Annotated in this window: 43 protein-coding genes and 1 pseudogene; 19 read left to right on the top strand and 25 right to left on the bottom strand. The window is 72.6% G+C overall.

The genetic code is table 11. The features are described 5' to 3' along the window. Nucleotides 1-283 (top strand): hypothetical protein (locus AB0912_RS25980; RefSeq protein WP_366703755.1); only part of this gene is annotated, 283 nt, incomplete at its 5' end. A gap of 153 nt (nt 284-436) precedes the next feature. On the opposite strand, the gene AB0912_RS25975 is transcribed toward AB0912_RS25980, so the two are convergent. Next, nucleotides 437-1,444, bottom strand: a complete 1,008-nt coding sequence (locus AB0912_RS25975) for a stage II sporulation protein M (RefSeq protein ID WP_366703753.1) — start codon at nt 1,442-1,444, stop codon at nt 437-439. A 130-nt stretch (nt 1,445-1,574) separates the two neighbouring features. On the opposite strand from AB0912_RS25975, the gene AB0912_RS25970 reads away from it, so the two are divergent. Next, nucleotides 1,575-2,756, top strand: coding sequence for an RDD family protein (locus AB0912_RS25970; RefSeq protein WP_366703751.1), 1,182 nt, complete (start codon nt 1,575-1,577; stop codon nt 2,754-2,756). A gap of 19 nt (nt 2,757-2,775) precedes the next feature. Here AB0912_RS25970 and AB0912_RS25965 read toward each other — a convergent pair whose 3' ends face one another. Both AB0912_RS25965 and ahcY read right to left on the bottom strand, forming a co-directional pair. Beyond that, the gene (locus tag AB0912_RS25965) at nt 2,776-3,426 is read right to left on the bottom strand and encodes a hypothetical protein (protein WP_366703749.1); all 651 of its coding nucleotides are present in this window, start codon (nt 3,424-3,426) and stop codon (nt 2,776-2,778) included. A gap of 100 nt (nt 3,427-3,526) precedes the next feature. Beyond that, nucleotides 3,527-4,984, bottom strand: coding sequence for an adenosylhomocysteinase (gene ahcY, locus AB0912_RS25960; protein ID WP_366703747.1), 1,458 nt, complete (start codon nt 4,982-4,984; stop codon nt 3,527-3,529). A 503-nt stretch (nt 4,985-5,487) separates the two neighbouring features. Here ahcY and AB0912_RS25955 point away from each other — a divergent pair. Then, a complete protein-coding gene (locus AB0912_RS25955; protein ID WP_366703745.1) occupies nt 5,488-7,659 on the top strand; it encodes a fructose-specific PTS transporter subunit EIIC in 2,172 nt (723 codons plus the stop codon). A gap of 301 nt (nt 7,660-7,960) precedes the next feature. Here AB0912_RS25955 and AB0912_RS25950 read toward each other — a convergent pair whose 3' ends face one another. From AB0912_RS25950 to AB0912_RS25925, 6 genes are all read right to left on the bottom strand, one after another. After that, entirely contained in the window at nt 7,961-8,941 is a 981-nt protein-coding gene (locus AB0912_RS25950; RefSeq protein WP_366703743.1) for a cation diffusion facilitator family transporter, read from the bottom strand. Nucleotides 8,942-9,093: 152 nt separating this feature from the next. Next, nucleotides 9,094-10,245 carry a mannose-6-phosphate isomerase, class I gene (manA, locus tag AB0912_RS25945; protein ID WP_366703741.1) on the bottom strand — a complete coding sequence of 384 codons (1,152 nt, stop codon included), beginning with the start codon at nt 10,243-10,245 and terminating at the stop codon, nt 9,094-9,096. Between the two features lie 59 nt (nt 10,246-10,304). Then, a complete protein-coding gene (locus tag AB0912_RS25940) occupies nt 10,305-11,432 on the bottom strand; it encodes an SIS domain-containing protein (RefSeq protein ID WP_366703739.1) in 1,128 nt (375 codons plus the stop codon). Nucleotides 11,433-11,765: 333 nt separating this feature from the next. Continuing rightward, the gene (locus AB0912_RS25935; RefSeq protein ID WP_078943765.1) at nt 11,766-11,936 is read right to left on the bottom strand and encodes a Trm112 family protein; all 171 of its coding nucleotides are present in this window, start codon (nt 11,934-11,936) and stop codon (nt 11,766-11,768) included. 510 nt (nt 11,937-12,446) lie between these two features. After that, nucleotides 12,447-13,808 (bottom strand): phosphomannomutase/phosphoglucomutase, encoded by a 1,362-nt coding sequence (locus tag AB0912_RS25930; protein ID WP_366703737.1) that lies wholly within the window; start codon nt 13,806-13,808, stop codon nt 12,447-12,449. A 510-nt stretch (nt 13,809-14,318) separates the two neighbouring features. Then, nucleotides 14,319-14,768 carry a DUF3499 domain-containing protein gene (locus tag AB0912_RS25925; protein ID WP_366703735.1) on the bottom strand — a complete coding sequence of 150 codons (450 nt, stop codon included), beginning with the start codon at nt 14,766-14,768 and terminating at the stop codon, nt 14,319-14,321. 291 nt (nt 14,769-15,059) lie between these two features. On the opposite strand from AB0912_RS25925, the gene AB0912_RS25920 reads away from it, so the two are divergent. Further along, on the top strand, nt 15,060-15,509 hold the full coding sequence (locus tag AB0912_RS25920) for a metallopeptidase family protein (RefSeq protein WP_366703763.1): 450 nt from the start codon (nt 15,060-15,062) through the stop codon (nt 15,507-15,509). A gap of 22 nt (nt 15,510-15,531) precedes the next feature. Here AB0912_RS25920 and AB0912_RS25915 read toward each other — a convergent pair whose 3' ends face one another. The 3 genes from AB0912_RS25915 to AB0912_RS25905 form a co-directional block, all read right to left on the bottom strand. Next, on the bottom strand, nt 15,532-17,031 hold the full coding sequence (locus tag AB0912_RS25915; protein WP_366703733.1) for a DUF5719 family protein: 1,500 nt from the start codon (nt 17,029-17,031) through the stop codon (nt 15,532-15,534). After that, on the bottom strand, nt 17,028-20,729 hold the full coding sequence (locus AB0912_RS25910; RefSeq protein ID WP_366703731.1) for a glycosyltransferase: 3,702 nt from the start codon (nt 20,727-20,729) through the stop codon (nt 17,028-17,030). The genes AB0912_RS25915 and AB0912_RS25910 overlap by 4 nt, the downstream gene beginning before the upstream one ends. A gap of 285 nt (nt 20,730-21,014) precedes the next feature. Continuing rightward, nucleotides 21,015-21,278, bottom strand: a complete 264-nt coding sequence (locus tag AB0912_RS25905) for a WhiB family transcriptional regulator (RefSeq protein ID WP_003975777.1) — start codon at nt 21,276-21,278, stop codon at nt 21,015-21,017. A 741-nt stretch (nt 21,279-22,019) separates the two neighbouring features. On the opposite strand from AB0912_RS25905, the gene AB0912_RS25900 reads away from it, so the two are divergent. The 4 genes from AB0912_RS25900 (at nt 22,020) to AB0912_RS25885 (ending at nt 26,178) form a co-directional block, all read left to right on the top strand. Further along, a complete protein-coding gene (locus AB0912_RS25900; RefSeq protein WP_366703729.1) occupies nt 22,020-22,553 on the top strand; it encodes a cysteine dioxygenase family protein in 534 nt (177 codons plus the stop codon). A gap of 111 nt (nt 22,554-22,664) precedes the next feature. Then, nucleotides 22,665-23,648 (top strand): 2-phospho-L-lactate transferase, encoded by a 984-nt coding sequence (cofD, locus tag AB0912_RS25895; protein WP_366703727.1) that lies wholly within the window; start codon nt 22,665-22,667, stop codon nt 23,646-23,648. Next, the gene (locus AB0912_RS25890) at nt 23,645-25,009 is read left to right on the top strand and encodes a coenzyme F420-0:L-glutamate ligase (RefSeq protein ID WP_366703725.1); all 1,365 of its coding nucleotides are present in this window, start codon (nt 23,645-23,647) and stop codon (nt 25,007-25,009) included. The genes cofD and AB0912_RS25890 overlap by 4 nt, the downstream gene beginning before the upstream one ends. Nucleotides 25,010-25,152: 143 nt before the next feature. Beyond that, nucleotides 25,153-26,178, top strand: a complete 1,026-nt coding sequence (locus AB0912_RS25885; protein WP_366703723.1) for a DNA-3-methyladenine glycosylase 2 family protein — start codon at nt 25,153-25,155, stop codon at nt 26,176-26,178. Between the two features lie 387 nt (nt 26,179-26,565). Here AB0912_RS25885 and AB0912_RS25880 read toward each other — a convergent pair whose 3' ends face one another. Together AB0912_RS25880 and AB0912_RS25875 are read right to left on the bottom strand one after the other, a co-directional pair. Further along, on the bottom strand, nt 26,566-27,648 hold the full coding sequence (locus AB0912_RS25880; protein ID WP_366703721.1) for an NDP-sugar synthase: 1,083 nt from the start codon (nt 27,646-27,648) through the stop codon (nt 26,566-26,568). Nucleotides 27,649-27,833: 185 nt separating this feature from the next. Beyond that, complete coding sequence (locus tag AB0912_RS25875) at nt 27,834-29,267, bottom strand: N-acetylmuramoyl-L-alanine amidase (RefSeq protein WP_366703719.1); 1,434 nt, start codon at nt 29,265-29,267, stop codon at nt 27,834-27,836. 129 nt (nt 29,268-29,396) lie between these two features. On the opposite strand from AB0912_RS25875, the gene AB0912_RS25870 reads away from it, so the two are divergent. The 4 genes from AB0912_RS25870 (at nt 29,397) to AB0912_RS25855 (ending at nt 35,495) form a co-directional block, all read left to right on the top strand. Beyond that, nucleotides 29,397-30,152, top strand: a complete 756-nt coding sequence (locus tag AB0912_RS25870) for a TIGR03089 family protein (RefSeq protein WP_366703717.1) — start codon at nt 29,397-29,399, stop codon at nt 30,150-30,152. Nucleotides 30,153-30,322: 170 nt separating this feature from the next. Further along, the gene (locus tag AB0912_RS25865; protein ID WP_366703715.1) at nt 30,323-31,594 is read left to right on the top strand and encodes an LCP family protein; all 1,272 of its coding nucleotides are present in this window, start codon (nt 30,323-30,325) and stop codon (nt 31,592-31,594) included. Between the two features lie 246 nt (nt 31,595-31,840). Then, on the top strand, nt 31,841-33,604 hold the full coding sequence (locus AB0912_RS25860) for an LCP family protein (RefSeq protein WP_366703713.1): 1,764 nt from the start codon (nt 31,841-31,843) through the stop codon (nt 33,602-33,604). Between the two features lie 124 nt (nt 33,605-33,728). Continuing rightward, complete coding sequence (locus tag AB0912_RS25855) at nt 33,729-35,495, top strand: LCP family protein (protein WP_366703711.1); 1,767 nt, start codon at nt 33,729-33,731, stop codon at nt 35,493-35,495. 99 nt (nt 35,496-35,594) lie between these two features. Here AB0912_RS25855 and AB0912_RS25850 read toward each other — a convergent pair whose 3' ends face one another. Both AB0912_RS25850 and AB0912_RS25845 read right to left on the bottom strand, forming a co-directional pair. Next, a complete protein-coding gene (locus tag AB0912_RS25850) occupies nt 35,595-35,768 on the bottom strand; it encodes a hypothetical protein (RefSeq protein ID WP_366703709.1) in 174 nt (57 codons plus the stop codon). A gap of 5 nt (nt 35,769-35,773) precedes the next feature. After that, nucleotides 35,774-36,004, bottom strand: a pseudogene (locus tag AB0912_RS25845) (glycosyltransferase); the annotation flags it as partial. 176 nt (nt 36,005-36,180) lie between these two features. On the opposite strand from AB0912_RS25845, the gene AB0912_RS25840 reads away from it, so the two are divergent. Beyond that, nucleotides 36,181-37,710: an LCP family protein gene (locus AB0912_RS25840; RefSeq protein ID WP_366703707.1), complete on the top strand. Its 1,530-nt coding sequence runs from the start codon at nt 36,181-36,183 to the stop codon at nt 37,708-37,710. 125 nt (nt 37,711-37,835) lie between these two features. Here the strand turns inward: AB0912_RS25840 and AB0912_RS25835 are convergent, their stop codons facing one another. Beyond that, nucleotides 37,836-38,387: an acyl-CoA thioesterase gene (locus AB0912_RS25835; protein WP_366703705.1), complete on the bottom strand. Its 552-nt coding sequence runs from the start codon at nt 38,385-38,387 to the stop codon at nt 37,836-37,838. A gap of 119 nt (nt 38,388-38,506) precedes the next feature. On the opposite strand from AB0912_RS25835, the gene AB0912_RS25830 reads away from it, so the two are divergent. Next, complete coding sequence (locus AB0912_RS25830; protein ID WP_366703703.1) at nt 38,507-39,811, top strand: LCP family protein; 1,305 nt, start codon at nt 38,507-38,509, stop codon at nt 39,809-39,811. 123 nt (nt 39,812-39,934) lie between these two features. Here the strand turns inward: AB0912_RS25830 and AB0912_RS25825 are convergent, their stop codons facing one another. Next, nucleotides 39,935-41,092: an acyl-CoA dehydrogenase gene (locus tag AB0912_RS25825; protein ID WP_366703701.1), complete on the bottom strand. Its 1,158-nt coding sequence runs from the start codon at nt 41,090-41,092 to the stop codon at nt 39,935-39,937. A 188-nt stretch (nt 41,093-41,280) separates the two neighbouring features. Here AB0912_RS25825 and AB0912_RS25820 point away from each other — a divergent pair, with 188 nt between their 5' ends. Continuing rightward, the gene (locus AB0912_RS25820) at nt 41,281-42,624 is read left to right on the top strand and encodes a UDP-glucose/GDP-mannose dehydrogenase family protein (protein WP_366703699.1); all 1,344 of its coding nucleotides are present in this window, start codon (nt 41,281-41,283) and stop codon (nt 42,622-42,624) included. Nucleotides 42,625-42,839: 215 nt separating this feature from the next. Here the strand turns inward: AB0912_RS25820 and AB0912_RS25815 are convergent, their stop codons facing one another. Then, nucleotides 42,840-43,412: a CGNR zinc finger domain-containing protein gene (locus tag AB0912_RS25815; protein WP_366703697.1), complete on the bottom strand. Its 573-nt coding sequence runs from the start codon at nt 43,410-43,412 to the stop codon at nt 42,840-42,842. Between the two features lie 109 nt (nt 43,413-43,521). Between AB0912_RS25815 and AB0912_RS25810 the strand changes: the two genes are divergently transcribed. Together AB0912_RS25810 and AB0912_RS25805 are read left to right on the top strand one after the other, a co-directional pair. Continuing rightward, nucleotides 43,522-43,905, top strand: a complete 384-nt coding sequence (locus tag AB0912_RS25810) for a VOC family protein (protein ID WP_366703695.1) — start codon at nt 43,522-43,524, stop codon at nt 43,903-43,905. A 40-nt stretch (nt 43,906-43,945) separates the two neighbouring features. Further along, nucleotides 43,946-44,344, top strand: coding sequence for a VOC family protein (locus AB0912_RS25805; protein ID WP_366703693.1), 399 nt, complete (start codon nt 43,946-43,948; stop codon nt 44,342-44,344). A gap of 184 nt (nt 44,345-44,528) precedes the next feature. Here AB0912_RS25805 and AB0912_RS25800 read toward each other — a convergent pair whose 3' ends face one another. The 4 genes from AB0912_RS25800 to AB0912_RS25785 form a co-directional block, all read right to left on the bottom strand. Beyond that, complete coding sequence (locus AB0912_RS25800; RefSeq protein ID WP_366703691.1) at nt 44,529-45,674, bottom strand: dipeptidase; 1,146 nt, start codon at nt 45,672-45,674, stop codon at nt 44,529-44,531. Nucleotides 45,675-46,096: 422 nt separating this feature from the next. Beyond that, nucleotides 46,097-47,275 carry a dipeptidase gene (locus AB0912_RS25795; RefSeq protein ID WP_366703761.1) on the bottom strand — a complete coding sequence of 393 codons (1,179 nt, stop codon included), beginning with the start codon at nt 47,273-47,275 and terminating at the stop codon, nt 46,097-46,099. 29 nt (nt 47,276-47,304) lie between these two features. Beyond that, complete coding sequence (gene purE / locus AB0912_RS25790) at nt 47,305-47,829, bottom strand: 5-(carboxyamino)imidazole ribonucleotide mutase (RefSeq protein ID WP_366703689.1); 525 nt, start codon at nt 47,827-47,829, stop codon at nt 47,305-47,307. Then, nucleotides 47,826-48,965: a 5-(carboxyamino)imidazole ribonucleotide synthase gene (locus tag AB0912_RS25785; RefSeq protein ID WP_366703759.1), complete on the bottom strand. Its 1,140-nt coding sequence runs from the start codon at nt 48,963-48,965 to the stop codon at nt 47,826-47,828. Before AB0912_RS25785 ends, purE begins: the two co-directional genes overlap by 4 nt. A 218-nt stretch (nt 48,966-49,183) precedes the next feature. On the opposite strand from AB0912_RS25785, the gene AB0912_RS25780 reads away from it, so the two are divergent. Continuing rightward, nucleotides 49,184-49,717: a GtrA family protein gene (locus tag AB0912_RS25780; protein WP_366703687.1), complete on the top strand. Its 534-nt coding sequence runs from the start codon at nt 49,184-49,186 to the stop codon at nt 49,715-49,717. Between the two features lie 106 nt (nt 49,718-49,823). On the opposite strand, the gene AB0912_RS25775 is transcribed toward AB0912_RS25780, so the two are convergent. Next, entirely contained in the window at nt 49,824-51,107 is a 1,284-nt protein-coding gene (locus AB0912_RS25775; RefSeq protein ID WP_366703685.1) for an ATP-binding protein, read from the bottom strand. 257 nt (nt 51,108-51,364) lie between these two features. Continuing rightward, nucleotides 51,365-52,042 (bottom strand): response regulator transcription factor, encoded by a 678-nt coding sequence (locus AB0912_RS25770; RefSeq protein WP_018566970.1) that lies wholly within the window; start codon nt 52,040-52,042, stop codon nt 51,365-51,367. Nucleotides 52,043-52,564: 522 nt separating this feature from the next. Between AB0912_RS25770 and AB0912_RS25765 the strand changes: the two genes are divergently transcribed. After that, complete coding sequence (locus tag AB0912_RS25765) at nt 52,565-54,061, top strand: oligopeptide:H+ symporter (RefSeq protein ID WP_366703683.1); 1,497 nt, start codon at nt 52,565-52,567, stop codon at nt 54,059-54,061. Nucleotides 54,062-54,172 lie beyond the last annotated feature (111 nt).

Below are 54,172 nucleotides of genomic sequence, written 5' to 3'. Positions count from 1 at the left end.
GCTTTCCTCCGGGCGCTTCCCTTCGGTCTTGCGTTTCCGACTCTATCAGACCGTTTCCGTATCCGATTTCCTCGGCGCTTTCCAGGTTTCCGCTTCCGCGTTTCCCTTTCCGGCGAGTCCGACTCTATCAGATCCTTTCGGGCCCGATTTCCTCGGTGCTTTCAAGTTCCGCGCTTTCGCACTTTCCTTTTCAGCGGCTCCGACTTTATCAGAAGGTTTGGGCCGGATTTACCGGCGGCCATTTCTGAATCATCAGGAGGGGGGCTTCTTCGCGTCGACTTGATCGACTGCTTGGAGAAGCTCGCAGACTCTAACCGCTGCCACCGGACGTGTCCAGTTCTAGGCAACTGTTCGAATCTACCTCCCCGAGCGACCCGTGTCAACGGGACCCCTGGGGCGAAGAGGAGACTAGCAGGTCAGCGGGCGCGTACGCACATCAGGCGGCGGTGGGAAGAGAAGCGCTGCGCTCGTCGGCGGCGACGTCGCCGGTGTCGCCCGAGCGGACCGCCCGGCCGCCGACGACGTAGACGTACAGGAGAAACGCCAGTTCAGCCGCGATTCCGATGCCGATGCGGGCCCAGGTGGGGAGGCCGGAGGGAGTCACGAAGCCCTCGATAGCGCCCGAGATGAAGAGGATGAGCGCCAGACCGACGGCCATTCCCAGGGCGGCGCGCCCCTCTTCCGCGAGAGCCGCGCGGCGGGATCGCGGTCCCGGATCGATGACGGTCCAGCCGAGGCGCAGACCGGTGCCGGCGGCGACGAACACCGCGGTCAGTTCCAGCAGGCCGTGCGGAAGGATCAGTCCCAGGAAGGTGTCGAGGCGGCCGGCCGACGACATGAGGCCGATGCCGACCCCGACGTTGAGCATGTTCTGGAAGAGGATCCACAGCACGGGGAGCCCCAGGAAGATGCCGAGGACCAGGCACATGGCCGCGGCCTGGGCGTTGTTCGTCCAGACCTGGGCGGCGAAGGACGCGGCGGGGTGGCTGGAGTAGTAGGTCTCGTACTCGCCGCCGGGGCGGGTGAGGTCACGGAGCTGGCTGGGCGCGGCGATCGAGGCCTGTACCTCGGGGTGCGTGCCGATCCACCAGCCCAGGAGGGCCGCTATGGCCGTGGACAGGAGTGCCGTGGGCACCCACCAGTGGCGGGAGCGGTAGACCGCCGCCGGGAAACCGCGGGTCAGGAAGCGGGTGACATCGCGCCAGGAGGCTCGGCGGGCGCCGGTGACGGCACTACGCGCGCGTGCCACGAGTTGGCTGAGCCGGCCGGTGAGCTGGGGGTCGGGGGCGCTGGACTGGATCAGTGAGAGGTGTGTGGCGGTGCGCTGGTAGAGAGTGACGAGTTCGTCGGCCTCGGCTCCGTTGAGGCGGCGCTGACGGCGCAGGAGGGCGTCGAGTCTGTCCCACTCGGCTCGGTGGGCGGAGACGAAGACGTCGAGGTCCATCGGTTTGCCTGCTCCTCGGCTGCTCGTCGGCGGCTCTTGGTGGATGTCAGCTTGTCTTACTGCGGCGCGATGTGCCCTCAGCTTGGCAGACTGGCGGTTCTCGGGGCAGGTCAGGGGAAGGGCGGCACGTGTGAGTGAGCTGGTGACGGGCGAGGCGGTGGCGCTGGAACTGCGCCCCGCGAAGCTGCCGAGTCGGGCGCTGGCCGTCGTACTCGACCTCGCCGCGGCGATGGCGGTCTACATCGCGGTGACGATCGGTCTGGTCGCCGCGACCGCCGCGCTGGACGACGCGGCGCAGGTCGCCCTGTCGATCGCGAGCTTCCTGCTCGTGCTGGTCGGCGCGCCGATCGCGGTGGAGACGCTGAGCCATGGCCGGTCGCTGGGGAAGCTGGCGTGCGGTCTGCGGGTGGTGCGGGACGACGGCGGGCCGATCCGGTTCCGGCACGCGCTGGTGCGCGGGGCGGTCGGTGTCGTCGAGATCCTGATGACGTTCGGCATCGTCGCGTGCGTCGCCTCGCTGGTGTCGGAGCGCGGCCGGCGGCTCGGGGACGTGTTCGCCGGGACGCTGGTCGTGCGGGAGCGGATCCCGGTGGGGCGTATGCCGCGTGTGCCTCCGCCGCCGCCCTGGCTCGCGGGGCGCTTCGCCGAGCTGGACCTGTCCGCCGTACCGGACGGGCTGTGGCTCGCGATCCGCCAGTACCTGACTCGGATGGGGCAGTTGGACCCGCGGGTGGGCGGGGCGATGGCGGAACGGCTCGCGACGGATCTGGCCGCGCGGACGGGGACGCCTCCGCCGCAGGGTGTGCCGGCGGGCGCGTTCCTGGCGGCCGTGGTGCAGGAGCGGCAGTCCCGCGAGGCCCGACGGACGTTCGGCGCCATGGCCGGCCCCGGCGCCGGCCCCGGAATGCCCCAGCAGGGTCCCGTCCCGGGCGGATACCCGGCGGCTCAGGGGTACGTGCAACGTCCCGACGGCTATCCGCGGCAGCCGGGGCTCGGCGGCTATCCCCCGCCGAGTGGTCAAGGCGGCTACCCCTCGGGGTTGGGATACGGCAGCTATCCGCAGCCCACGGGCCAAGGCTCCTATCCCCCGGCGACCGGTCACGGCGGCTACCCCTCGCCCAGCGGGCCCGGCGGGTTCCCGCCGCCGGCCGGTCCGCACCCCGCCAATCCGCGCCCCGCCGGTCCGCGCCCCGCGGATTCGCAGCCCGCCCCGGAGCAAGGAGACGGGGCCGGTTCAGCGGAGCCGGGCGAGACTGCGCGTCAGGACGGGCGGCGTGGGCGGCCCGGGACCGGGTTCGCGCCGCCTGCCTGAACCGGCCCCTGAACTGCCGTCAGGCGAACACCGACGGCGGTGATTCGAGGTCCTCCAGCTCGATGCCAGGCGCCGCGAGCACGACGTCTCCCGCGATGTGGACGGCGTGCTGCTCCCCCGTGTCCAGGGCTGTGACCTGGTATTCGTCCACGGTCAGGGGGCCGTTGTCAGTGCTGTGTGTTTCGCTTGCGATCAAGGCCCAGGACTGGTCGAGGGTGCGCGGGGCGAGGACCGGGCCGGTGAAGGAGACGAGGCGGACGCGGGTCGCCGCGGGGGCGGCGGAGGGGGTGAGGCGAAGGAGACGGGCGGTGGCGACGAGGAACGCGGGAGAGGTGCCGGTGAAGGCGTGTGCGGCCACGTTGCCTTCGGTCGCCTCGGTGCCCGCGGGGTCGGTGCGCACCCAGGTCACGCCGTCGATGGCGGCGCCGCGCACCTGCCAGTTCGCGGAGTGGAGTTCGAGCCGGATGGGCCGGCCGAGTTCGTCGATGGCGAGGTCGACGGAGCCGGTGACGGTGGTTTCCCGGGGGGTGCCGTCGGGGCCCGTCGTGGAGGGGGTGGTGAGTTGGGCGACGTAGCGCCAGCCGGAGGGGCCGGGCGCGCAGTGGAAGTGTTCTTCACCGAGGGGGGTGTGGTCGTGCGGATCATGGAGCGAATATCGGCCGCGGGGCATGGGCGTTCAGGTCCTCATCGGGGACAGGCCCCCGCCGGGAGGGCGAGGGCCTGCTGACATCCGGACGCCGAGCGGTGGTACCGCTGCTCGGCGGGCGTGCTCAGTAGCGGTAGTGGTCCGACTTGTACGGGCCCTCGACCTCGACGCCGATGTACGCGGCCTGCTCGGGGCGGAGCGTCGTGAGCTTCACGCCGAGCGCGTCCAGGTGGAGACGGGCGACCTTCTCGTCGAGGTGCTTGGGCAGCACGTAGACGTCGGTCGGGTACTCCTCGGGCTTGGTGAACAGCTCGATCTGGGCCAGGGTCTGGTCCGCGAACGAGTTGGACATCACGAAGGACGGGTGTCCGGTCGCGTTGCCCAGGTTCAGCAGGCGGCCCTCCGACAGCACGATGATGACCTTGCCGTCGGGGAACTTCCAGGTGTGGACCTGCGGCTTGACCTCGTCCTTGACGATCCCGGGGATCTGGGCGAGGCCGGCCATGTCGATCTCGTTGTCGAAGTGGCCGATGTTGCCGACGATCGCCTGGTGCTTCATCTTGGCCATGTCCGCGGCCATGATGATGTCCTTGTTGCCCGTCGTGGTGACGAAGATGTCCGCCTTGTCGACGACCTCGTCGAGGGTCGTGACCTGGTAGCCGTCCATCGCCGCCTGGAGGGCGCAGATCGGGTCGATCTCGGTGATGATCACGCGGGCGCCCTGGCCGCGCAGGGACTCCGCGCAGCCCTTGCCCACGTCGCCGTAGCCGCAGACGACGGCGGTCTTGCCGCCGATGAGGGTGTCGGTGGCGCGGTTGATGCCGTCGATCAGGGAGTGGCGGCAGCCGTACTTGTTGTCGAACTTCGACTTGGTGACGGCGTCGTTCACGTTGATCGCCGGGAACAGCAGGGTGCCGTCGCGGTGCATCTCGTACAGGCGGTGGACGCCGGTGGTGGTCTCCTCGGTCACGCCGCGGATCTCCGAGGCGAGCTGGGTCCACTTCTGGGAGCCGTCGCTGATGGTGCGGTTGAGCAGTTCGAGGATGACGCGGTGCTCGTCGTTCTCGGCGGTGTCGACGGAGGGGACCTTGCCCTCCTTCTCGTACTTGACGCCGTTGTGGACGAGGAGGGTGGCGTCGCCGCCGTCGTCCAGGATCATGTTCGGGCCGCCGGTGGGGGTGTTCGGCCAGGTCAGCGCCTGCTCCGTGCACCACCAGTACTCCTCCAGGGTCTCGCCCTTCCAGGCGAAGACCGGGACGCCCTGGGGGTTGTCCGGCGTGCCGTTCGGGCCGACCGCGATGGCGGCGGCCGCGTGGTCCTGGGTGGAGAAGATGTTGCAGGAGGCCCAGCGGACCTCGGCGCCGAGGGCGACGAGGGTCTCGATGAGGACGGCGGTCTGGACCGTCATGTGCAGGGAGCCGGTGACGCGGGCGCCCGCGAGGGGCTGCGCCTCGGCGTACTCCTTGCGGATCGACATCAGGCCGGGCATCTCGTGCTCGGCGAGGGTGATCTCCTTGCGGCCGAAGTCGGCCAGGGAGAGATCGGCGACCTTGAAGTCCTGTCGGTTGTCGACAGTGGTCATGAAGAGCTGCTCCTCGTAGTCGGGGCGAGGTGGATACGGCTGTTCTGCGCGGCGGCGGGCGCGACGCGTGCCCGGCCGGGGCACGGACGTGCCCTGGCGGGACACAGGAGTGCCCGGTGCGCGCAGCGCAGTCCGTCGGAGGCCCTCTCTCCCTCGGCCGGTCCGCGGTGGGACCGCCCGACCGCCATCAGCAGCGACGTCTGGCTCAGTTCCCCAAGCTACACCGGTGAGGGCGCCCGTCCCCAGTCCACCTCCGCCGGGGACGGCGTTCGGAGCGGGATGCCCGGGTGTCCTGCGGGGGGCGGGCGGAGGGCTGAGGTGTCCGGGGTCCGGGCGCCGGACCTGGGGGTTCGGTGATGTTCGGGGATGTTCGGCGTCTTCGATCCTGGGCAGGGGTCCGCACGATGCCAGCGCATCGGAAACATGTCAGCGGTTTCGCGGGCGCCGGGAAGGCGTGCCGTGGAGCCAGGCGTCCAGGGCGCCGCAGGCGTTAGGAGATCGACGTGACCAGTCCGGCCGGCCCTCCCCCCACGGGCGACGGCGGTGGCGAGCGGCAGCGGGTGAGGCTGCTGGCGGTGACCGCGTGCCCGACCGGCATCGCGCACACCTATATGGCGGCCGAGAAGCTCGCGCAGGCGGCGGAGCGTCTCGGGATCGACATGAAGGTGGAGACCCAGGGATCCATCGGGGCCGAGAACGTCCTCGATGACAACGATGTCAGATCCGCCGACGGGATCATCGTCGCGGCGGACAAGGATGTGGACCTCGGCAGGTTCGCGGGCAAGCGGGTGGTCACCGTCGGGGTGGCGGAGGGAATCCATCACCCCGAGCGACTGATCGAACAGGTCCGGTCGGCGCCCGTGCACGACCCGGACGGCACCGCGCCGACGGCCGGGACGAGCGGGGGCGGTGGCGGCGGTCGCGGGGGCGGCGGGGGCAAGGAGCGGAGTCTGCCGTACAAGGCGCTGATGAACGGGGTCAGCTACATGATCCCGTTCGTCGTGGTCGGCGGGCTGCTGATCGCGATATCGCTGTCGCTCGGCGGGCACACGGACCCGTCCGGTGGGCTGGTCATCCCGAAGGACTCCTTCTGGATGGACGTCAACAACATCGGTGTCATCGGCTTCACGCTGATGGTGCCGGTCCTGTCCGGCTACATCGCCTACGCGATCGGCGACCGGCCCGCGCTCGTGCCCGGCATGATCGGCGGGTGGATCGCCAACACCGGGGCGCTGTACGACTCCAAGTCGGGTGCCGGGTTCATCGGGGCGATCGTGACCGGCTTCCTCGCGGGGTATCTGGTCCTGTGGATCAAGAAGGTCAAGGTCCCGAGGTTCGCGCAGCCGATCATGCCGATCATCGTCATCCCCATCGTCGCGACGACGGCGCTCGGTCTGTTCTTCGTCTACGTCATCGGAAAGCCGATCTCGTGGGTCTTCGAGCATCTGACCCACTGGCTGAGCGGGATGACCGGGACCAGCGCGGTGCTGCTCGGCGCGATCCTGGGGCTGATGATCGCCTTCGACATGGGCGGCCCGGTCAACAAGACGGCCTTCCTCTTCGGCTCCGGCCTCATCGCGACCGGCAACCAGACCGTCATGGGCATGTGCGCCGCCGCCATTCCCGTGATGCCGCTCGGCCAGGGCGTGGCCACGCTCATCCGCAAGCGTCTCTACTCCGAGCAGGAGCGGGAGACCGGGCTGGCCTCCCTGTTCATGGGCTGCTTCGGCATCTCCGAGGGCGCCATCCCGTTCGCGGCGCAGCGGCCCGCGCAGGTCATTCCCGCGAACATGCTCGGCGGCGCGGTGGCCGGCGCGGTCGCGGGACTCGCCGGGGTGAGCGACGCGGTTCCGCACGGCGGGCCGATCGTGGCGGTGCTGGGTGCGGTGGGCGGGGTCCCGATGTTCTTCGTGGCCGTCGCCATCGGTACGGCGGTGACCGCGCTGACGACTGTCGCGCTGGTCGACATCAGTGAGCGCGGGCGGCGCGGCGAGGTGCTGATCCCGTCGGCGCGGGGGCCTGAGCCGGCGCTCGCGGGGGCGGGTGCGGGGGCGGTCGCCGGGGGCGGCGGGGGTACGGCGACGGTGGGCGGCGGCTCTCCGCGTGCCGGGGAGACGGGTGGCGGTTCGTCGCGTGCCGAGGCCACGGGCGCCGGTGAGGCGGGCGAGGGGCCGGGGCCGGGTTCCGGTTCCACGGTCACCGGTGTCGCGGACGAGGCCGAGGTCCTGTCCGGGTATCTCACCGAGGACAGCGTCCGGGTGCGGCTCGCGGCGACGGACAAGGAGTCCGCGATCCGGGAGATGGCCGGGCTGCTCGCGGCGACCGGCAGGGTCCGGGACGTCGATGAGCTGGTGCGGGCGGCGTTGCGGCGGGAGGAGCAGGGCACGACCGGGCTCGGCGAGGAGATCGCGATCCCGCACGCCAAGACGGACGCGGTGAGCGCCCCGGTCGTCGGGTTCGCGCGGTCCGAGGAAGGTGTCGAGTGGGGCGCGCCGGACGGGACCAGGGCCCGGCTGGTGTTCATGATCTCCGTGCCGGAGGCCGCGGCGGGCGACGAGCACCTGCGGATTCTGGCCCTGCTGTCCCGCAGGCTGATGGACCCGGCGTTCCGGGAGCGGCTGACGGAGGCGGCGGACGAGCGGGCCGTCCTCGGCGTGCTGAGCGAGATCGAGTAGCCGGCGGTACCGCTGCTGCCACCGGCGGTCCGTGGCCGTGGCCGGGGCTGTGGCCGGGTACGGCATCGGGGCCCGCCTGGGTAACAGGCGGGCCCCGACGTCGTACGGGCGGAAAAGCCGTGGCCCAGGTCGGTCACCGGCTCAGCTCCCCCAGCCCCCGGGGTCGGTGCCCCGCAGGCCCATCACCGGCCCAGGTCGGTTACCGGCTCGCGTCCACCAGTACCCGAGGTCGGTCACCGGGTCGCGTCCGCAGGTGACCGACGTCGGTCACCGACCAGGGACCTGTCGCCGGACGCGTCGGTCAGTGGTCGGACGGGGCCTGGGACGGGCCGCCGGGGGTGGCGGCGCGGTCAGGGCCCTTCGCGGCTTCCGCCTCGCTGTAGATGTCCGGCTCCAGGTAGATCACCCGGGCGATCGGGACGGCGGCGCGGATGCGGGCCTCGGCGGCGTTGATCGCGGAGGCGACCTCGGTGGCCGTGTCGTCGTGCTCGACGGCGATCTTCGCGGCGACGAGGAGTTCCTCGGGGCCGAGGTGGAGCGTGCGCATGTGGATGATGCGCGTGACCGTGTCGCCGTCGACGATCGCGGCCTCGATCTTGGCGGTGTTCTCCGGGCCCGCCGCCTCGCCGAGCAGCAGCGACTTGGTCTCGGCGGCGAGGACGAGCGCGATCAGGATGAGCAGGACGCCGATGCAGACCGTGCCGATGCCGTCCCAGGTGCCGTCGCCGGTGAGCAGGGCGATGCCGACGCCGCCGAGGGCGAGGACCAGGCCGATGAGCGCGCCGAAGTCCTCCAGGAGGACGACGGGCAGCTCGGGGGCCTTGGCGCGGCGGATGAACTCGGCCCAGGAGTGCGTGCCGCGGAGCTGGTTGGACTCCTTGATCGCCGTACGGAAGGAGAAGCCCTCGGCGAGGATCGCGAAGACGAGGACGCCGACCGGCCAGTACCAGTGCTCGATCTCGTGCGGGTGCCTGATCTTCTCGTAGCCCTCGTAGACGGCGAACATGCCGCCGACCGAGAAGAGGACGATCGAGACGAGGAAGGCGTAGATATACCGCTCGCGGCCGTAGCCGAAGGGGTGCTGCGGGGTCGCCTCGCGCTGCGCCTTCTTGCCGCCGATCAGCAGGAGCGCCTGGTTGCCGGAGTCGGCGAGCGAGTGGACGCCCTCGGCCAGCATCGAGGAGGAGCCGCTGAACGCGAAGGCCACGAACTTCGATACCGCGATGGCGAGGTTGGCGCCGAGTGCCGCCACGATCGCCTTGGTGCCGCCTGAAGCGCTCATCTGCTCCTGCTGTCCCTTCGTACGCTGTCCGGACCCCGTCCGGACTCCGTGCGTACCCTCGTACCCCGGTCCGGGCTTTGCCCGCCTTTTGCGGTGGGTCATTCTTGCAGCCGGGACCGACAGCGGCGCCTCAGGTCCGCGCTGTCGTCCCGTCAGGCCACCACTGTCGCACGGAAGATCGTGCCGGAACCGGACACTTCGGCCTTTTCGCCGGCCGGTACGAAGACCGAGTGGCCGGGGGTGAGGCCGATGCCGTCGGCGCGCACGGAGCCCGCCGTGCAGAGCAGGATCTGCGGGGTCTCGCGGGTGAGGTCGCGGGGGGCGGCGCCCTCGGCGAGGGTGTGGCGGGAGAGGCGGAACTCGTCGATGGGGGTCGCGTAGACCTCCTCGCCGTCGGCCGACGCCTCGGGGCGCAGCACGCCGGGGTCGCTCGCCTCGAAGCGGACGACGCGCAGGAGTTCGGGGACGTCGACGTGCTTGGGGGTCAGGCCGCAGCGCAGGACGTTGTCGCTGTTGGCCATGATCTCGACGCCGAGGCCGTTCAGGTAGGCGTGCGGGATGCCCGCGCCGAGGAACAGGGCCTCGCCGGGCTGGAGCCGGACGTGGTTGAGGAGCATCGCGGCGATGACGCCGGGGTCGCCCGGGTAGTGGCGGGCGAGGCCGGCGTAGGGGGCGTGGTCGCCGCCGAGGCGGGCGCAGGCGGCGGCGGTCTCGGTGACCGTGCGGGCCATGTCGTCGGGGTCGGCGCTCAGGACGGCGGTGAGGACCTCGCGCAGGGCGGCCTCCTCGGGCTGCGCGCGCAGCAGGTCGACGTAGGGCTTGAGGGCGTCGACGTCGAGGGCGGCGAGGAAGTCGGCGGCCTGCGCGGGGGCGCGGAAGCCGCACAGGCCGTCGAACTCGGTGAGGGCGCAGATCAGTTCGGGCTTGTGGTTGGCGTCCTTGTAGTTGCGGTGCGGGGCGTCGATGGGGACGCCGCGGCTCTCCTCGTCGGCGTAGCCCTCGCGGGCCTGTTCGAGGTCGGGGTGGACCTGGAGGGAGAGGGGGGCGCCGGCGGCGAGGATCTTGAGGAGGAACGGCAGGCGGGGGCCGAACTTGGCGACGGCGGCGCGGCCGAGTTCCTTCTCCGGGTCCTCGGCGACGACCTCGTCGAGCGGACCGCGCTCGGTGCGCGAGGGTGCGCCCGGGTGGGCGCCCATCCACATCTCCGCCTGCGGTTCGCCGGTCCGCTCCACGCCGAGCAGGCGCGGGATGGCGGTGGTGGAACCCCAGGCGTAGGGGCGGACGGTGTTGTCGAGGCGGTCCATCGGTGTCTTCTTCTCCATACGTGCGCGGCGGGGGCGCGTGGTCGGGCCCCCGCCCTAGGTCAGGCCCCCGAGGCGAGCGCCAGGTAAACGGCGGCGAAATCCGTGGTGGCGATCAGTTCGGCGAGGGTCTCCAGTTCGCCGCCCTCCTCGGGTTCGAGTTCGCTGATCGCGGTGTCGTGGGCAAGGGCGAGTTCGCGGGCGGCGGGGGCGGCGCTGATCCCGCCGATCGGACGGTCGCGGAGCAGCACCACGCGCGCGTGCAGGGCCTGTGCCTCCTCGACGCGGTCGCGGAAGAAGTCGTCGGGGTCCGCGCCCGCCGCGAGGGAGCCGGCGAGCAGCACGCTGTGCGCGGCGAGGGCCTCGGGGAGTTCGGCGGTCAGCGCGGGGCGGCCGGCGAGTTCGGCGAGGGCGGCGGTGAAACGGCGGCCCGCCGGTCCCGCCGAGGTGCCCTCCGTCCAGATCACCGGGAGCGCCTCGGCCAGTTCGGCGGCGAGGGTCTTGGCGGGGTTGCTGTACGCGGCGATCGCGGGCCCGCAGCGCTCGGCGACGCGGTCGAGCCGGTCGGCGACCTTCTGCAGGGCCTCCGGCGGGGCGGCGACCAGGCCGGTGCGGTCCAGGAGCGCGAGCAGCGGGGTGAGCAGGGCCCACAGGACGCCGGGCGCGGAGGCCGCGATGGGGGCCTCCGGTTCGTACGGGGCGGTCGCCATCGGTACGAAGAGGCCGTGGACGCCGGTCACCCAGCCGGCCAGCGGGGAGCCGGCGGGGGCCACGGCGGCGACGGTGCTGCCGCGCCGGTAGGCCTGCTCGATCAGCAGGTCGAGGCCGGGTTCGCTGCCGTCGGGGGTGGCGATCAGCAGGAGGTCGACGGGGCCGGCCCAGCCGGGCAGTTCCCAGCGCAGGGCGCCCGCGGCGGGGGCGACGCCCTGGGGGGTGACCCGGGTGACGGGGCAGCTGGCTCCGGCGAGGGTGCCGAGGAGTTCGGCGACGCCGGTGGCGGCCATGCCGGGGCCGGCGATCAGCAGGGCGCGCGGGCGGCCGTCCGGCTTCAGGTCGGCGATCCCGGCCTCGGCGGCGAGCCGGACGGCGGTGCGTACCCGGGCGCCGGCCTCGGCGGCGCCGCGCAGCAGGGTCCGCCGGTCGGCCCGGGCGAGCGCGTCGGGGTCGTCGAGCAGCGATTCGTCGAGCATGGGGTCGGGAGCCTCCGATCGCCGGGGCGGCACTTGCGCGCCGGTCCGGCGGTGTCGCGTGCACGGGGTCGCTCGCGCGAGGTGCCGAGCGGCGGTGAGTCGAGCGGCGGTGAGTCGAGCCGGCGACCGGCCGACGGCCCGGCGGGCGACCGGCGTGCCTCGTGTGGGTGACGGGCGCGCTGTCGCGGGCGGTCGTCGCCGGTCGTCGTCGCCGGCCGGTGGGGCGGTTGCCGCGCCACCGGCCCGGTGGTGCGGGCGGGGACGGCGGGCGGTCCCGCGACCGCCACCGGGGGCGGCGGCCGTACCGGTCAGGCGGGGAGCCAGCCGTACCGGTCAGGCGGGGCGGCGGGCCTCGTCGACCAGGAGGACGGGGATGCCGTCGCGGACGGGGTAGGCGAGCCCGCAGTCCGCACCCGTGCAGATCAGCTCGGTCTCCTGCTCCTTGAGCGGGGCATGGCAGGCCGGGCAGGCGAGGATCTCCAGGAGGCCGGCTTCGAGCGGCATGGGGTGTCCTTCCGAAACAGTGGATGCGGCCTGGTCAGGGTACCGCTGCGGGAAGCCCGACGCGGGGCCCGCTCCGATGGACGCGGGAGGGCGTACCCCGCCCGCCCCGGGCCCGTGCGGTACGTACCTCGTGTCCACCGGCACGTGGGGCCCGTACCGGGCGGGACGGGACGGCACGGCTCGGTCGACGCGAGGCCGGGTGCCGCGCCGCCGAAGGCCTGGCAGCGGTGCGATACCCGGCCGGGCACCGGCGTGTGGGCGGCCGCTCGCGGGCCGTCGGGGCCGGGTCTTGCCGTCCGTCGGGGCCGGGTCTTGCCGCCGTCGGGGCCGGGTCTTGCCGCCGTCGGGGCCGGGTCTTGCCGCCGTCGGGGCCGGGTCTTGTGGCCGTCGGGGCCGGGGCAGAGGCGTGGACCCCGGTGGTGCGGGGCCGCCGGGGGTCGTGTTCTGCGCGGGGTGGCCGGCCCGCGTCCGGTCCCGCCCCGCCACGCCCCGCCACGCCCCGCCTGCGGGTCAACCCCGGATGATGGCCAGGACCTCGTCGCGGAGCTTCGTCATCGTCGCTTCGTCGCGGGCCTCCGCGTTGAGGCGGAGGAGGGGTTCGGTATTGGAGGGGCGGACGTTGAACCAGCCGTCCTCGGTGGTGACCGTCAGGCCGTCGAGTTCGTCGATGGTGACGCCCTCGCGGCCCTCGTAGGCGGCGCGGACGGCGGCGAGGCGGGCGGCCTGGTCGGCGACGGTGGAGTTGATCTCGCCGGAGCCCGCGTAGCGGTCGTACTCGGCGACGAGCCCGGAGAGCGGGCCGTCCTGTCCGCCGAGCGCGGCGAGGACGTGGAGGGCGGCCAGCATGCCCGTGTCGGCGTTCCAGAAGTCGCGGAAGTAGTAGTGGGCGGAGTGCTCGCCCCCGAAGATCGCGCCGGAGGCGGCCATCTCGGCCTTGATGAAGGAGTGGCCGACGCGGGTGCGGACCGGGGTTCCGCCGTGCTCGCGGACGACCTCGGGGACCGACCAGGAGGTGATGAGGTTGTGGATGACCGTGCCCCCGCCGTGCTTGGCGAGTTCCCGCGCGGCCACCAGCGCGGTGATCGCGGACGGCGACACCGGCTCACCCCGCTCGTCCACGACGAAACAGCGGTCGGCGTCCCCGTCGAAGGCGATGCCGAGGTCGGCGCCCTCCTCGCGGACCCGCTTCTGGAGGTCCACCAGGTTCGCCGGGTCGAGCGGGTTGGCCTCGTGGTTGGGGAAGGTGCCGTCCAGCTCGAAGTACATCGGCACGAGGTCCAGCGGCAGCCCGGCGAAGACGGTCGGGACGGTGTGTCCGCCCATGCCGTTGCCCGCGTCGACCACGACCTTCAGGGGGCGGATGGAGGTGAGGTCGACCAGCGAGCGGAGGTAGGCCGCGTAGTCCTCCAACGTGTCACGGCTCGTGATCGTGCCGGGTGTGGCGTCCGAGGCCGGGGCACCGGAGTCGAGCCAGGTCTCGGCCAGCCGGCGGATCTCCGCCAGGCCGGTGTCCTGGCCGACGGGGGCCGCGCCCGCCCGGCACATCTTGATGCCGTTGTACCGCGCCGGGTTGTGCGAGGCCGTGAACATGGCACCGGGCAGGGTGAGCGCGCCCGACGCGTAGTAGAGCTGGTCCGTCGAGCACAGGCCGATCTCGGTGACGTCGGCGCCACGGGCCGCCGCTCCGCGCGCGAAGGCCCGGGACAGTCCGGGCGAGGAGGGCCGCATGTCGTGCCCGGTCACGATGGCGTCCGCGCCGGTCACCTGGACGAAGGCGGCACCGAACAGCTCGGCCAGCGGCTCGTCCCACTGGTCCGGGACCACCCCGCGCACGTCGTACGCCTTCACGAGCTGCGACAGATCAGCAGTCACGGCCAACCCTCCAGAAGTCCACTTCGGTCGGCCCAAACTACCCTTCCGGGACGGCGGGAAGAGGGAGCGAGCCGCAGTGGAGCACATCCGTGACCTGCGGAACCCGCCCATCGGTGACCTGCCGAACCCGCCCATCGGTGACCTGCGCGACCCTCCCTTCCCGCCCGGCCGGGGGAAGCGTCCGCCCCGGAACGGGTGCGCACGGGGGCGGGCCGCTCGTCGGAGGTCGGCCCGAACTGGCCCACACCGGCGGCCAGTACAGCGCTCAGTACAGCGGCCGGTACGGCAGCCGGCAGGGCAGCCGGTACGGCCGCCAGGGCGGAGAGGGGCGGGACAGCGGCGAGGGGGGCGGGCCTCAACTCGTAGGCGGTCGGGCGCCGTTCCTCCCGTACCCACATCCACGCGTGGCCGTGCACACCCGCCCGTCCCGCGACACCCGTCACACGGCGGGGGCGCCCGAGTCCGCGGGCCGGCCCGGGACTTGGGCAAGGGTCGGGCGGGAAGGCGTGCTCAGTTGTCCGGTGAGCGCAGGACACGGAGGTGGCCGCGGCGGGCGACCTCCATCGGGTCGGCCGAGCGGGCGCCGCCGCCACCGGCCTCGGCCGCGCGCTGCTGCGGGCGGGCCGCCTCCCGGACCGCGTTCGCCAGCGCCTCCAGGTCGTCGCCGCTGGGGCGGGCGGGACCGCTGGAGTCGGCGAGCCGGACGACCTCCCAGCCGCGCGGCGCGGTGAGGCGCTCGGAGTGCTCGGCGCACAGGTCGTAGCAGTGGGGTTCGGCGTAGGTGGCGAGGGGGCCGAGGACCGCGGTCGAGTCGGCGTAGACGTACGTCAGCGTCGCGACGGCGGGACGGCCGCAAGCGGTGCGCGAACAGCGACGTACAGGGCTCACGACGTTGGACGGTACCGCACTCTTGAGCGGGCCGCGACGACTCGCCCCCAGGTCACCCCACCGTGTCGTCATGTGAGACCGCCCACACCCTTTTTCGATCATCACCCCCTGACCTGGGGGGACATCGCCACCGGCACCACCGAACAGCCCTGATTCCGGTCACCACTTGGTGCAAACCACGTCAATTGCCATGTGAATGACGGTCCGGGAAGGATACGGAATCGAGCCCAACCTTGGCCGGAATGGTCATCGGACGACATCCGGAACAGGGACCGGATCACCGGGCGCCCGCCGGGCCCTTGAACGACGGGCGCAGCGTGGGGCCGGGCGGCCGGGGCGGGCGGGGACTACTCTTCGTCAGTGATGGACAACCCCGTACCGCCCCCCGCCCCAGCGGCCGGCCCCCGCCGCCGTGACCGCCATGGCCGTGGCATGCGCGGCCCCGTGGCGCCGCCCCAGGTGCCGCTCGCGGCGAGTCGCGCCGACGTGTTCGCGGACCTGGTGCAGGACTCCGTGGAGCGGCTGGAGCGGCGCTGGCCGCAGCTCGCCGACATCGACTTCCTGGTTCTCGAAGTACCTCGTCTGGAGGGCTCGGGCGAGGGGTGGAGCGACGAGGCGGTACCCCTGGGGGGCACGATCGCGGCCCGCGAGGGGCGTCCCGCGCGCGTGGTCGTCTACCGCCGCCCGGTCGAGATCCGTACCAAGGGCCGCGACGAGCGCGCCGCCCTGGTGCACGAGATCGTCGTGGAACAGGTCGCGGAGCTGCTGGGGCTCACCCCGGAGACGGTCGACCCCCGGTACGGCGAGGACTGAGCGGGGCCTTTGGGGCCCCGCCTCACTTCCCCAGCAGCACCGACAGATCCTGGTCCGCGCGGGGGACCGAGACCGTGCCCCGGTCGTCCGGGAGGGTCTGGATGGTGAACGCGGGCACGCCCTCCTGGTTCGCGGACAGCATCCGGGAGGCGTAGACCGGGCCTCCGGAGACCGGCTCGACGGTGAGGGCGTACGTGCCCTTGAGGCCGCTCGGGACCGGCGCCTCGACGTTCTGCGTGGTGCCGCCCTTGATCGTGAACGTCTTGGACACCGGTGAGCCGCCGCCGCTGCCCGCCGAGGCGGTGACCTTGACCGTGGCGTCCTTGCCCGGCGCGGTGACCGCCAGGGTGGAGCCCTTGGCGCTGTTGTCGGCCGCCGTCGCGCGCGTGCCGACCGGGGCGGTGGCCGGGATGAACGCGGACTCCCGCCGGTCGCCCTTGCCGCGCACCACTCTGAGGGCGGCGACGACCGGGACGGAGGAGTCGCTCGGCGTGAGCACCAGGGAGCCCGGCTCGCCGCGGGTGACGTCCCCGAGGTCGACGGCGGAGGTCATGCCGGCCTTCACGTGGAGGGTCTCGTTGCCCGCCGGGGTGATCAGGCCGGTGGGCGAGGCCAGGCGGACCTTGAGGTCGGCGTCCGTGTCGCCGGGCGCGAAGGCGACCAGGCGCACCGAGGTGGCGTCCTTGGGGATGCCCGGCAGGACGAGGCTGCCCGCGGGGTCGGCGGAGGCGGCCAGCCAGTCGCCGCCGGTCTTGTCGTCCAGCGCCTGGACGGCGGCGCCCACGCGGCCGCTGCGGACCGTCACGTGCACGGTGAGGTCGGCCTGCGGGGCGCCGGTCAGGGTGTTCAGCAGGATCGGCTCGGCGGCGTGCGGCTGGACCGTGATCCCGTCGGCCACTGTGGACTTGAGGGTGCCGTCCTTGCCGTAGAGGTCGATGTCGACGACGGCCGCCGAGTCGTCCGGGTTGGTCAAGTGCACATAGTCCGTGCGGTCGTCGGCGGTGCTGGCGCCGGGGAACCAGAACTCGGTGTCCGGAGCGGTGCAGTTGGTGCCGAGCAGGCCGCGGCCGGTGCCGGCGGCGACGTCCGTGGTCTGCTGAACGGTCCAGCCGGGCGCGAACTCGCCCTCGGCGGTGCCGACGAGCGCGGACGTCTGGGAGCCCGAGGCCTCGCCGGTCGCGGGCTTGCCGGGCTCCTTGGGCCGCACGACGGGCTTGGCCGCCTTGCCGCCGCCCTTCTTGCCGCCCGAGCCGCCGGCCGACTCCTCGGTGGCCGGGGCCAGTTCGGCCTTGCCGCGGTCGCCCGCGCCCTGGGCGACGGGGGTGAACGAGGTGTACGCGGTGTCGGCGATGTCGGAGGTGCTCGGCTGCGGGCAGAGCAGACTGGTGCGCTCCACGGGCAGCCGCGCGGCCGTGTGCGCGGTGTCCGCGCCGGAGGCGTCCGTCCCGCGCAGCGTGGCGAACCCGGTGACGGCGGTGAGCGCGGTCACGCCGGCGATCAGGGACAGGGTGGTGCGGTTCACTGCTGGCTCCCGTCGGGGCGCTCGCTGTCGGTGCCGTGCTGCGAGGGCGGCGCGGGGTCGTAGGCCTGGTCGTAGCCCTGCTCACCCGTGCCGTAGCCCTGGCCTTGGGCGTCGTAGGGCATGCCGTTCGCGTCGTAGCCCTGGCCGTACGCGGGGTCGTAGGGCGCCGTGCCGCCGTACGCGTACGGGTCGTACTGGCCGCCCTGGTAGGGGTCCGCCTGGTACGGCTGCTGGTAGCCGCCCGTCGCGTACTCCCCGGTGCCTTCGTACTGCTCGCCGCCGTAGGTGGTGTACTCGGCGCCCGCGTGGCTCGGGGTGTCCCACTCGTCGTGGGTCTGCTGGTGCGGGACGGCGCCGGCCGGGATCTCCTCGTCGGGGGCGGGCCTGCCCTCGGCGTCCTCCTCCGGTCCCTCGGCCTCCGCCTCGGCTTCCGCCTGGGCGCGCAGGCGGCGGGCGCGGCGGCCGTCTCCCGCGGCGTCCTGGGCGGGCACGGTCCGCTCCTCGGGCAGGTCGTCGTCCACGTCCCGGCGGCGGCCGGGCAGGGCGAGGACCACGAGGACGAGCGCGAGGGCGCCCTGGATCCACAGCCAGGCGGTGTGGGTCAGCGGGGCGTCGAAGGTGACGTCCAGCCGGCCGCCCTGGGCGGGCAGTTCGAAGCCCTGCGCCCAGCCGTCGACCGTGGTGCGGGTGAGGGGCTTGCCGTCCAGGGTGGCGGTCCAGCCCGGGTCGGCGCTGTCGGCGAGCCGCAGGACGCGGCCCTCGGCGCCGGTCGGAATGGTGGTGTGCAGCTCGACCGGTCCGGCGGCGATGGACTGCGGCTCGCCGGACTCGGGCACGATCGCGGCCCGTGAGACCTGCCGGTTGACCCGCCACAGGGCGCTGCCGTCCTGCTGGCTGAGCCGGGTCAGGCCGGGGGTGGCGTCCAGGACGCGGCTCACCTCGCGGGGCGCGCCCTTGCGGACCAGGACGTAGCGCACGGCGAAGCCGCCGAGTTCGTCGGCCTGGTCGGCGCCGGAGCCCGCGATCAGGTTGGCGACGACCTTGTCGAGCTTCTTGTTCTCGCCGCCGGCCGTGGCGAGTTCGGCGTCGCCGAGGCGGGCGCCGGAGCCGCGGACCAGCATGTAGCCGACCTGGGCGGCGGAGCGGCTGTCGAGGACGAGGGTGCGGGCCTGGTCGCGGGTGCCGCTCTCCTCGGCGACGAACGCGGGCACCTGCACAGGGTCTCGGCGCTCCACGGGTCCGTCGGCGCCCCGGATGATCCAGCCGGCGGCGATGAGCAGCGGGCCCGCGGCGCAGGCGAAGGCGATGAGCGCGGCGACCGGCTGGCGCCAGCCGAAGCTCTGCTCGGCCACCCGCGCGCGGGCGCCGTCGGCTCCGACGGCCGCGGCGGCGAGCAGCGCGAGCCCGTAGACGAGGGTGGCGGGGCCGGCCCAGGCGGAGCTGTTCGACAGGACCGCGAAGACGAGGGCCACCACGGCGACGATCCAGGCGACCCTGATCCCGCCCTGGCGCTCGGTGCGCAGCAGGGCGGCGAGCGCGGCGAGTACGACACCGAAGAGCATCAGGCCGCTGACGGTGCCCGGGCCGCCGGGGCTCGCGCCGAGCAGGTCGAACGCGGAGGCGGCGCTCGCCCCGTACTCCAGGCCGGCTTCCTTGAAGAAGCCGAACGGCAGCAGCGTGAGCGACCAGGGGGCGAGGACCAGCAGCGGGGTGCCGAGCTGGGCGAGGAAACGCGGCCCGTAGGCGGCCAGTTCCCTGCGGCGCACGGCGAGCAGGGCGAGGCCGAGGACGAGCGCGATGGGCCAGACGATCGGGGTGAACGCGGTGGTGAACGTCAGCAGCAGGGCGTAGGCCCAGGTGGCGCGCCAACTGCCGCGCGCTCCCGAGGAGTACGCGAGACCGGCGGCGGCGATGCCCGCGCGCGCCATGAGGGGCAGCAGGATCGCGAGGACGGCCGTGCCGATGCGGCCGCCGGCCAGCGCGCCGGTGGCGGCGGGCAGGAAGGCGTAGGCGACGGAGGCCCAGGCGCGCAGCAGGCGGGACTCGACCAAGGGGCGCGAGGCGAAGTAGGCGGCGAAGCCGGCCAGCGGCACGGAGGCCACCAGGAGCACGGTGACCGCGAGTCCGGTGGAGCCGAGGAGGGCGGAGGCCAGCAGGGCGACGAGCGCGAGGTAGGGCGGGGCGGCCTGGGTGTCGCCGGCGCCGACCGGATGCCAGCCGTCGAGATAGCGGGACCACAGCGCGGAGGCGTCGGACGGGGCGGGCAGCAGCGCGCCGCCGGAGAGGGCGCCGCCGCCGAGCAGTTCGCGGCAGGCGAGCAGCGAGACGAACAGCAGGACCAGGAAGAGCATCGGGCCGGGGTTGCGCGCGATGCGCTTGAGCCGGGCGAACTGCTCGATCTCCAGGAACTCGGCGTCGTCACCGCCGGGTCCGGACTCGACGGCGCCGCCGTGCCGGCCCGCTCCGGTGGCCGGTTCGGCGTCGGAGCGGCTCACCAGGCTGCCGGCGACCTGCTCGATGGTGGCCCGCACGGTCGCGCCGGGGGGAGGGAACAGCGGGCGCAGTTCGCCCTTGTCGACCTGGGGGGTGCCGCGCCTGCGCCGCCCGGCGATGACGCGCTCTGGGCGCAGCAGGGTGCCGAGCAGGCCGCGGATCTCGTCGACGGCCTGGCCGGGGACCTTGCCCACGAGGTAGGCGACGGTGCGCAGCAGGGTGCCGAGGACCAGGCGGATCAGGATCCAGGGGAGCTGGGTGGTGCGGGCGTTGACCAGGAGGGTGTAGACGGCGCCCGCCTTGTCGACCTTGTGCGGGGACGCGGAGGTGCGGCCCACGCAGTCGACGGTGCGGCGCTCGCGGGAGGCGGCCTCGGCGTGCCGGACGACCGCTTCCGGGGCGACGAGGACGCGGTGTCCCGCGGCCTGGGCGCGCCAGCACAGGTCGACGTCGTCACGCATCAGGGGCAGCCGGCGGTCGAAGCCGCCGAGTTCCTCGAAGACGTCGCGGCGGATGAGCATGCCGGCGGTGGAGACGGAGAGGACGGGGTGGACGTGGTCGTGCTGTCCCTGGTCCTGCTCGCGGCGGTCCAGGCCGGTCCAGCGGCGGCCGGAGTTGGCGATGGTGACGCCGACTTCGAGGAGCTGGCGCCGGTCGTACCAGCCGCGGAGCTTGGGGCCGACGATCGCGACCTCGTGGCCCAGCTCGCGCTCGCTCTCCACGACGCGCAGCAGGTGGGCGAGGGCGTCGGGCTCGGGGGCGCTGTCGTCGTGCAGCAGCCAGAGCCACTGCTCGGGTTCGCCGTACGGAAGCTCGGGCAGGTCGTAGGCGTCGTCGCGCCAGCTGCGGGTGACGGGGTCCCAGCCGCTCGGCCGCTTCAGGTAGGGCAGGTCGTCCGGGGTCAGCACACCGGCGGTGCGCGACGCCTCCTCGACGGCCTGGCCGAATCCGGTGCGGCGGGCGAGGTGCAGGACGTGGTCGGCGCCGAGCGCGTCGGTGAGCAGGAGTGCGGAGTCGTCCGCGCTGCCGGTGTCGGCCGCCACCGCGTTCTGCACGGGGCGCTCCTGGCCGAGCAGCCCGGCGAGCGCCTCGGGCAGCCAGCGGGCGCCGTCGTGGGAGACGAGCACCGCGGTCACCACGTGGCGCGGGAACTCAGGGGCGGCAGCGGCGTCGTGACGGGCTGCCGAATGGCTGTGCACGGACATCGAGGTACGGGCCCCGGTTCGATGGACTGCGGTGGACGTCTGTGTCCGGCGGGGACAGCGGGACGTCTCGGACGAGGGCCCACACTAACGGCTGGGCAGGACGACGGCCCGCCGCCTGTGGATAACCCACCTGCGACGGGCCGTTCGTTACGTGAGCGTGTGTGCCGATTGGTCGGCGGCGCCCCCGCGCGCGTACGGCTGTTTTCCGTACGCTGTTGCGTGCGACTGTTTTCGGACAGTGTCCCTGCCGCGCGTGACCGCCCCGGGGGCCGGTGTCGCGACGGGTCAGACGGCGGCCTTCTTGAGCCGGCGCCGCTCCCGCTCGGACAGACCGCCCCAGATGCCGAACCGCTCGTCGTTCGCGAGCGCGTATTCCAGGCACTCGGAGCGGACCTCACAGGCGAGGCAGACCTTCTTGGCCTCGCGGGTGGAGCCGCCCTTCTCGGGGAAGAAGGACTCGGGGTCGGTCTGGGCGCACAGCGCGCGCTCCTGCCAGCCGAGTTCCTCGTCCGCGTCGTCGACCAGCAGTTGCTGCACCAGCTCGGTCATGTGCGCCCCTCGTCTGTCTTTCGCGTCCCCGTGATGCTGCCGTTACCGATTTCGGCTGAACGACACGAGTGAAATTACAAGTGTGCCGATCCGGGCCAGTCAAGCCGAGATCTGCTATTGGGCCCCTTATTCACTCTGCGGAACCAAGGCTATGCGGAAAGTGTTCAAATCGGCATAAACCCTGACAGCCCAAGGGGTCCGGTCGGGCCGCCCGCCGGCCACCCGCCTCCCTAAGGAGAAGGACGGCCGGAAGTCCGGCCACGTTCCGGAGTGCTCCCCGAAGCGAGCCTGATCACAAAGACATCACGGGCTCGCGTCGAGGTTTGTGCGCCCGGTTGTGCGCCATGTGTCCGGGGAGCCGGGTGAGCAAACCTTTCGCCTGCCAGATGAACCGGATGAGGTGAAACATCTCCCACATACCGGACATGAAGTTGACAGTAGGAGTGTGAACCGCTGTCCTTGTGGGCATGCTCGCGAACTTGGCATCCACCCCGACCCGCATCGCCGGGTCCCACGGTGCTGCCCACGTCCGCTGTGGCTGTTGTTGCTGTTCGAGCTGTTGAGCCTCACCGCGCTCCGGCTCCCTCGCCGCCACTGAGGCGAACCCCCCGCCCCCACCGGGCGACCGCCCGCACCAGGGCACCCCCTCCCGCCCGGCACCCGGGTGTGAACCCCGCTCGCGATCCGGGCGGAACGGCCAGCGACACCCCAGCACTCTCCCGCCGAGGAACCACCGCACCCATGAACAGCGACAGCGACCTCCAGATCGCCGGCGACATCCTCGAAGTACCGCACCTGCTCCAGCCGCCGCGCGAGCACCCCGTCACCGTGGCCGACTTCGTCGGCATGGCGCGCGCCATCGCCGCCGACCGCTCCCAGTGGGAGCACCTCGTCCAGTACGACGCCACCTCCCGCTGGTACCACCGGCTGTCCACCGGACCCGGCTACGAGGTGTGGCTGCTGTCCTGGGTGCCCGGCCAGGGCAGCGGACTGCACGACCACGGCGGCTCCTCCGGCGTACTGACCGTCCTCGACGGCGCGCTGACCGAGCGCACCGAGCGCGGCACGCGCGCCCTGGGCTCCGGCGCGCAGCGGGTGTTCGCGCCGGGCTACATCCACGAGGTCGTCAACGACTCGCTCGAACCGGCGGTCAGCCTGCACGTCTACTACCCGGGTCTCACCGAGATGCCGATGCACGCGGCGCGGTGCGCGGTCGCCGGGAGCGTGCGGCCGACGGACCCGGTGGGCACGGCCGCCGGGGCCGAGGTCGGCTGACGGAGCGGGGCGGGGCCGCCCGGCTGACAGGGTGCCGGGACCGGCCGACCTGATGCCGGGGCGGGCCGACCGGCTGACGCGGTGTCGGTGGTGCCTGCAAGACTGAACCCCATGCGCATTGTGGTTCTGGCAGGCGGTATCGGTGGTGCACGGTTCCTGCGTGGTCTCCAGCGGGCCGTCCCGGACGCGGACATCACGGTCATCGGCAACACCGGCGACGACATCCACCTCTTCGGGCTGAAGGTCTGCCCCGACCTCGACACGGTGATGTACACGCTCGGCGGCGGCATCAACGAGGAGCAGGGCTGGGGCCGTTCCGACGAGACCTTCCATCTGAAGGAGGAGCTGGCGGCGTACGGGGTCGGGCCGGAGTGGTTCGGGCTCGGCGACCGCGACTTCGCGACGCACATCGTGCGCACGCAGATGCTCGGCGCGGGCTATCCGCTCAGCGCCGTCACCGCGGCGCTCTGCGACCGGTGGAAGCCGGGCGTGCGGCTCATCCCCATGTCGGACGACCGCGTCGAGACGCATGTCGCCGTCACCCTCCCGGAGGGCGACCCGGCCGGCGCGGCGGGCGAGCGCAAGGCGATCCACTTCCAGGAGTACTGGGTGCGGCTGCGGGCCTCCGTGCCGGCCGAGGCGATCGTGCCGGTCGGCGCCGAGCAGGCCAAGCCGGCGCCCGGGGTCCTCGAAGCCATCGCCGAGGCCGACGTCATCCTCTTCCCGCCGTCCAACCCGGTCGTCTCCGTCGGCACCATCCTCGCCGTGCCCGGCATCCGCGAGGCGATCGCCGAGGCGGGCGTGCCCGTCGTCGGCCTCTCCCCCATCGTCGGCGACGCGCCCGTGCGGGGCATGGCCGACAAGGTGCTCGCCGCGGTCGGCGTCGAGTCCACCGCCGCCGCCGTCGCCGAGCACTACGGCTCGGGGCTCCTCGACGGCTGGCTGATCGACACCGTGGACGCCGCCGCGGTGGAGCGCGTCGAGAGCGCCGGCATCCGCTGCCGGGCGGTCCCGCTGATGATGACCGACCTCGACGCGACCGCGGCCATGGCCCGTGAGGCGCTCGCCCTGGCGGAGGAGGTACGGACCCCGTGACCACCGCGAACCCCGCGGACGCCCCGGGACCGGCCGGACCGGACCGGCGGCCCGCCGAGCCCACCGGAGCCGGCTACCGGGTCTGGGCGCTCGACGGCCTGCCCGAGGTGCGCCCGGGCGACGACCTCGCGAAGCTCATCGCCGCGACCGGGCCCGGCCTGGCCGACGGGGACGTGCTCCTCGTCACCTCCAAAATCGTCTCGAAGGCGGAGGGCCGGATCGTCCGGGCCGACGACCGCGAGGCCGCCATCGACGCCGAGACCGTCCGGGTCGTGGCGCGCCGCGGCACGCTGCGCATCGTGGAGAACCGGCAGGGCCTGGTGATGGCCGCCGCCGGGGTCGACGCGTCCAACACCCCCGCCGGGACCGTGCTGTTGCTGCCCGAGGACCCCGACGCGTCGGCGCGGGCGATCCGGGACGGGCTGCGGGACGCCCTCGGGGTCGAGGTCGGCGTCGTCGTCACGGACACCTTCGGCCGGCCCTGGCGCACCGGGCTCACCGACGTCGCCATCGGCGCGGCCGGCGTCCAGGTCCTGGACGACCTGCGCGGCGGTACGGACGCGCACGGCAACGCGCTCAGCGCGACCGTCGTCGCCACCGCCGACGAACTCGCCGCCGCGGGCGACCTCGTCAAGGGCAAGTCCGCCGGACTGCCCGTCGCCGTCGTGCGCGGCCTTCCCCACCTGGTGACCGGGGGCGACGGCGAGGGGGCCCGGGCCATCGTCCGCGGCGCCCGCGACGACATGTTCCGGCTCGGCACCTCGGAGGCCGTACGGGAAGCGGTCACCCAGCGGCGGACGGTGCGGGCCTTCACGGACGAGCCCGTCGACCCCGGTGCCGTGCGCCGGGCGGTCGCCGCGGCCGTGACCGCGCCCGCACCGCACCACACCACGCCCTGGCGGTTCGTGCTCCTGGAGACGCCCGAGTCGCGGACGCGGCTGCTCGACGCCATGCGCGAGGCGTGGATCGCCGACCTGCGGGCCGACGGCAAGAGCGAGGAGTCCATCGCCCGGCGGGTCCGCCGTGGCGACGTCCTGCGCAGCGCGCCGTACCTCGTGGTGCCGTGCCTGGTCATGGACGGCTCCCACACCTACGGGGACGCCCGGCGGGACGGGGCCGAGCGCGAGATGTTCGTCGTCGCCACCGGCGCGGGCGTGCAGAACCTCCTGGTCGCCCTGGCCGGCGAGCGGCTCGGCTCCGCGTGGGTGTCGTCGACGATGTTCTGCCGTGACGTGGTCCGCGAGGTGCTGGACCTGCCAGGCGGCTGGGACCCGATGGGCGCGGTGGCCGTGGGACACGCGGCGGAGGAACCCCGGGAGCGGCCGGCGCGGGAGGTGGAGGGGTTCGTCGTGGTGCGGTGAGAGGCGCCGCGCCGGCTTTGTTCGGTGCGGGGGGCGCGGGCTTTGTGTCGGGAGGGCGCGTGCCGCTTGTGGGAAGCGGGCGTTTTCGGCCACGGGAGCGCCTACCCTCGTAGGGCACCCCGAGTACCCCTAGGACCTCATCCGTGGCTGGACGTTTCGCTCCCCGGCCCTCGCGTACGACCGTGCGCGGCGGCCATGTCGTCCTGCCCGGCGGGACACCCGGCGCCGCCCGCGGCGCGATACCGCGGCAGGCCGCCGAGCCCGCCCGTGTCCGCAGCTGGGCGCCCGACGGGCCCCTCGACCTCGGGCTCGTCCTCGGGCCGCTGCGTCGGGGCCCCGGCGATCCGACGTTCCGTACGACTCCCGACGGCGCCGTGTGGCGGGTCTGCCGCACGCCCGCCGGGCCCGGCACCCTGCGGGTGACCCTGCGCGGCACGGTCGCCCGGGGCGAGGCCTGGGGGCCCGGCGGGGACTGGCTCCTCGACCGGCTGCCCGAACTGCTCGGCGCCGCCGACGATCCCGACGCCTTCCGGCCACGGCACCGGCTCCTCGCCGTCACCCGGCACCGGCGGCCGGGCCTGCGGCTCGTGCGCACCGGCCTGGTCATGGAGTCGCTGATCCCCTCCGTCCTGGAGCAGAAGGTCACCACCGACGAGGCGTACCGGGCCTGGCGGCTGCTCGTGCGGAAGTTCGGCGAGCCCGCCCCCGGGCCCGCCCCCGAGCGGATGTACGTCATGCCGGCGCCCCGGACCTGGGCGCTCATCCCGTCCTGGGAGTGGCACCTCGCCGGGGTCGACGACAAGCGGGCGTCCACCGTTCTGCGGGCCGTGCGGGTCGCGGCGCGGCTGGAGGAGGCGGTGCGGCTCGATCCCGTGCGGGCCCGGGAGCGGCTGGAGCTGGTGTCCGGGATCGGGCCCTGGACCTCTGCCGAGGTCGTGCAGCGGAGTCACGGGGCGGCGGATGCCGTGACCGTGGGGGATCTTCATCTGCCGGGGATCGTGGGGTACGCGCTGGCCGGGGATCGGGACGCGGATGACGCCGTGATGCTGGAGTTGCTGGAGCCCTACGCCGGGCAGCGGCATCGGGCGGCTCGGTTGATTCTGCTGTCCGGGCGGACGCCCGCGCGGCGGGTTCCCAAGATGCCTCGGGGGGACATCGGGAAGCTTTAGGGGGTCCCGGTCGCGCCAGGCGTCCCGGTCGCGCCAGGCGTCCCGGTCGCGCCAGGCGTCCCGGTCGCGCCAGGCGTCCCGGTCGCGCCGGGGGTCCCGGTCGCGCCGGCTCCTGCTCGCGCCGGGGCTCCTGTTCGCGCGGGTGCAACCGGGTTTCGCCCCCTCCGCCCCTGCCCTTCCCGTCCCCTGGGGCTCCGCCCCAGACCCCGCTCCTCAAACGCCGGAGGGGCTGGAGGATCGCGAGCGCCGGAGGGGCTGAAGGACCGCGGGTGCCGGAGGGGCTGAAGGACCGCGGGTGCCGGAGGGGCTGAAGGACCGCGGGTGCCGGAGGGGCTGAAGGACCGCGGGTGCCGGAGGGGCTGGGTGGGCTGCCCCTCCGGCGGGGCGCTACTGGTCCGACGAGAAGCGGAGGGACGCCGCCGGGATGTGGGCGTCGCACCAGACGCGGACTCCCTCGCGGAGTTCGTTGTCGGGGCCGACCGTCGCGCCGTCGCCGATGACCGCGCCGGTGAGGATCGTGCGTTCGCCGATGCGGGCGCCGAGACCGACGAGGGAGTCGGTGACCACCGCGCCCGGTTCGACCACCGCTCCGGCGAGGATCGTGCTGCCGGAGATCCGGGCGCCCTCGCCGACCTGGGCGCCCTCGCAGACGACCGTGCCGCCGGTGAGCTTGGCGTCGGGGGCGACCCTGGCCGTGGGCAGGATCAGGCGGTCGCCGCAGCGGCCGGGGACGGCCGGGGACGGGGCGCGGCCGAGGACGAGGTCGGCGGAGCCGCGGACGAAGGCCTGCGGGGTGCCGAGGTCCAGCCAGTACGTGGAGTCGACCATGCCCTGGAGGTGGGCGCCGGTGGCCAGCAGCTCGGGGAACGTCTCGCGCTCGACGGAGACGGGACGGCCCTCGGGGATGGTGTCGATGACCGAGCGGCGGAAGACGTAGGCGCCCGCGTTGATCTGGTCGGTGACGATCTCCTCGGGGGTCTGCGGCTTTTCGAGGAACGCGGTGACACGGCCGGTGGGGTCGGTGGGGACGAGCCCGAACGCGCGCGGGTCCTCGACCCGGGTGAGGTGGAGGGAGACGTCCGCGCCCGTCGTCCGGTGCGTCGCGACCAGGGCCGGGATGTCCAGCCCGGTGAGGATGTCGCCGTTGAAGATCAGGACGGGCTCGTCGGGGCCCGAGTGCAGCCGGGAGGCCACGTTGCGGATGGCGCCGCCGGTGCCGAGCGGCTCCTCCTCGGTGACGTACTCGATGTGCAGGCCCAGCGAGGAGCCGTCGCCGAAGTACGGCTCGAAGACCTCGGCGAGGTAGGAGGTGGCCAGCACGATGTGTTCGACGCCCGCGGCGCGGGCCCGGGCGAGCTGGTGCGTGAGGAAGGGGACACCGGCCGCGGGCACCATCGGCTTGGGCGTGTGCACCGTGAGGGGGCGCAGCCGGGTGCCTCTGCCGCCGACCAGGAGGATCGCTTCTGTCACCTGTCGTCTCTGCTTCCTGCCGGGACCGGCCGAACTGTGTTCCGGCCGGCCAGTGTATGCAGACTGTTCGATGGCGCCTTCGAGGGCCGTACGGTCCGTCGAGGGGCCGTGTCCGTGACGTCAGGTGATCCCCGCCCGGCCCCGGCCGGCCGGGCGGTGCCGGCACCGCCGGTTCCGGGCCCCGCCTACCGGCCCTGGTAGCGGGCCGCCGTCGTCCGTGCCGAGCCGAGCTTGCCGTAGAGCAGCCGTCCGGGGCACTCCGTGGCGAACCCGTCCCGATGGCCGGAGATCACATTCAGTCGTACGTTCTTTCCCTTTCCGTAGAGATTGCCACCGCCCGACTTCAGGTATGTCGTGCCACGCGGATTGCCACCGTAGAGGCCCAGCTTCCAGGCGGTGAGACGGGCGATGGCCTTGAGGGACGCGTCGGTCGGCTTGGTGTTCTGGAAGGTGCCGAGGACGGCGATCCCCATGCTGTCGGTGTTGAAGCCGAGGGTGTGGGCGCCGAGGACCGGCTTGGCGACGCCCCCGGCCCGGCCCTCGTAGATGTTTCCGCACTTGTCGACGAGGAAGTTGTAGCCGATGTCCCGCCAGCCGCTGCTCACCACGTGGTAGCGGTAGATGCTGCGGATGAGCGAAGGCACCTGGGAGCAGCTGTAGTTGTTGCCCGACGCCGTGTGGTGCACGAAGGCCGCCTTGACCTTCTTGGTGTAGACGAAGCCGCGCTCGCGGAGCTTCTCGTTCGCGCCCCAGCCCTTGCGGGTGATGATGCGCGGGCGGGCGCCGATGTACGGCTTCACGCGCGGTGCGGCCGGGTCCGCGGTGAGGTACTGGCGTTCGGTCTCCTGCTGGGAGAGCGCGCTGATCTCGGTGGCCCCGGCGCTCGGCAGCCCGTCCGCGGCGCCCGCGCGCACGCTCCCGGCGCGCGTGGCGACCGGCGCACCCCCGGCCCGCGCGGCCGGGCGGACGTCCACGCGCTCGGCGGGCCCTCCGGGGTCGACCAGTTCGAGGTGCAGGCCCTTGGGGAGCGGGGTGCCCTGTCCGGCGCCCGCGCGCTTCCCGGAGCCGGAGCCTCCCCCGGCGTCTCTCCCGGTATCTCCCCCGTTGTCTCCGCCGGCTTCGGCTGTGCCGCGGGGTGCGCCCCGGGCGGTGGTCTGGTCCGCGTCCACGCGGACCTCGACGCCGTCCGAGTCGCCCACCCACAGCGGGGCGGTGGCGCCGCGCACGCGCCGGGAGGCGCCCTCGGCGGTGTCGGGGTCGGCGCCGTGCTCGTGGTTGTGGGTGTCGACATCCTGCCAGCCCGACCAGTGGCCGGTGCCGGCCGCCCGGGTGCGGACCTGGACCCGGCCGCGCAGCTCGCTGCCGGGGTCGTCCCAGACGACGCCGACCAGGGAGAAGGGCCGTACGTCCCGGGGGCGCAGGCCCTGTTCGGGGGCGGCGCCCCCGAGGGCGCGGGCGCCGGTGAGCGGGACGAGGGGCAGGGACTGGGTGCTGCCGGGGACGGAGGTCTCGGACGTCACCGCCGACGGCCCGGCCTGCGCCGGGGCGGGCAGGGTGAGCGGAAGGGCGAGAGCGGCCGCGCAGGTGACGCCGACCGAGGAGGCAAGGAATCCACGCATGCCCCTGATCTTGGACATAGTCATACATATCTGTCCATCGCGGAATTGACGGACCGTCGGACGCGGCTCCGCCGAACCGGTGGCTCGTGCCGTCCGTGCGGCGCGGCGGCCCCGCGTACGCTTGCGCGCGTGACAGCCACCGACCGCACCCCCGCCGACCTGCTGCGATCCGCGCTCGCCACGGATCCCGCCCGCCCCCTGGTGACCTTCTACGACGACGCGACGGGCGAACGCGTCGAATTGTCCGTGGCCACCTTCGCCAATTGGGTGGCCAAGACCGCGAACCTCCTCCAGGGCGAGCTGTCCGCCGAGCCCGGCGAGCGGGTCGCGCTGCTGCTGCCCGCGCACTGGCAGACGGCCGTGTGGCTGCTCGCCTGCTCCTCGGTGGGCGTCGTCGCGGACCTCGGGGGCGATCCGGCCGCCGCGGACCACGTCGTCGCCGGGCCGGGCCGGTTCGAGGAGGGGCTCGCCTGCTCCGGCGACCGGATCGCCCTGTCGCTCGCCCCGCTCGGCCGCCGCTTCCCCGCCCCGCCCGCCGGATACGCCGACTACGCGGTGGAGGTGCCGAGCCAGGGCGACCGGTTCGCCCCGTACGCGCCGGTCGACCCCGAGGAGCCGGCGCTGATCGTCGCCGGGGCCGCGTACACCGGCGCGGAGGTGGTCGAGCAGGCCCGCTCCGACGCGGCAGGCCTCGACCTGACGGGGCCCGGCTCGCGCATCCTGTCGGCGCTCCCCTACGACACCTGGGAGGGCCTGTCGGCGGGCCTGTACGCGCCGCTCGCCACCGGCGGCTCGGTGGTGCTGTGCCGCCACCTGGACCAGCTCGGGGAGGACCGGCTCGCCCAGCGGATCGAGAGCGAGCGGGTCACGGCGACCGCCCGCTAGAGCCTGCCCCACCCGATCCGGACGACAGGCCGAGGAGACGCCCCGGCCCCCGCGACCGGGCCGCCGTCGCCCGTTCGGCTCATCACCGGGCCCCCTCACCAGCGACTTCGGGACATGGTCGAAGGAGCAGCAGACACGCTCGTACACCAGGAGGGGTGGTGGATTCCGACGTGACCGACTCCGAAGGCGCTCCCTCCGGACGTCCGGTGGGGCCGGTGCCGGGAGCGTCGCCCACCGGGGCCGGGCTGATACGCAGGCGCCGGCGCCTGCTGCGCCACACCGCGCTGGGCGTCGCCGTGGTGGTCCTCGGCGCGGGGGTGGCCGGCTGGGTCGCCTACGAGAAGCTGAACGCGAACATCACGGCCGACGACGACGCGGCGGCCGAACTCGCCCGGTACGAGAAGGAGCGCCCCACCGCGCTGGTGCACGGCGCGCAGAACATCCTGCTGATCGGGTCGGACTCGCGCTCGGGCGCCGGCAACAAGAAGTACGGCCGCGACTCGGGGACCGAGCGGTCCGACACCACGATCCTGCTGCACCTCGCGGCGGACCGGCGCAGCGCCACCGCCATGTCGCTGCCCCGCGACCTGATGGTGGACGTGCCGGGCTGCCGGCGCCCGGACGGCAGCCGCACCAAGCCCATGTTCGCGATGTTCAACTACGCCTTCCAGGTGGGCGGTTCGGCCTGCACGATCCGGACCGTCGAGAAGCTCACGGACATCCGCGTCGACCATCACATGGTGGTGGACTTCCACGGCTTCAAGGACATGGTCGACGCGGTGGACGGCGTCGAGGTGTGCCTGAGGGAACCCATCGACGACAAGGCCGCGAAGCTGCGGCTGCCCGCCGGCAAGGTCGTGCTCGACGGGGAGCAGGCGCTCGGCTACGTCCGCGCCCGCAAGAGCATCGGCGACGGCAGCGACACCGACCGCATGGACCGCCAGCAGCGGTTCCTCGGCGCGCTCGTCAACAAGGTGCGCGGCAACGACGTACTGCTGAACCCGGCGAAGCTGTACCCGGTGCTGGACGCGGCCACCTCGTCGCTCACCACCGACCCGGGGCTCGCGAGCCTGCGCGGCCTGTACGACCTGGTGCGCGGCATGCGGAACATCCCCACGCAGAACGTGCAGTTCCTGACCGTCCCCCGGACGGCGTACGCCCTGAACGCCAACCGCGACCAGCTCGTCGAGCCCGAGGCGACCCGGCTGTTCGAACGGCTGCGCGCGGACGAGCCCGTGACCGTCACCAAGGAGGCCGACAAGGCCGCCGAAAGCGCCTCGGCGCATTCCGCAACTCCGTACGAGAACTCCTCCCCTCGTCACGAAACGCAGTCGAACAGGAACGGAAAGTCGACGCCTTCCCCATCGGGCCGTTCGACCGGAACACCTGATCCGGCGCCCACTTTCCGGGGAAACACGGCGGCCGAGGACGCGTGCGGGTAAAGCACGCGCCAAGGAGGGGAACAGCAGAGCTAAGAAGTCTCTGAGAAATAGGGCGGATTGCCCGGTTGTAGGGACGTTGAATTTGTCACGGCCGTCGCTCGACGCCGAACCGGGCGGATAGTGTGAGCGATCCGGTGCACCCGGCCGCGAGGTCCGTCCTTGCGGGTCGCGCACTGCTGACCGAGACCCGAGCGCCTTTTGAGGGGGAAAGGCGCCGCGTGGCCCCGACGGAGGATTCAGACAACCGTGGACGCGCAAGGCCGTGGGCGGGCGGATGACATCGATCCCGCAGACCAGTGGGTGCTCAACCCGAACACCGGCGAATACGAACTGCGACTGGCCCCTTCCGGAGCGCAGTCGGGCGTGCCACGGCCGCGCAGGGGCACCGCCCCAGCGGGGGCCCGCACCCGGAGCGCGCCCGGTCAGGACCGTGCCGCCCCCGGCCGGGACCGCGCGGCGCCGGGCCGGGAGCGTCAGGGGCCGGGCACCGATGTGCCCGCGCCGCGCCGACGCCGTGGCGAGCCCCCGGAGCCGCAGCCGGGACGGCGGCGCGGGCGTACGAAGCAGAAGTCGAAGGCGAAGAAGGTCGTGCTGTGGACCGGCGGCACGATGGCGTTCGTGCTGATCGCCGTGGCGGGTGCCGGGTACGCCTATCTCAAGCACCTCGAGGGCAACGTCCACGCCACGGACATCGGCGACTCCGGCAAGGACGGCTTCAGCAAGGACGAGGCCTTCAACCTGCTCATCATCGGCACCGACAAACGGACCGGTAAGGGCAACGAGGGCTACGGCGACAAGAACAGCGTCGGGCACGCCGACACGAACATCCTGCTGCACGTCTCCAAGGACCGGACGAACGCGACCGCGATGAGCATCCCGCGCGACCTCATCGTGGACGTCCCCGAGTGCAGGACGAAGCAGCCGGACGGCACCGAGAAGGTCATCCCGCCGTCGCAGAACGTCCGGTTCAACACGAGCCTCGGCCAGGAGGACCGCAACCCCGGCTGCACGATGGACACGGTCAAGGCCGTCACCGGCATCTCGGTCGACCACTTCGCGATGGTCGACTTCAACGCGGTGAAGACCCTCACCAGCGCGGTGGGCGGCGTCGACGTGTGTCTGGCCAAGGACGTGAACGACCCCGACTCGCACCTCAAGCTCTCCGCCGGCGAGCACACCATCGAGGGCGAGCAGGCCCTCGCCTTCGTGCGCACCCGGCACAGCTTCGGCAACCAGGGCGACCTCGACCGCATCAAGGTGCAGCAGCAGTTCATGGCCTCCCTGATGCGCAAGATGAGTTCGGGCGACACCCTGTCCAACCCCAAGAAGCTGATCGACCTGGCCGAGGCCGCCACCAAGGCGCTCACCGTGGACACCGGCATCGCCAAGGTCAGCACGCTCAAGGACATGGCCCTTGAGCTGAAGAAGGTGCCGACGAAGAACATCACGTTCACGACGGTCCCGGTGATCGACAACCCGGCCGAGCGGGTGCACGCCACGGTCGTGGTCAACCCGGTGACGGCCCAGCCGGTCTTCGACGCCATCAAGAACGACGTCTCCTTCACCGCCGTCAAGCAGAAGGCGCGGCAGGAGAAGGCCGAGGTGGCCGCGCGCCTCAAGGGCTCCCGTTCGGCCGCCGCCGACGTGCGCGTCGACGTCTACAACGGCGGCGCCGAGGCCGGTTCCGCGCAGAAGACCCTGGACTGGCTGCAGAACACCGAGGGCGTGCTCAAGTCCAGCCAGCTCGGAAACGCCGACGAAACACTCGACAAGACCACCCTGGAGTACTCTCCCGACCAGGCCGACCAGGCACGCAAGCTGGCGGATCTCATGGGGCTGCCCGCTTCGGCGATGAAGCCGGGCAAGAGCGAGAAGAACGCGCAGGGGCTGCCGGCGATCGTGCTGACCCTGGGCAAGGACTTCAAGGGCGCCGGCGTCCCGGTCAAGGCTCCGACGAAGGCGCCGGACGTGGAGAAGTCGACGGCGGACAAGACGGTGTGCGCCAAGTGATGACCTAACGGGTTCCACAAGCGTCCTACAGGGCGCGAGAGACCGGCCGGCCGGACGTTTCACGCGTCCGGCCGGACGTACGACGGATCCGTTTGTCAGGCGCAGGGTGGGGAGGGGCTGGGAGATGGCGCAGAGCAGTGTGCGTGGGCAGGGGGCACGACCACGTGCCCGGCGGGCCGCTGGAGGACGGGGCCGCGACGGGGCCGGGGACCGGGTCCGCTACGAGGAGGCCGGCGATCCCGTTCGTACGGCGGGCGACGGGCACGGGGCCGCGGGCACCGGGCACGGGGCGGCGGGCGGCGCGGCCGGGCAGGCCGACGGCGACGGGGCCGCGGTTCCGCGCAGGCAAAGACGCGGCGGCGGCAGCCGTGGCGGGCACCGGCACGGGGGCGGCGGACGGCCGCCGCGCAAGCGCCGGATACTGCGCTGGTCGGCGATGGTCCTGGCACTGCTGATACTCGGGACCGCCGGCGCGGGCTACCTCTACTACCGCCATCTGAACGGGAACATCCGCAAGGACGACCTGAACATCGGCGACGACAAGGACCGCGCGCCGGCGCCCAAGCCGAACGCGGCGGGCCAGACACCGCTGAACATCCTGCTGATCGGGTCGGACGGCCGTAACTCCAAAGAGGACCAGAAGCTCGGCGGGGCCAAGGACACCTTCAACTCGGCGCCGCGCGCCGACGTCCAGATGCTGCTGCACCTGTCGGCGGACCGCACCAACATGTCGGTCGTCAGCATGCCGCGCGACACGCTGCTGCAGATCCCCGCCTGTACCGACCCTCACACCAACAGGACGTATCCCGCGAGCACTTCACTCACCATGACGAACGACTCTCTGGGCCGCGGGGGCCCCGGGTGCACGGTCGCCACCTGGGAGAAGCTGACGGGCATTCACATCGACCACTTCATCATGGTCGACTTCGCGGGCGTGGTGTCGATGGCCGACGCGATCGGCGGCGTCCCGGTCTGCGTGGACGCCAGCATCTACTCGCACACCTCCAACGGCCACGGCTCCGGCCTGAAGCTGAAGAAGGGCACCACCTCGGTCAAGGGCAAGCAGGCCCTGCAGTGGCTGCGTACCCGCTACGGCTTCGAGGACGGCACGGACATCGCCCGGACCAAAGCGCAACACCAGTACATGAACTCGATGGTGCGCCGGCTCCGCGAGAACGCCACCCTGAGCAACCCGGGCAAGCTGAAGGACCTCGCGGAGACCGCCACCAAGGCACTGACCGTCGACAGCGGCCTGGGCACGGTGACCAAGCTCTACGACCTCAGCACCGAGCTGAAGAAGGTCCCGACCGGCCGCATCAACATGACCACCATGCCGTGGGTGTACGCCCCCGGGAACGTCCGGGTGCTGCCCAAGGACAAGGACGCGGACAAGGTCTGGCGGCTGCTGCGCGAGGACATCGCGCTGGACGGCGACGGGAAGAAGAAGCCCAAGGAGCGGACGTCGAAGGACCCGGCCGCGGCGGACGACCAGATCGCCGTGCGGGTGCAGAACGGCACCCGCACCGACACGCTGGCCCCGGTGGCCGGGCGGGCCGGCACGGTGGCCCAGGCACTCGTCGGCGAGGGCTTCACGCGGGCCACGGCCGACCAGACGACGGCAAGCGCCGAGGACACCACGCTGATCCGCTACCCGAGCGCCGACCTGGAGGGGGACGCCCTGCGTCTCGCCAAGGCGCTCGGCGTCCCGTCGAGCGCGGTGGAGAAGTCGGCGGACGTCTCCGGGGTCACGCTGGTGGTCGGCGCGGACTGGCGGGACGGTACGACCTACCAGGCGCCGAAGGACGACGACTCGATGCCGTCCTCGGCGAAGCTCGACAAGGGCTCGGACGAGAAGGCGTGTATGCACGTCGACCCGGCCTACAGCTGGTAGCCGCCGAGGCCGTCCCACGGCCGGTGGGCGCCGCCGCCCCGTGAAACGCTTCGGGCCCCTCTCGACACCGAGAGGGGCCCGACTCGTGTGCGGGCGGCCTCAGTTGGCGCCGGCGGCGGGCGCGGCCGAGGGCTCGGACGGGCCGCCGGGGACCGCCGGACGCCGGGACGCGACGACCTTGCGGGCCAGCGACCTCGGGCTGGTGAGGAAGCCCCAGCCCCACGACAGGTGCATGGTGGCCAGGGCGACGGGGATCCGGAGGCGGGCCTTCACCGGCAGCGTCCGGTCGGGTTCGGCACGGTGCGCACCCGGGGGTCCTCGCGGACCAGCTCGGCCGCGATCTCGTCCGTCCGGTCCGTCGAGGGACCGAGGGCGATCACGACCTCCATCTCACCGTCGTACCGCTGCGCCAGGATCGCCCGGACGGCACCGCGCAGATGCCGCTCCTCGTTGAGGACGGGCATGATCACGGATACGGCGGGGGACCGCACGTCGGACGTCTGGCTCATCGCCCGTCACGTTACCGCGAACGGGGGACACGGTCGCGCGCCGTCCGGCCGACCGCCCGGGCCGCAGATCGTATGGGCCTACCGTGCACACGGAGCCCCACGCCAGCGGTACGCGGCGACACCCAGCCTCGCGGAACGCGTCCCTCCCCCGTCCAGCCTCGCGGAGGTGTCCCCCCTTGCCCACGCCGCCCCGCTCCCCCGCACGCCCCCAGCGCCAGACCCAGCCGTCCCCCGTCCGCCGGCCGGCCGAGCGGTCCGAGGGCCGTCCCCCGCGCCCGCCGCGCCCGCCGCGCTCGGCGCGGCCCGCGCGGCCCGTCCGGCGCAAGAAGCCCCGCTGGGCGCTGCGGGCGCTGACCACCGTCTCCGTGGTGGTGCTCGCCTCGGCGGGCATCGGGCACGCGGTGCTGACCAGCCTGGACGCGGACATCGCCCGGGTCGACCCCTTCAAGGACATGAAGAACCGGCCCGAGGCCGGCCACGGCATGAACGTGCTGCTCGTCGGCACCGACGGCCGGGACAAGATCACCGAGGAGGAGCGGCGCAAGTACCGCCTCGGCGGGGCGCCCTGCCACTGCACCGACACGATCATGATCGTGCACATCTCGGAGGACCGGGAGCGCGCCAGCGTCGTCAGCCTGCCGCGCGACTCCTACGCCGAGACGCCCGCGCACACCGACGCGATCACCGGCAAGCGGCACGAGCCGCACCCCGTGAAGCTGAACGCGGCGTACGCGGAGGGCGGCCCGACCCTGACCGTGCGGACCGTGGAGAACATGACCCACGTGAAGATCGACCACTATCTGGAGGTCGACTTCACCAGCTTCATGAAGACGGTGGACGTCCTCGGCGGTGTGAAGATCTGCACGGTGCAGCCCCTCAAGGACAGCTACACCGGCCTCGACCTCGCGCCCGGACCGCATGTGCTGGGCGGCGGCGAAGCCCTCCAGTTCGTCCGCTCCCGGCACGCCGACGGCTCCTCCGACCTCGGCCGGATGCAGCGCCAGCAGCGTTTCCTCGCGGCCCTCGTCGACCAGGCCACCAGCTCCGGGGTGCTGCTGAACCCGATGAAGTTCCGGGACGTCACCCGGGCCGTGCTGGGCTCGGTGCGCGCCGACAAGGGCTTCGGCACCGACGAACTGCTGGACCTCGGGCGGGCGATGCGGAACTTCTCGCCGTCCTCGTCGGAGTTCACCACCGTGCCGATCGGACAGATGGGGTACGTCGTCAAGGGCATCGGCTCGACGCTGAAGTGGGACCCGGAGAAGTCGAAGAAGCTCTTCGAGGCGCTGCGCGAGGACAAGCCCCTCACCGAGCACAAGGCCCCGCGGCCCCAGTCGGTACGGGTCGACGTGGCCCCGCAGCAGATCCGCGTCCAGGTGGAGAACGGCACCGCCACCGCCGGGCTCGGCAAGCGGGTCGACAGCGCGCTGGCCGCCACCGGCTTCCGTACGACGGGACAGCCCACCACGGCGCAGGACCGCACGGCCCAGCGCACGGTCGTCCTGTACGACCCGCGCTGGGACCGCTCAGCGAAGTCGCTGTCGACGGCGCTCCCCGGCTCCGAACTCCGCGCGGTCCCCGGCCAGGGCCCGCTGCTGAAGGTGATCGCCGGCGCGGACTTCAAGCAGGTCACGCGGGTCCGCGCGGACGACCCGGGGCAGGGCGAGTTCGGCGCGGTGACCGGCGACGAGGTGGTGTGCCCGTGAGGGGCCCGGCGGTCGCGCCGTAACGGTCGGCGGGCGTCCAGGCCCTCCGTCTCCGGGGGCGTTCAGGCTCTCCGTCTCCGGGCCGTTCAGGCTCTCCCTCTCCGGGGGCGTTCATTCCATCTGCCTCAGAGGGCGTCCAGGCCCTCCGCCGCGCGCTTCTCGCGCAGTTCCATGATCGCGCGGCGGCGGGCCAGGCGGTGGGTGCGGCGGATCTGGGCCTCCTGGTAGCGGCGCTCGTCGCGCTCGGTCTCGGGGAGGACCGGCGGCACCCGGCGGGGCTTGCCGTCGGCGTCGACGGCGGCGAAGACGAGGTAGGCCGAGCCGACCTGCTGGGCGGGCGTCGACTCGTTCCAGCGCTCGGCCAGGACCCGGACGCCGACCTCCATCGAGGTCCGGCCCGTCCAGTTGACCTGGGCTTTCACATGGACGAGGTCGCCCACCCGGACCGGTTCGAGGAAGGCCATCTCGTCCATCGAGGCGGTGACGGCGGGCCCGCCGGAGTGCCGCCCGGCCACCGCGCCCGCCGCGTCGTCGACGAGCTTCATGATCACGCCACCGTGCACCGTGCCCAGCAGGTTGGTGTCGTTGTGGGTCATGATGTGGCTCAGGGTGGTGCGGGACGCGGAGGTCGGCTTGCCCGGAATATCGGCTTCCGGGTTGGGGGCCAGGTCTGTCATGGCGTCCACCTTATGCCGGGGCACGCCACGGTCGTTTTGCATCAGCTCTGCAACAGGCGTGACCCAGATCTCCCGGCTCTCTTGTAAGACACGTGGTGGAGCGCTGCACACTGGTCGGCATGAACGATTGGCCCGACGACAGCCGCGGCAACGGCGGCAACCGCTACGGACGCGGCAGCGCAGGCGCACAGCCTGAGGGTGCCCGCGTCATGCGCCAGGTCCGCCGTGGACCGTCGGCACCCGCTCCGGGCCCGGACGCGCCGCCGTACGGCGGCGGGGTGCCCAGGCAGCCGTCCTACGTCGACGGGCAGGGCCACGACGACGGTTACGGCTACGACAACGGGTACGACTCCGGCTACAACACCGGCCATGTCTACGGCACGCCCGGCGGCCCCGGTGGTCCGGGAGGACCGGGCGGCGCCGGCACCGGGCGTCCGCGGTCCGCGCCGAACTGGCGGCGCCGGATCAAGTGGACCGCGATCACGCTGGTCACGCTGCTGGTCGTGGTCTCCGTCGGCACGTACTTCTGGGCGGACTCCAAGCTGCACCGTGACGTGGACCTCTCCAAGGTCATCGACCGTCCGGAGGCCGGCGAGGGCACGAACTACCTGATCGTCGGGTCCGACAGCCGCGCCGGCATGTCCGCCGAGGAGAAGAAGAAGCTGCACACCGGCTCCGCCGAGGGCAAGCGCACGGACTCGATGATGATCCTGCACACCGGCAGCAACGGCTCGACGCTCATCTCCCTGCCGCGTGACTCGGACGTCGAGATCCCCACCTTCAAGGGCTCCGACTCCGGCAAGACCTACCAGGGCACCGGCCGGCACGTGAAGCTGAACGCGGCCTACGCCGAGGACGGCCCCGAACTGCTCGTGCGCACGGTCGAGTTCAACACCGGACTGCGTATCGACCACTACACGGAGATCGGCTTCGCCGGCTTCGCGAAGATCGTCGACGCGGTCGGCGGGGTCGAGATGAACCTCGACAAGGGCTTCAAGGACAAGTACTCGGGCGCCGACTTCAAGGCGGGCAAGCAGACGCTGAACGGCGAACAGGCGCTGGCCTTCGTCCGTACCCGGCACGCATTCGCCGCCTCGGACCTGGAGCGCACCAAGAACCAGCAGAAGTTCCTGGCCGCGCTGGCCCACCAGGTGGCGACCCCGTCGACGGTGCTGAACCCGTTCAGGCTCTACCCGACCATGGGCGCCGGCCTGGACAGCCTGACCGTCGACAAGGACATGAGCCTGTGGGACCTGGCGGACATGTTCTGGGCGATGAAGGGCGTCACCGGCGGCGACGGCAAGTCCATGAACATGCCGATCTCCGGCTCCACGGGCGGCAACCTGGTCTGGGACAAGACCAAGGTCAAGGAACTGGTGACCCAGCTCAAGAACGACGACAAGGTGACGGTCAGCGGCAACTGAACGGGCGCCGGCCGGGCTGACACCACCCCGGCCGGGCTGACACCAGGCGAAAGTGGGAGGCACCCTCGGGGGCGCCTCCCACTTCCCGTGCCGGCCGACCGTCGCCGGGCCGCCGTGTGCGTACTACGGCAGGTTGCGGGCCATGACGATGCGCTGGACCTGGTTCGTGCCCTCGTAGATCTGGGTGATCTTCGCGTCGCGCATCATGCGCTCCACCGGGTAGTCGCGGGTGTAGCCGTAGCCGCCGAGGAGCTGGACCGCGTCCGTGGTGACCTCCATCGCCACGTCCGAGGCGAAGCACTTGGCCGCCGCGCCCTGGAAGGTCAGGTCCTTGTCACCGCGCTCGGACTTCGCCGCCGCCGCGTAGGTGAGCTGACGGGCCGCCTCGATCTTCATCGCCATGTCGGCGAGCATGAACTGGATGCCCTGGAAGTCCGCGATCGGCTTGCCGAACTGCTTGCGCTCCTGGACGTAGCCCTTCGCGTAGTCCAGGGCGCCCTGGGCGATGCCGAGGGCCTGGGCCGCGATCGTGATGCGGGTGTGGTCCAGGGTCTTCATGGCGGTCGCGAAGCCGGTGCCCTCCTCGCCGATCATGCGGTCGGCCGGGATGCGCACGTTGTCGAGGTAGACCTCGCGGGTCGGGGAGCCCTTGATGCCGAGCTTGCGCTCCGGGGCGCCGAACGAGACGCCCTCGTCGGACTTCTCGACCACGAACGCGGAGATCCCCTTCGAGCGCTTCGTCGGGTCGGTGACGGCCATCACCGTGTAGTACTCCGAGACGCCCGCGTTGGTGATCCAGCGCTTCACGCCGTTGAGGACCCAGAAGTCGCCGTCGCGGACGGCCCTCGTCTTCATGCCGGCCGCGTCCGAACCGGCGTCCGGCTCGGAGAGGCAGTACGAGAACATGCCGTCGCCCTTGGCGAGCGGGCCCAGGTACTTCTTCTTCAGGTCCTCGGAGCCGGAGAGGATCACCGGCAGCGAGCCCAGCTTGTTCACCGCCGGGATCAGCGACGAGGACGCGCAGGCGCGGGCCACCTCCTCGATCACGATCACGGTGGCCAGCGCGTCCGCGCCCGCGCCCCCGTACTCCTCCGGCACGTGCACCGCGTGCAGGTCGTTGGCGACCAGCGCGTCGTGCGCCTCCTGCGGGAAACGGGCCTCCTCGTCCACCGCGGCGGCGAACGGCGCGATCTTCGCCTCGGCCAGCGAACGGATCGCGTCCCGGAGCATGTCGTGCTCCTCGGACGGGCGGTACAGGTCGAAATCAGCCGATCCGGCCAAGGTCTCTCACGCTCCAAGGAATGCTGTGACGGCGATGCTAACTACTGTTAAGTAACCCAAATTTTAGGGGCCTGCCCACCGGACGGATACGTGAGCTTGGCGACAAGGGGGAAACTGCCCGTGAAAGCGCTCCCCCAAGCCCCGACTATGCTCGGGCGCGCACGCCGCCGCACACTCCAGGAGCACCCATGGCCCTCAAGATCACCGTGATCGGCACCGGCTACCTCGGCGCCACCCACGCCGCGGCCATGGCCGAACTCGGTTTCGAGGTGCTCGGGCTCGACGTGGTGCCGGAGAAGATCGCGATGCTCCAGCGGGGTGAGGTCCCGATGTACGAGCCCGGTCTTGAAGAACTGCTGCGCAAGCACGTTGCCGGGATCGAGGGCTCCACGGGCCGGCTCCGCTTCACCATGGACTTCGCCGAGGTCGGCGCCTTCGGTGACATCCACTTCGTCTGCGTGAACACCCCGCAGAAGCACGGCGAGTACGCCTGCGACATGTCGTACGTCGACTCCGCCTTCGAGTCCCTCGCCCCGCATCTGCACGGCCCCGCGCTGGTCGTCGGCAAGTCCACCGTGCCGGTCGGCTCGGCGGCGCGGCTCGCGGAGCGGCTCGCGGAGCTGGCGCCCGCCGGCGAGGAAGCCGAGCTGGCCTGGAACCCGGAGTTCCTGCGCGAGGGCTTCGCGGTGAACGACACCCTGCACCCGGACCGGATCGTGGTGGGCGTGCGCAGCGAGCGCGCCGAGAAGCTGCTGCGCGAGGTCTATGTCACGCCGCTCGCCGAGGGCTCGCCGTTCGTCGTGACCGACTTCCCCACCGCCGAGCTGGTGAAGACGTCCGCGAACTCCTTCCTCGCCACGAAGATCTCGTTCATCAACGCGATGGCCGAGGTGTGCGAGGCCGCCGACGGTGACGTGGTGAAGCTGGCCGAGGCCATAGGGCACGACGAGCGGATCGGGAAGAAGTTCCTGCGGGCCGGGATCGGCTTCGGCGGCGGCTGTCTGCCCAAGGACATCCGCGCCTTCATGGCCCGCGCCGGCGAGCTGGGCGCCGACCAGGCGCTGACCTTCCTGCGCGAGGTCGACACCATCAACATGCGGCGCCGCGGCCAGATGGTCGAGATGGCCCGTGAGGCGCTCGGCGGCGGTTCGTTCCTCGGCAAGCGGGTGGCCGTGCTCGGCGCGACCTTCAAGCCGGACTCGGACGACGTACGCGACTCCCCCGCGCTGAACGTGGCCGGGCAGATCCACCTCCAGGGCGGCCAGGTCACCGTCTACGACCCGAAGGGCATGGCCAACGCCCGGCGGCTGTTCCCCACGCTCGGGTACGCCGACTCGGCGGTGGCGGCGGTGCGCGGGGCCGATGTGGTCCTGCACCTGACGGAGTGGCGCGAGTTCCGCGAGCTGGACCCGGCGGTGCTGGGCGAGGCCGTCACGTCCCGGGTGCTGCTGGACGGGCGGAACGCGCTGGACCCCGAGGTGTGGCGGCGGGCCGGCTGGACGTACCGGGCGATGGGGCGGCCGACCGCCTGAGGGCCGCTTGCGCTCCCTCCGGCTCCGGCTCCCGCTTCGACTGCCGATTGCCGGCTGCGGTAACCGCCGTGCGGCCGGGGTGACGCCGGTCCGGCCGAGGCTCAGTCGGCCGGACCGGCGTCCGTTGCATTCTGCACCACTTCGCCGTGCGGCGGACGGCTGTCGCCCGAGTCCCGTCCAGGCCCCGCCCGGTGGCTACGGCCCCTGTCCAAGGGCTACTTGGCGCGGTAGCGGCGCATCTTGGCGCGCGCCCCGCACACCGACATCGAGCACCAGCGGCCCCGGCAGGCCGGCGAGCGGTCGAAGTACGCCCAGTGACAGTCCGGTGCCTCGCAGGCCTTGAGGCGGGTCCAGGTGCCCTCGACCAGCGCCCCGCCGATCGCGAGCGCGATCCGGGAGGTCAGGGGAACGGGGGCGGAGGGCGTGCCAGGAGAGTCCGGGGCGAAGGGCGTGCCCGGGGAATCCTGGGCGGGGAAGGGGAAGGGGCCGGCGGGGGCGAGGCTCGCGGCGCCGTCGTGGGCGTCGACGGCCACCCGCAACGGGGCCCGGGCGAGGAGTTCCCCCAGCGGGGTGACCACGGCGTGGGCCGGGTGTCCCGCGTGCGCGAGGCACACCGCCCGCAGCGACTCGCGCAGTTCGCGGGCCGCCGGCACCTCGTCGGGCGTGAGGCCGAGGCGGGCCAGGCCCTCGGCGGTGTCCAGCGAGTCGGCGCCCGACTCCAGGTCCAGGGTGTTCACCAGCGACTGGACCAGGGCCAGGCCGCCGGGGGCGGGCGCTCGGTCGTTCATGGTTGCGACGTTACCTCCGGTGCGGGAGCATGGGGTAACGGTTACCCCTTGATGCGCTGTACCGGTAACCGTCCGCACTCCCACCATCCGCACTCCCACGGAGGAAGTCATGGCTCTCGCCACGCTCGACGTCGTCGTCCTGGACTGTCCCGACCCGCGCGCGCTGGCCGGGTTCTATGCGGAGGTGCTGGGCGGCACGGTCCGCGGGGACGGGGACGGGGACGGGGACGGCGACGGGGACTGGGTCGACCTGGACCTGCCCGGGGGGCGCAAGCTGGCGTTCCAGGCCTCGCCCGCGTACGTGCCGCCGCGCTGGCCCGGGGCGGACGGCGCGCAGCAGTTCCACCTGGACCTGGCCGTCGAGGATCTGGACGCGGCGGAGAAAGGCGTGCTGGCGCTCGGCGCGCGGCCGCTGGACACCGAGGACAGGTCCCGTTCGTTCCGTGTGTACGCCGACCCCGCTGGGCACCCGTTCTGCCTCTGCGCCTGCTGAACAGGTCCGCCGGCGCGGCCCGCCCCCGGAGGAGCACACCATGGAACAGCCCGTCGCCCGTCTTCGTACCGTCGCGCTCGACTGCCCCGATCCCCACGCGCTCGCCGCCTTCTACGCGGCCGTGGCGGGAGGCGTTCCGCAGGCGCAGGACGACGACTGGGTGGTCCTGCGGGTGCCGGACGGGCCTCGGCTGGCCTTCCAGCGGGCGCCGGGGCACGTCCCGCCGCGCTGGCCGAGCGCCGACCGGGACTCCCAGCAGTTCCACCTGGACTTCGACGCCGGTCCGACCTGGGCGGCGGTGGACGCGGCGCAGGAGCGGGTGCTCGCGCTGGGCGCCCGGCCGCTCGACCTGGACGACCAGGACGGCAAGAAGGACTTCCGGGTGTACGCCGATCCGGCCGGGCACCCGTTCTGCCTGTGCCGGATCGACGGGGAGTGACCAGCACGGCCTGATCGACGCGCCCTGATCGACGCACTGATCGACGCACCCTGATCGGCTACGGCCTGACCGACGGCCGCGCATCCGCCCGTGGCTCATCCGACCGCGGCTCATCCGACCGCGGCTCATCCGGGCCGGTCCACCGGCACTCGCGCCCGTGGGCCGGCCCGTTCCGTCGTCCGGGTCAGCCGTCCAGGTCGGTGATCCTCGCGGTGGACGGGGCGCGGCGCTGCTGTGCGGCACGGGCGGTGAACTCCGCGCCGCGCAGGACGCGTTGGACGTTGCCCCAGGTGAGGAGGGCGAGGTCGGACGAGGACCAGCCACGGGAGATCAGCTCCGCGACGAGGTTCGGGTAGCAGGAGGCGTCGGCGAGGTCCTGGGGGCGCGCGGCGCCGGAGTCGTAGGTGCCGGAGAGGCCGACGCACTCCGCGCCGGCGAGCGCGCGGACGTGGTCGAGATGGTCGGCAACGTCCCGTACGCAGGGGCCGGTCTGCTCGGCGGTGAGCGGGACGAGGCACAGGCCGTTGGCGGCGCCCAGTTCGGTGAGGACCTCGTCGGGGAGGTTCGCCGGGTGGGGGCGCAGGGCGCGGGCGGCGGAGCGGGTGAACACGAGCGGGGCCTTGGAGACGGCGAGGGCGCGCCCGATGGTGGCGTCGGAGGCGCCGGAGAGGTCGGCGAGCACGCCGAGCCGGTTCATCTCGCGCAGCACCTCCTCGCCGAAGCGGGTCAGGCCCGCCTCGCCGGCCCAGGAGACGCCGGTGAGCGTGAGGACGCGCAGGCCCAGGCTGTGCAGGCCGCGCAGGATGCCCAAGGAGTCGCCGAGCGCGGCGGCTCCGGCGGGGCCGAGGACGACGGCGACGCGGCCGTGGTTGCGGGCGTCGGCGATCTCGGCGGCGCCGCGTGCCATCCGCAGGCCCTCGGGGTGGGCGTGGACGACCGTCCTGGCCAGGTCGAGCCGCTCCATGGTGGCGCCGACGGCCCGGTCCCCGGCGAGGCCCTCCGGGAGGTGCAGGGACCAGAACAGGGCGCCGACGTGCCCCTCACGCAGTCGGGGCAGGTCGGTGTCGACGGCGCTCTCGCCGAGTTCCAGGTCGAACCACGGCAGGTCGGCCAGCGCCCACGGCAGGCCGCTGTAGCCGTCGGCGACGGGGTGGTCGGCCAGGAGCGCGTGGGCGCGCGCGAGCGGGTCGGTGCCGGGAGCCGGGCCGGGGGCGGCCTCGGCGAGGGGGTGGGCGCCGGGGGCCGGCGGCGCGGAGACGGGCCAGGCGACGGGCGGGTCCGGCTCTGGCACCTCGACGGTGGTGTCCAGTTCGTCCTGCAGCTCTGCCATGCCGGGCTCCGTGGGGTGGACGGCGGTGATCACACTGCGACCACGGTGGCACGCCGTCCGGAGGGCTTCCTGGTGGGTGATGCGTTCGGGGGTCTCCCACCCCCCGCCGCCCCGCGCAGGACCCACCCGCCGGACCCGTCCGCCCCGCGCAGGACCCGCCCGCCCGACCCACCCGTTCCACGCAGGACGCGCCCGCCGGACCCACCCGCCGCACTCAGGACCCCACCCGCCCGTCCGGACGCGCCGGACCCATCCGCCCGGCCGGACGCGCCGAGGACAGCCGCCCGGGCCGGCCAGCTCAGGGCACCCGGGCACCCTGACACCTGGACACGTGGGCACCTGGACAGCCGGGCACCCGGACCCCGTACGCCGAAGGCGCCCGTCAGGCAGGCGGGCGCCTTCCGTCTCGTCGGAGGAGGGGCTCAGCCGTCGAGCTGCTCCAGGGTCGCGTTGGACGGGGCGCGGGTGGCCTGGAGGTCGCGGGCCACGTCCTCCGCCGCGCCCAGTACCCGTACGGAGTTCCGCCAGGTCAGCTTGGCCAGGTCGGTGGAGGACCAGCCGCGGTCGAGCAGCTCGGCGATCAGGTTCGGGTAGCCGGACACGTCGTCCAGGCCGTCCGGGGTGAACGCCGTACCGTCGTAGTCGCCGCCGATGCCGAGGTGGTCGATGCCGGCGACCTCGCGCATGTGGTCGAGGTGGTCGGCGACCGTGGAGACCGTGGCGACGGGACGCGGGTGCGCCTCCTCGAAGGCGCGGTGCACCTTCATGCCCTCGGCGGTGGTGTCGAGGTGGTGCAGGCCGTGCGCGCGCATGTTCTCGTCGGCCGCGGCCGTCCAGTCGACGGCGGCCTGGAGGACGAACTTCGGCACGAACGTCACCATCGCCACTCCCCCGTTGGCGGCGAGCCGCTCCAGCACGTCGTCGGGGATGTTGCGCGGGTGGTCGCAGACCGCGCGGGCCGAGGAGTGGGAGAAGATCACCGGCGCGACGGAGGTGTCGAGCGCGTCGCGCATGGTCGTGGCGGCCACGTGCGAGAGGTCCACGAGCATGCCCTCGCGGTTCATCTCGCGGACGACCTCACGGCCGAAGGCGGACAGACCGCCCACGGCGGGCACGTCCGTCGCGGAGTCGGCCCACGCGATGTTGTCGTTGTGCGTCAGCGTCATGTACCGCACGCCGAGCGCGGCCAACTGGCGCAGCACGGCGAGGGAGTTGTCGATCGAGTGCCCGCCCTCCGCGCCCATGAGGGAGGCGATACGGCCCTCGGCGCGCGCCGCCTCCATGTCCGCGGCGGTCAACGCGGCCCGCAGGTCGGCCGGGTGACGGTCGATCAGCTGCCGTACGCAGTCGATCTGTTCGAGGGTCGCGGTGACCGCGCCGGGCAGGTCGGAGCGCACGTACACCGACCAGTACTGCGCGCCGACCCCGCCGGCCCGCAGCCGGGCCAGGTCCGTGTGCAGGTGGGCGCTCTGGTCGGTGGCAATGTCGCGTGCGCCGAGGTCGTAGCGGACCTGCTCGCGCAGCGCCCAGGGCAGGTCGTTGTGGCCGTCGACCACGGGGAACTCGCCGAGCAGGGCACGGGCCCGGTCGAGGGAGGGGATCGAGGACTCGGGGGCGGCGGACACGCGCGTCACTTCCCGAAGCCGAAGCCGCCGGTGCCGCTGTCGACCTTGGACCGCAGCCGCTTGCCCTTCTCGGTGGCCTGGTCGTTCAGCTCCTGCTGGAACTCCCGCATCCGGCCGAGGAGTTCCTCGTCGTGGGCGGCGAGGATACGGGCGGCCAGCAGACCGGCGTTGCGGGCGCCGCCGACGGAGACGGTCGCGACGGGCACGCCGGCCGGCATCTGCACGATGGACAGCAGCGAGTCCATGCCGTCCAGGTACTTGAGCGGGACGGGCACGCCGATGACGGGCAGCGGGGTGACCGAGGCGAGCATGCCGGGCAGGTGGGCGGCGCCGCCCGCGCCGGCGATGATCGCCTTGAGCCCGCGCTCGGCGGCCTGCTCGCCGTACGCGATCATCTCGCGCGGCATGCGGTGCGCCGAGACGACGTCCACCTCGTAGGGGATCTCGAACTCGTCCAGTGCCTGGGCGGCGGCCTCCATGACGGGCCAGTCGGAGTCCGAACCCATGACGATGCCTACAACGGGGCTCATTCGGTGATCGTCCCTCTCAGGTAGCCGGCTGCGTGCCGGGCGCGATCGAGGACGTCGTCCAGGTCGTCGCCGTAGGTGTTGACGTGGCCGACCTTGCGGCCGGGCTTCACGTCCTTGCCGTACATGTGGATCTTGAGCTGCGGGTCGCGGGCCATGCAGTGCAGGTACGCGGAGTACATGTCGGGGTAGTCGCCGCCCAGCACGTTCACCATGACCGTCCACGGCGCGCGGGGGCGCGGGTCGCCGAGCGGGAGGTCGAGGACGGCGCGGACGTGGTTGGCGAACTGGGAGGTGATCGCGCCGTCCTGGGTCCAGTGGCCCGAGTTGTGCGGGCGCATGGCCAGTTCGTTGACGAGGATGCGTCCGTCGGGGGTCTCGAAGAGTTCGACGGCGAGGTGGCCGACGACGCCGAGTTCCTTGGCGATGCGCAGGGCCAGCTCCTCCGCCCGGAGGGCCAGGTCCTCGGAGATGCCGGGGGCCGGGGCGATCACCGTGTCGCAGACGCCGTCGACCTGACGGGACTCGACGACGGGGTAGGCGACCGCCTGGCCGTGCGGGGAGCGGACGACGTTGGCCGCCAGCTCCCGGACGAAGTCGACCTTCTCCTCGGCGAGGACCGGGACGCCCGCGCGGAAGGGTTCGGCGGCGTCCTCCGGGGAGCGGACGAACCAGACCCCCTTGCCGTCGTAGCCGCCGCGGACCGTCTTCAGGATGACCGGGAAGCCGTCGCCCTCGGCGCCCGCGGGCAGGCCTTCCGCGGCGAACGCGGCGACGTCCGCCACGTCGGTCACGATGCGGTGCCGCGGGCAGGGCACGCCGATCGCGTCGAGCCTGGCGCGCATCACGCCCTTGTCCTGGGCGTGCACGAGCGCGTCGGGTCCCGGGCGGACGGGGATGCCGTCCGCCTCCAGGGCCCGCAGGTGTTCGGTCGGGACGTGCTCGTGATCGAAGGTGATCACGTCACAGCCCTGGGCGAACGCGCGCAGCGTGTCGAGGTCGCGGTAGTCGCCGATGACGACGTCGCCGACGACCTGTGCCGCGGAATCCTGCGGGGTGTCACTGAGGAGCTTGAACCTGATGCCGAGCGGGATGCCTGCCTCGTGTGTCATACGAGCGAGCTGGCCGCCGCCTACCATGCCGACTACGGGGAACGTCACGCTCCTAGGGTATCGGCCACGCCACGGTGGCCGGTTTCCGCGTCGGCAAGCCCGATTTTCCGTGCCGGTGACCCTGTCTTTTCTTACCTGTGAAGCCATGCACGGGCATCGCGGGGGGCCGCTGGTTAGCATGGCCGGGTTGACGTATTCCATCGCTTGATCGACGACGTAACCCATCGACGGGGGCTGGCGACACCATGGGCAGTGCTACCTCGGGGCCTCAGGCGGGGCCCCGCAGCGCGGTTCGCCGCCGCTTCGACCTGCTCTTCCGCGAGGTCGCCAAGTTCGGTGCGGTGGGCGGCGCGGGCCTGCTGGTCAACCTGCTCGTCTTCAACCTCGTACGCCACGCCACGGACCTCCAGGTGGTGCGGGCCAGTGTCATCGCGACGGTCGTCTCCATCGTCTTCAACTACGTCGGCTTCCGCTACTTCACGTACCGGGACCGTGACAAGGGCGGCCGTACCAAGGAGCTGACCCTGTTCCTGCTGTTCAGCGCGGTGGGGCTGGTCATCGAGAACGGCGTGCTCTACGTGGCGACGTACGGCTTCGGCTGGGACAGCCCGCTGCAGAGCAACATCTTCAAGTTCGTCGGCATCGGGATCGCGACGCTGTTCCGGTTCTGGTCCTACCGCACCTGGGTGTTCCGGGCGCTTCCGGCCCGTACCGCCGTGGCCAGCGCGGAATCGTTCCTGGACGAGAAGCGGGAAGCGCGCCCGGCGCGGGCCCGGTGAGCCGAACCCCGGCCCGGTGAGCCGAACCCCGGGCGGCGCAACGCTGATCCGCCGAGGCGCGGGGTGCCGAGGCGCGGGACGCCGGTCCGCCGAGCGGCCGGGCTCGCTACCGGACCGTGCGCTCCTCGTCGTCGTCGCCGATCAGCGGGGACCGCTTCAGCGGGGTCCGGGACAGGAACAGGCCGAAGACCGGGGGCTGGGCCTGGAGCATCTCCAGACGGCCGCCGTCGGCCTCCGCGAGGTCCCGGGCGACGGCCAGGCCGATGCCGGTGGAGTTGCGGCCGCTGATGGTGCGCTCGAAGATGCGGGCGCCGAGGTCGGTGGGGACGCCGGGGCCCTCGTCGGTGACCTCGATGACGGCCTGGTTGCCGATGACCCGGGTGCGCAGGGCGACGGTGCCGCCGCCGTGCATGAGGCTGTTCTCGATCAGCGCCGCGAGGACCTGGGCGACCGCGCCCGGAGTGCCCACCGCCTGGAGGTGGCGCTTGCCGGAGCTGACGATCGCGCGGCCCGCGCTGCGGTAGGCCGGGCGCCACTCCTCCAGCTGCTGCTTGATCACCTCGTCCAGGTCGAAGGTGACCGCGGAGCCGGTGCGCGGGTCGCGGGAGTTGGTGAGCAGCCGCTCGACCACGTCGGTGAGGCGTTCCACCTGCGTCAGCGCGATCGTCGCCTCCTCCTTCACCGTGTCCGGGTCGTCGGTGAGGGTGATCTCCTCCAGCCGCATGGACAGGGCCGTGAGCGGGGTGCGGAGCTGGTGGGAGGCGTCGGCGGCGAGCCGGCGCTCGGCGGTGAGCATCCGGGCGATCCGCTCGGCGCTGCCGTCCAGCACGTCGGCGACCCGGTCCAGCTCGGGGACGCCGTACCGCTTGTGGCGCGGTCGCGGGTCGCCGGAGCCCAGCCGTTCCGCCGTCTCGGCGAGGTCGGTGAGGGGGGAGGCGAGACGGTTCGCCTGGCGTACGGCGAGCAGCACCGCGGCGATGATCGCCAGCAGGGCGACGGCGCCGATGATCAGCAGGGTGCGGCCGACCTCGCGGGTCACCGAGGAGCGGGGCTCCTGGACGGTGACCGTCTCGCCCTCCTCGCCCTTGGCGGTGAAGTGGATGACGTCGCCGGTGGGCTCGGTGCCGACCTCGATGGGGGCGCGGCCCGGGATCCTGATCACGGCGTAGCGCTGGTCGGTGACCTGGTCGCGGAACGTCTCGCCGGAGATGTCCTCGTCGCCGAGGATGCGGCTGTCCACGATGCTGGCCAGCCGCAGCGCCTCGGAGTCCACCCGCTCCTGGGCGCTGTTGCTGATCGTGCGGGTCTCGACGATGACCAGGGAGACGCCGAACACGGCGATCACGACGAGCACGACGGCGAGGGTGGACTGGATGAGACGGCGACGCACGGGGCCCTCCGGGCAGGTGGCGGTACGTGGACCAGTGTGCACGCCCGCCGGGCGCTTCCCCCGGGGAGCCGGGCCGGCGGACGGGGTGTGCGGCGCTGTGGGTCAGGTCCCGGGGCCGGATGTCGCACGGCCCCGGGGTACGGTCCCCGGGATCGGCCCCCGGGATGCGACCCCCGGAGTACGGTCCCCGGGGGCGGCCTCCGGAGTACGGTCCCCGGAGTGGGGCCTCCGGAGGGGACGGTCCCCGGGGCGGGGCCTCAGCTCTTCTCGAAGCGGAAGCCGACGCCTCGTACCGTCGCGATGTAGCGGGGGTTCGCCGCGTCGTCGCCGAGCTTCTTGCGCAGCCAGGAGATGTGCATGTCGAGGGTCTTGGTGGAGGACCACCAGGTGGTGTCCCAGACCTCGCGCATGAGCTGGTCGCGGGTGACGACCCGGCCGGCGTCGCGCACCAGCACCCGCAGCAGGTCGAACTCCTTGGCGGTGAGCTGGAGTTCCTCGTCGCCCATCCAGGCGCGGTGCGACTCGACGTCGATCCGCACGCCGTGGGTGGCGGGCGGCTGCTGGGGCTCGGCCGCGCCGCGCCGCAGCAGCGCCCGGACGCGGGCGAGCAGTTCGGCGAGCCGGAAGGGCTTGGTGACGTAGTCGTCGGCGCCGGCGTCGAGGCCGACGACGGTGTCCACCTCGTCGGCGCGCGCGGTGAGGATGAGAATGGGCACGGTGTGCCCCTCGGCGCGGAGCCGGCGGGCGACCTCCAGGCCGTCCATGCCGGGCAGCCCGAGGTCCAGGACGACCAGGTCGACGCCGCCCTGCATTCCGGCGTCGAGCGCGGTGGGTCCGTCCTCGCGCACTTCGACCTCGTAACCCTCCCGGCGCAGGGCGCGGGCCAGCGGCTCCGAGATGGACGCGTCGTCCTCGGCGAGCAGTACACGGGTCATGGGGTGATGGTAGTCCGCCTCGGACGAGGCTCGGGCAGTGATCGGCCCGGGTGATTCACACCGACCGCCCGGCTGTTTCTTACCTGCGGGTGTGGGATGCCATCCTGATGAACACCTTCGAATGGTTCCCAGCGGTTCCATGATCGCCTGTGATCCATCTCTCAAGTCCTTCCATATGCGGCATTGCCATGCCGTATGGTGACCGGACGCCTGTAGCACCACATGGGGACCTTTGGCGCGTGCTCGATGCTGAAGGTCTCTTTTGTGTGCGGGCTGGTGTTCGCCAGCCTTGAAAGGAACGACCTGTGGCCGGGCCCGCGACGCGATGAAGCGCGCGGGCGTGGATCCCGGTGGTCGCCGTCCATCGCTTCGTGATCCGGAGCGGACTCCCCGTGGGCGTGGGGGCGGACGCCGTGACCGCCGGTGCCGGCCGCCCCCCACTGGGCGCGCGACTCCCCCATGCCTCCGACTCCGGTCGGCCGGGCGGACCCCCACAGCGCGTCCCGACAGCAAGGAACGACCATGGCGTCCAGCCTGACGAAGGCCTCGGTGCACCCGGGTACCCCCGGTTCCGGAAAGACCTTCTTCGGCCACCCCCGCGGACTGGCCACCCTCTTCATGACCGAGATGTGGGAGCGCTTCTCCTACTACGGCATGAAGGCACTGCTCCCGCTGTACCTGGTGGCACCGGGCGGCCTGCACATGAGCGCGGCCACCGCGACCGCGATCTACTCGGTGTACCTGTCGCTGGTGTACCTGCTCGCCCTGCCGGGCGGCTGGTTCGCCGACCGGGTGCTCGGTCCCCGCAAGACGGTCGCCGTCGCGGGTCTGATCATCATGCTGGGCCACCTCACGCTGGCCCTGCCGTCCTCCGGCACGTTCTTCGCGGGCCTCGGCCTCGTCGCCATCGGCTCCGGTCTGCTGAAGGCCAACATCTCCACGATGGTCGGCCACCTCTACGACGGTCCGGACGACCCGCGCCGTGACGGTGGCTTCACGCTCTTCTACATCGGCATCAACCTGGGCGCGTTCATCGCCCCGCTGGTCATCGGCACCGTCGGCGAGAACGTCAACTGGCACCTGGGCTTCGCCATCGCGGCGCTCGGCATGGCGCTGGGCCTGGCCCAGTACCTGCTCGGCGGCCGTCACCTGAGCCCCCGCTCGCAGGAGGTCCCCACGCCCCTGACGCCGGAGGAGAAGGCCTCGACCCTGCGCAAGTCCGCGCTCTGGGCGGCCGTCGCCGTCGTCTTCTACGCGATCGTCGGCTTCTCGGGCCACTACACGCTCAACTGGCTGCTGGTCCCGATCACGCTCGCCGGCCTGATCATCCCGGTCATGGTCATCGGCCGTATCAAGCGGGACAAGACGCTGGACCGCGCCGACCAGTCGAAGATGTCCGCGTACATCTGGTTCTTCATCGCCGCGGCCGTCTTCTGGATGATCTACGACCAGGGCGGCTCGACGATGTCGATCTTCGCCACCTCGTCGGCCGAGAACACCATCTTCGGCTGGAAGTTCCCGGTCTCCTGGTACCAGTCGGTCAACCCGGTCATGATCATGGCGCTCGCGCCGGTCTTCGCCTGGATGTGGCTGGCGCTCAACCGGCGCGGCAAGGAGCCGAGCACGGCCACCAAGTTCGCCTCCGGCCTGATCCTGATCGGTGCGTCGTTCTTCCTCTTCCTGGCCCCGTTGACGATCGCCGAGGGCGGTCACAAGGCGGCTGCCCTGTGGCTGGTGGCGATCTACTTCGTCCAGACCGTCGGTGAGCTGACGCTCTCCCCGGTCGGCCTCTCGGTCACCACCAAGATGGCCCCGGCGAAGTACGCCTCGCAGATGATGGGCGTCTGGTTCCTGGCCGTCACCGCCGGTGACGCCACGACCGGCCTGCTCTCCATCGCGAACGTCGACCTCGACAAGACGGGCATCGTGGTCCTGGAGGCCACGCTCGCCGTGCTCGCCGGTGTCGCGGTGTGGATGTACCGCAAGAAGGTCAAGGAACTCATGGGCGACGTCCGCTGACCCGGACCCACCCTGCCGGAGGGCCGCCGCACCACGTGGTGCGGCGGCCCTCCCGCGGTGCCGGGCGGGAGCCCCAGGGCGAACACCCACAGCCCGCCCAAGGTCGAGCCC

This window comes from Streptomyces sp. NPDC007084 (assembly GCF_040703595.1).
In the GTDB taxonomy this organism is placed as follows: domain Bacteria; phylum Actinomycetota; class Actinomycetes; order Streptomycetales; family Streptomycetaceae; genus Streptomyces.
This window is presented reverse-complemented; position numbering and strand designations above follow the sequence as displayed.

What these genes read in the sequence shown, in the direction of transcription:
- AB0912_RS25950 (WP_366703743.1), bottom strand. Translation starts at nt 8,941, where the DNA reads ATGAGCGCTTCAGGCGGCACCAAGGCGATCGTGGCGGCACTCGGCGCC.
- AB0912_RS25830 (WP_366703703.1), top strand. Translation starts at nt 38,507, where the DNA reads ATGAACGATTGGCCCGACGACAGCCGCGGCAACGGCGGCAACCGCTAC.
- AB0912_RS25785 (WP_366703759.1), bottom strand. Translation starts at nt 48,965, where the DNA reads ATGGTAGGCGGCGGCCAGCTCGCTCGTATGACACACGAGGCAGGCATC.
- AB0912_RS25820 (WP_366703699.1), top strand. Translation starts at nt 41,281, where the DNA reads ATGGCCCTCAAGATCACCGTGATCGGCACCGGCTACCTCGGCGCCACC.
- AB0912_RS25855 (WP_366703711.1), top strand. Translation starts at nt 33,729, where the DNA reads ATGGCGCAGAGCAGTGTGCGTGGGCAGGGGGCACGACCACGTGCCCGG.
- AB0912_RS25920 (WP_366703763.1), top strand. Translation starts at nt 15,060, where the DNA reads ATGGACAACCCCGTACCGCCCCCCGCCCCAGCGGCCGGCCCCCGCCGC.
- AB0912_RS25875 (WP_366703719.1), bottom strand. Translation starts at nt 29,267, where the DNA reads ATGCGTGGATTCCTTGCCTCCTCGGTCGGCGTCACCTGCGCGGCCGCT.
- manA (WP_366703741.1), bottom strand. Translation starts at nt 10,245, where the DNA reads ATGGACCGCCTCGACAACACCGTCCGCCCCTACGCCTGGGGTTCCACC.
- AB0912_RS25835 (WP_366703705.1), bottom strand. Translation starts at nt 38,387, where the DNA reads ATGACAGACCTGGCCCCCAACCCGGAAGCCGATATTCCGGGCAAGCCG.
- AB0912_RS25900 (WP_366703729.1), top strand. Translation starts at nt 22,020, where the DNA reads ATGAACAGCGACAGCGACCTCCAGATCGCCGGCGACATCCTCGAAGTA.
- AB0912_RS25910 (WP_366703731.1), bottom strand. Translation starts at nt 20,729, where the DNA reads ATGTCCGTGCACAGCCATTCGGCAGCCCGTCACGACGCCGCTGCCGCC.
- cofD (WP_366703727.1), top strand. Translation starts at nt 22,665, where the DNA reads ATGCGCATTGTGGTTCTGGCAGGCGGTATCGGTGGTGCACGGTTCCTG.
- AB0912_RS25780 (WP_366703687.1), top strand. Translation starts at nt 49,184, where the DNA reads ATGGGCAGTGCTACCTCGGGGCCTCAGGCGGGGCCCCGCAGCGCGGTT.
- AB0912_RS25975 (WP_366703753.1), bottom strand. Translation starts at nt 1,444, where the DNA reads ATGGACCTCGACGTCTTCGTCTCCGCCCACCGAGCCGAGTGGGACAGA.
- ahcY (WP_366703747.1), bottom strand. Translation starts at nt 4,984, where the DNA reads ATGACCACTGTCGACAACCGACAGGACTTCAAGGTCGCCGATCTCTCC.
- AB0912_RS25940 (WP_366703739.1), bottom strand. Translation starts at nt 11,432, where the DNA reads ATGCTCGACGAATCGCTGCTCGACGACCCCGACGCGCTCGCCCGGGCC.
- AB0912_RS25905 (WP_003975777.1), bottom strand. Translation starts at nt 21,278, where the DNA reads ATGACCGAGCTGGTGCAGCAACTGCTGGTCGACGACGCGGACGAGGAA.
- AB0912_RS25800 (WP_366703691.1), bottom strand. Translation starts at nt 45,674, where the DNA reads ATGGCAGAGCTGCAGGACGAACTGGACACCACCGTCGAGGTGCCAGAG.
- AB0912_RS25765 (WP_366703683.1), top strand. Translation starts at nt 52,565, where the DNA reads ATGGCGTCCAGCCTGACGAAGGCCTCGGTGCACCCGGGTACCCCCGGT.
- AB0912_RS25810 (WP_366703695.1), top strand. Translation starts at nt 43,522, where the DNA reads ATGGCTCTCGCCACGCTCGACGTCGTCGTCCTGGACTGTCCCGACCCG.
- AB0912_RS25805 (WP_366703693.1), top strand. Translation starts at nt 43,946, where the DNA reads ATGGAACAGCCCGTCGCCCGTCTTCGTACCGTCGCGCTCGACTGCCCC.
- AB0912_RS25770 (WP_018566970.1), bottom strand. Translation starts at nt 52,042, where the DNA reads ATGACCCGTGTACTGCTCGCCGAGGACGACGCGTCCATCTCGGAGCCG.
- AB0912_RS25965 (WP_366703749.1), bottom strand. Translation starts at nt 3,426, where the DNA reads ATGCCCCGCGGCCGATATTCGCTCCATGATCCGCACGACCACACCCCC.
- AB0912_RS25815 (WP_366703697.1), bottom strand. Translation starts at nt 43,412, where the DNA reads ATGAACGACCGAGCGCCCGCCCCCGGCGGCCTGGCCCTGGTCCAGTCG.
- purE (WP_366703689.1), bottom strand. Translation starts at nt 47,829, where the DNA reads ATGAGCCCCGTTGTAGGCATCGTCATGGGTTCGGACTCCGACTGGCCC.
- AB0912_RS25935 (WP_078943765.1), bottom strand. Translation starts at nt 11,936, where the DNA reads ATGCCGCTCGAAGCCGGCCTCCTGGAGATCCTCGCCTGCCCGGCCTGC.
- AB0912_RS25925 (WP_366703735.1), bottom strand. Translation starts at nt 14,768, where the DNA reads ATGACGACACGGTGGGGTGACCTGGGGGCGAGTCGTCGCGGCCCGCTC.